The organism is Micromonospora sp. NPDC049171 (assembly GCF_040648275.1).
In the GTDB taxonomy this organism is placed as follows: Bacteria; Actinomycetota; Actinomycetes; order Mycobacteriales; family Micromonosporaceae; genus Micromonospora.
In genome coordinates this window covers 115343-171622 of sequence record NZ_JBEZDJ010000015.1, presented here as the reverse complement: position 1 = coordinate 171622, position 56280 = coordinate 115343, and the positions used below count along the sequence as shown (strand labels likewise).

Genomic DNA, 56280 nt, shown 5'->3' with positions numbered 1-56280 from the left:
CTAGCCCTCACCCCAGCTTCGCCGATCTTGCACCTTGTGTCGCCGTATCGCGGCTTTTGTGTCCTTTAGCCGGGGCAGAAAGTGCAAGATCGGCGTGGGGCTTGGGGGTTAGTGCAGGCGGCGGACGTCGTAGGCGGGGCCGTCTGGGCCGTTTACCGCGCCCACGAACTCCTGGCCGCGCATCCGGCACCAAGCGGGGATGTCGACCGCCGCCGCCGGGTCGTCGGCCAACACCCGGACCACCGTGCCGACCGGCACCTGCGGCAGCCGCCGGGCCGCCGCGATCACGGGCAGCGGGCACCGCTGACCCCGACAGTCGATCACCTCGTGTGGCATCGTCACAGCCCCACCACCCCAGCCTCGGCCCGCAACCCGGCGACGATCCCCGGCAACTCGCCGAGGAACCGCTCCACGTCCGCCTCGGTCGTCTCCCGATGCAGGCTGACCCGCACGTTGCCGTGCGAGAGCACCCCCATCGCCTCCAGCACGTGCGACGGGCGCAGCGTCGACGACGTACAGGACGAACCGGACGACACGGCGAAGCCCCGCCGATCCAGAGCATGCAACAGCGCCTCCCCGTCGACGTACAGGCACGAGAAGGTGACCAGGTGGGGGAGCCGGAGCACCGGGTCACCCACCACCTCCACGTCGGGCACGTCCACCGCGACCCGCGCCCGGATCCGATCCACGAACGCGGCCAGCCGGGTCGCCTCCGCCGCCGCGTCGGCCGCCGCCGCGCGCAGGCTCGCCGCCGCCGCCACCACCGCGGGCAGGTTCACCACCCCGGGGGTACGACCACCCTCCCGCTCGTCGGCCGGCCAGGGCGACTCCCAACGGGTGCCCTTACGCACCACCAGCACCCCCACCCCGGGTGGGCCGCCCCACTTGTGGGCACTCGCGGTGAGCACCGACCAACCGGCCGGCAGGGGCACCCGGCCAACCGACTGCGCGGCGTCCACGTAGAGCGGCACCCCCACGTCGGCACAGTCGGCGGCCGCCTCGGCGACCGGTTGCACCGTCCCCACCTCGTGACTGGCGGTGATCAGCGCGGCCAACGCGACACCGGGGGCCCGGACCGCCGCCGACCACGCGGTCAGGTCCAGTCGGCCCAACCTGTCGACCGGCACCCCGGTGGCGGTCCCGCCCCTCGCGACGTGCCACTCCGCCGCGTGCAACACCGCCGAGTGCTCGATCGCCGAGTGCACAAACGCCGACCCGACCCGGTGCCGCCCCGCCAGGCCTCCGAGCACAGCCCCGTGGGCTGCGGTCGTACCGCTGGGGGTGAACGACACCTCGTCGGCACGGGCGCCGAGGGTCACCGCGGTGGCCTCGCGGGCGGCGTCGAGCAGTTGCCGCGCCCGACGGGCCTGGGCGTAGAGCTTGCCCGGGTCGGCCCAGCCGTCGTCGAGCGCGGCCAACAGCGCCTGCCGCGCGACCGGATGCATCGGCGCGGCGGTCGCCGCGTCCAGGTAGACCGGGGATGCGCTCACAGATCCGCCTTCGTTCGCGACTGCGGGGCTCGCAACCCCGGCTCACTCCTCGCGCTCACGGTGCCGTCGCTCGTTCGCGACTGCGGGGCTCGCAACCCCGGCTCACTCCTCGCGCTCACAGGTTGCAACGCTATCGCGGCGGTATGCCCAGGATCCCCCCGATGGGGGCGGACAGTGACCCCACCACGGTCGAGTCCGTCATGGTCGAGTAATCTGCGACCGTCGGTGACGCCTTTGCCGCCGGTGCTGACGAAAGACGCACCGCGGCGCGCTAGGGAGGCAGGACCAGGTGGTCGCAAGGAGTTCGGAGGTACGGCCGTCGGCCGTACGGCACAGCGCTTCGCCAGGGGTCGGTGGACGCCGGGGGCGTGGTGCTGGTCGGTTGGCCGGGCTCGGTCTCAGTGGCGTGGCGCTGCTGATCCTGCTCACGGGCTGTGACGTGGGTCAGACCTTCCACGGCTTCGGCTGGCCGCAGGGCGGCATCTCGCCGGAGTCCAAGCGGATGTACGACCTGTGGATCGCCTCCTGCATCGCCGCCCTCGCGGTCGGCGTCTTCGTGTGGGGCCTGATCTTCTGGTGCGTCGTGCGTTACCGCAAGCGTGGCAACGCGCTGCCGGTGCAGACCCGCTACAACCTGCCGATGGAGTTCCTCTACACCATCGCGCCGATCCTGATCGTCTCCGTGCTCTTCTACTACACGGCGATCGTGCAGACCGACGTCGACAAGCTGTCGAAGAACCCGGACGTCACGGTCGAGGTCGTCGCCTTCAAGTGGAACTGGCAGTTCAACTACCGCGACGGCCAGGGCACCGAGGCCCGCACCACCGCGTCGACGCTCGGCACCAGCGAGGTCATTCCGGTGCTGGTGCTGCCGACCGGCCGGTCCATCCGCTTCGAGGAGACCAGCCGCGACGTCATCCACTCGTTCTGGGTGCCGGAGCTGCTCTTCAAGCGGGACGTCATGCCGGGCAAGATCCGCAACGTGTTCGAGGTCTCCAGTCTGGACGCCGAGGGCGCCTACGTCGGGCGCTGCGCCGAACTGTGCGGCAGCTACCACGCGTTCATGAACTTCGAACTGCGGGTGGTCTCGCCGGAGAAGTACGACCAGTTCCTGGCCGCCAAGCAGAGCGGCAAGTCGACCCAGGACGCGCTGACCCAGATCGGCGAGCAGCCGTACGCGACGACCACGCAGCCGTTCGAGACCCGGCGGACGCAGGACAACTTCAACCCGGACAAAGCTCCGGCCCGCACGGGAAGCTGAGGCAGCCGCATGAAGACCGAGTGGCGTATCTTCCTGATCATTGCCGGGTTCCTCGCCGGTGCCACCATCCTCTACGGCGCGTGGACGCACGGAGAGTCGGGCGGCGTCGAGTGGGTTGGCACCGTCGCCCTGCTGCTGTCGTTCCTGCTCTGCTCGATGTGCGGTGGCTTCTTCTGGTTCGTCTCCCGCCGCATCGACCTGCGCCCGGAGGACCGTCCCGGCGCCGAGATCGCCGACGGCGCCGGTGAGGTCGGCTTCTTCAGCCCGGGCAGCTACTGGCCGTTCGGTCTGGCACTGGCCGCCGCGATCGCCGCGCTCGGCATGGTGTTCTGGCAGTACTGGCTGATCGGCGCCGGTCTGTTGGCGGTCGTCTTCTCCGCCTGCGGGCTGCTGTTCGAGTACTACAGCGGCACCCGGCGCACCGCCGAGCACTGATCCACCCGGTCGCCGTCACGGCCGACCCGTACGTCACGAAGGCCCGCATCCCCCTGGGAGCGGGCCTTCGTCGTAGCCCGACCCGGGCGGTGCGGGGTGGTGCTGGTCGGGTCGGTGCTGGTCGGGGCGGTGCGTTCAGGCGGCGCGGCGATGGGCGGGCTGGTGGCGTCGGCGCTCGGCCAGCCGGGTGACCGGAAAGACGACCGTGGCGATCACCACGGCGGCGCCGCAGCCGGTGCAGATCAGCTCGGGACAGTCGGTGTCGTGGCCGTCGACGCAGGGCGGCGCCTCGAACGGCGCCACGTCCTCGCAGACATCGCAGTAGAGCTCGCGGTGCGACACGGGTGTCTCCTTCTCACTCCAGGTGAACCGCCCCCGGATGCGACAACGACGCACAACGGGAGCGGAGAACCACTCGCCTGTAGTTTTCCACGCGGGTCCGACAAATCTCCGGCCAGCGCTGGCGGGGAGGCCCGACACGGGCTCACCGCCGTCCGCGTGGCTCGGCCCAGCCGCAGGACGGGCGCGGGGTGTCGTCACTCGGCCGCGTGCAGGAGGCTGGGCGCGGGAGTCTCATGTCGCGAGGCCCCGTCGCAGGGCGCTGCGGCAGAGCCCCGTCGGAGGCGCTGCTGCAGGGCCTCGTCGCAGGGTCCCGTCGCAGCGCGCCGCTGCAGACACCCGTCGGACGGTTCCTCCCGTCGCAGGGTTCCCGTCGCGAGGCGTCGCCGCAGGGTCCCGCCGCAGAGCCGGGCACAGGTCCAAGCGCAGGGTTCGGCCGTAGGGCCGAGCCGTAGGGCCGAACCCGCAGGGCCGGGCAGCATGATCCACTCGCGTTCATTGAAATCGCGGTAATCGGGGCGGTGGGACACCGCCGATTCAAGAAAGTCGAGTGGATCAAGGACCGGGCGGCAGTCGGACACCACGGATTCAAGGATCCCGAGTCGATCAAGGGCTGGAGAGCGGCGGACGGTGAGTCGGAGAGCGGCAGGCGATCGGTCGGCGCGGTGGCGCGGCGTCGGGCAGGTCGGGGGCGGCCCGGCGGTGGGCGGCGGGGCGCGTCGGTGGGTCGGGGGCGGCCCGGCGGTGGGCGGCCGGGCCCGGCGGTGGGTCGGCGGGCGGCCCGGCGGTGGGCTGCGGGGCGCGTTGGTGGGCGGCGCGTTGGTGCGGGGCGCGTCGGTGGGCGGCGCGTGGGTGGGTCGGTGGGCGGCGGTGCTGGCCGGCTTGCGGGTCGCGGTCAGACGGGGGTTGATGCGAGGGCGGCGGCGGTCTTGATCCAGCGGTCCAGGGTCGCGGCGGCCGCGCCGGAGTCGATCGACTCGGCCGCGCGGTGCATGCCCGCGCGCAGCGCCTCGGTCAGGTCGCCGTCGAGCGGACCCTGGGTGGCCAGCGCCGCGGCGGCGTTGACCAGCACCGCGTCCCGGATCGGACCCGCCGCACCGGCCAGCAGGCGATGGGTCACGCCGGCGTTGTACGCGGCGTCACCGCCCCGCAGGTCCTCGAGGGTGGACCGGGGCACCCCCAGATCCGTCGCGTCCAGCACGGCCTCGCGTACGGTGCCGCCCTGGGCTGCCCAGACGCGGGTCGGCGCGGCCGTGGTGAACTCGTCCAGGCCGTCCTCGCCCCGCATGACGAGCACCGAGTCGCCGCGGGCGGCGAACACGCTGGCCATCACCGGGGCCATTCGGGCGTCGAAGCAGCCGACCGCGCCGGAGCGGGGGCGGGCCGGGTTGGTGAGCGGGCCGAGGAAGTTGAAGAAGGTGGGCACACCCACCTCGCGGCGGACCGGGCCGGCGTGCCGCATTCCGGGGTGGTGTCGGGCCGCGAAGCAGAACCCGATGCCTGCCTCCTCGACGCAGCGGGCCACCTGTTCGGGGTCGAGGTCCAGCGGGATGCCGAGGAACTCCAGCAGGTCGGCGGTGCCGCACAGGGAGGAGGCGGCCCGGTTGCCGTGCTTCACCACGCGTACGCCCGTGCCCGCGACCACGAGCGCGGTCATGGTGGAGATGTTGACCGTGTGGGCGAGGTCACCGCCGGTGCCGACCACGTCGAGCGCGGTGCGGCGCGTCTCCTCGGGGAGCACCACCGGGACCGCGCGCCCCAGCATCGCCTCGACGAGACCGGCCAGCTCGGCGGGGGTCTCGCCCTTGGCCCGCAGCGCGATGGCGAAGCTCGCTGTCCGCACCGCGCCCGCCGAGCCGGTCATGATCTCGTCCATCGCCCAGGCGGTGTCGGCGGTGGACAACTCCTCGCCGTGCAGCAGCGAGGTGAGCAGGTGCGGCCAGGTCCGATCGCCCATGGCGGGCCTCCCGAGCATGCGAAGTGCGGGTGGGCTGGAACGGGCGTCGGCGGATCCGACGCCGTGACGGTGCCGGATCGCTGGGGACGTCAGGCGGGTGCGTGCGTCCGCAGCAGCTCGGCCACCGTGCCTCCGGTGGTCACCGGGTCGAGCGGGTGCACCAGCGTGGCGTCGACCTCGGCGTACGCGGCGAGCCATCGGTCGGCGGCGCGGGCGATCACGAGGCAGGTCGGGGGAGCGTCGTCCCGGTCGTCCTTGATCTGCCGGGCGATGCCGATGCCGCCACCCGGGCTCGCCTCGCCGTCGAGCAGCAGCAGGTCGATCTCGTAGTCGTCGACCAGCCGGATGGTCTCCGCGTAGGTCGACGCGTCGACGAACTCGATCCGCAGGCCGGGCGCCGGTCGGGTGCCGACGGCCAACCGCATCCGATCACGGACCTGCGGATCGTCGCTGTAGAGCAGGACGGTGCAAAGACGATCGCTCATGCCGGCACTCCGCTTCGCCGAACGGTCCGGGTACCGGCCGTTTCGTGATATCCCATGGCCTTGAGGCGGCCTCGGCCGGGAGTCGGACGGTGAGCGGTGCCGTCGTGGGGCACCATCGCACTGCGCGTGACGGTTCGTTCGCTGTGCTCACTCATTGGCCGGGCCTGCTCCCACCTCGTAGCTGCCCGCCGATCGTACCGGTCGGGGTGACGTAGCCGACATCCCGCCCGCCGCCACCCCTCGGGGCGTACCGTCCGGGCAGCTCAGGCGGCCGCGGCGTCGGCGGCGCGGTCGCGGGCCTCCTGGCGGTCCAGTTCGCGGTCGACCCGGCGGGCCTCGCGCTCGGACTGTTTGACCCACTGGACGACCAGCACCGCGAGCATGGTCACACTGACGAACTCGCCGCCGGCCCAGAGGATGCCGCCGGCGACCACCTGGTCCGCCTTGGGGTCGGCCCAGCTCAGGTTGAGCGACGGGTACCAGTCGCCGCCGAAGAGCGTGGTGCTCTGCATGATGGTGAGGCCGAGCACGGTGTGGAACGGCACCGAGAGCAGCATCAGCAGCGCCCGCGCCGGGTACGGCCAGCGGCCGGGCAGCGGGTCGAGGCCGAGTAGCGGCCAGAAGAACACGCAGCCGGTCATGATGAAGTGCGCGTGCACCAGCTCGTGCGCCCAGGCGTGCTCGAGGGTGAAGCGGTACAGGTCGCTGAAGTACAGCACGAACGGGTTGACCACGAAGATGGCGAACGCCACGAGCGGGAACGTGTAGACCCGGGCGACGCGGCTGTGCACGATCGCCAGCAGGCGCTTGCGCGGCCCGACCGGCAGGGTCCGCAGCGCCAGGGTCATCGGCGCGCCCAGCGCCAGGAAGATCGGCGCCACCATGGACAGCACCATGTGCTGGATCATGTGTACGGACAGCAGGGCGGTGTCGTACGCGTGCAGCCCGCTGACCGTGACCAGCGCGATGCCACCCAGCCCGGGGCCGAGGAAGAACACGGTGCGGGCGACCGGCCAGCGGTCGCCCCGCAGGCGCAGCCGGTACACCCCGTAGAGGTACAGGCCGGCGGCGAGCACCAGGCCGAGGGCCAGCCAGCTGTCCAGCCGGGTCTCGGTCAGCACCGCGCCGACGGTGAACGGCGGCGGGGCCGAGGTGGCGGCGAAGATCGAATCGACGTGCAGCACGCTTTTCAGGCTAGGCCAGGCGAACCGGACCCTGACGGTCGGGCCACGGAAGGCGCAGGTTTGCCACCCCGCTGATCGCCGGCCCCGGTCAGGGGCAATAATGACGGCGTGACTGCGGCCCCAGCCATTGACAAGAGCCGGATCCACTCTCTGACCCGACCGAACATGGTCAGCGTCGGGACGATCGTGTGGCTCTCCAGCGAACTCATGTTCTTCGCGGCGTTGTTCGCGATGTACTTCTCGATCCGCGCGGCTGCGCCGGAGCAGTGGGAGAAGCACACCGAGGCGCTGAACATCCCGTACGCGACCACCTTCACGGTGATCCTGGTGCTGTCCTCCGTGACCTGCCAGCTCGGCGTCTTCGCGGCGGAGAAGGGTGACGTGCACGCGCTGCGGCGCTGGTTCACCGTCACCTTCGTGATGGGCCTGATCTTCGTGCTCGGCCAGCTGAACGAGTACCGGCACCTGGTCGAGGACGGCATCAAGATCAACGGAGACGGGTACGGGTCGGTGTTCTACCTGACCACCGGCTTCCACGGCCTGCACGTGACCGGCGGTCTGATCGCCTTCATCATCTTCATGGTCCGCACGACCATGGGCCGGTTCACCCCGGCGCAGGCGACCTCGGCGATCGTCGTGTCGTACTACTGGCACTTCGTCGACGTCGTGTGGATCGGGCTGTACGCCATGATCTACTGGCTTCAGTGATCTTGCGCGTCACATTCCGCGCTGCTGCTCCGTCCCCTGAGACAGGTCCAACCGGTTAAGGACACCGCTCATGACTTCTGACAACGACCGCCGACGCGGTCTGCTCGCGCGGTTGCGCGAGCGGCCCGCCGCGCGCAGCAGGGGCCGCCGCCGGCTGGGCGCCGCGGTCCGGCTGATCGCCGCGCTGATGCTGGCCGGCGGCGCCTACACCGTCTTCGCCCCCGGTGCCCAGGCGCAGGACAACCCGCAGCTGACCGGCGCCGCCGCCGAGGGCAAGGCGCTGTTCGACGTGAGCTGTGTGACCTGTCACGGCCGCAACGCCCAGGGCGTCGAGGGTCGCGGGCCGAGCCTGGTCGGCGTCGGCGCGGCCTCGGTCGAGTTCCAGGTCAGCTCCGGGCGGATGCCGCTGGCCCGCCAGGAGGCCCAGGCGCACCGCAAGCCCCCCGTCTTCACCGACGAGCAGACCCGTCAGCTCGCCCAGTACATCCAGGAGCTCGGTGGCGGCCCGGTCGTGCCCGCGGGCGACGACCTCCACGAGGACGGCAACGTCGCGTCCGGCGGCGAGCTGTTCCGGATCAACTGCTCGCAGTGCCACGCGTTCGGTGGTGGTGGCGGCGCGCTCTCCTCGGGCAAGTTCGCCCCGAGCCTGCACCCCGCGACCGACCGCCAGATCTACGCGGCCATGCTGAGCGGCCCACAGAACATGCCGGTGTTCGGCGACAACCAGCTTCGGCCGGAGCAGAAGGCCGACATCATCGCCTACATCCAGGAGACGCTGAAGCACGACCAGGACCCGGGCGGGTTCAACCTCGGGCGGTACGGCCCGTCCACCGAGGGCCTGGCGATCTTCCTGGTTGGCATCGTGGCGCTCGTCTTCGCCAGCCTGTGGATTGCGGGCAAGTCGTGACCGAGCGGATCATCCGATTCAGTGCTGTGGCGCCGCTCGGCGCCACCCGTAGCGAGGTGACGGCATGAGCACCCACACCGAGCACCCGGCCCCGCAGGGCCAGGAGCCGCTCGACCTGAACGACCCCAAGCTGACCCGGTTCGACATCGTTCGCGAGGGCGCGCGTCGGGACGACATCGAGATCGTCCACTACGAGCCGCAGGTGCTGCCCGGCACCAAGGCGGAGCGCCGGCTGACCCGCGTGGTCGCCGGGTTCTTCCTGATCACCGGTCTGGCCGCGACGGCCTTCCTGGCCATCTACATCTGGTGGCCGTGGCAGTACGAGCCGGGCCGAGGCGGCGACAAGTGGTACACGCCGCTGCTGGGTGCCACCCTCGGCATCGCGCTGCTGGCTGTCGGCTTCGGCATCCTGACCTGGGGCAAGAAGTTGCTGCCCAAGGAGGTCTCGATCCAGGACCGGCACGAGGGCCAGGTGGACTCCGAAGGCCGCACCATCACCGGCCAGACCATGCTCTACATGGCCGACGAGCTGGGCGTGAAGCGTCGCCCGCTGCTCGGCATCTCGCTGCTGGCCGGTCTCGCGCCGGTCGCCGCGGTCGCGGCGGCGCCGCTGGTCGGCGGTCTGATCTCCCAGCCGCACAAGAACAACCAGATGTTCACCACCGGGTTCGCCCCGGCCGAGGGTGGGCAGAAGATCCGGCTGGTCCGCGAGGACGGCCGCCCGGTTCGCCCGGCGGACGTCAGCGCCGGTGGCCAGTTGACGGTCTTCCCCGGCATCGAGCACGGTGTGAGCAACATCCACGCCGACTCCCCGACGCTGCTGATCCACCTGCGGGACGCGGACGCCCAGAAGTCGCGGGAGGCCAACTCGCGGCCGAGCGTCGGCCACGGCGACTACATGTGGGGCAACTTCGCCGCGTTCTCCAAGGTCTGCACGCACGCGGGCTGCCCGGCCAGCCTGTACGAGCAGCAGACCAACCGGCTGCTCTGCCCGTGCCACCAGTCCCAGTTCCTGATCACCGACAACGCCCGGCCCATCTTCGGCCCCGCCAGCCGGCGGCTGCCGCAGTTGCCGATCGAGGTGGATTCCGAGGGCTTCTTCGTGGCGAAGTCCGACTACACTGAGACCGTTGGGCCTGATTTCTGGGAGCGGCCATGAAGCGTCGAAAGTTCGACCTTGCGGCGACGCCGGGCAAGGCCGCGGTGGGAGTGGACGACCGCTTCCAGGTGGCCACCCCGCTGCGCAAACTGCTGAACAAGGTCTTCCCGGACCACTGGTCCTTCCTGCTCGGCGAGATCGCGCTGTTCTCGTTCATCGTCCTGCTGCTGACCGGTGTGTTCCTCACCTTCTTCTACGAGCCGGCGATGACCGAGGTGGTCTACAACGGCAGCTTCGCGCCGTTGCAGGGCACCCCGATGTCCGCCGCGTACGCCTCCAGCCTGGACCTGTCGTTCGACGTCCGCGGTGGTCTGGTGATGCGGCAGATGCACCACTGGGCGGCGCTGCTGTTCATGGCCTCGATCGTCGTGCACATGCTGCGGGTCTTCTTCACCGGTGCCTTCCGCAAGCCGCGCGAGACCAACTGGATCATCGGTTCGCTGCTGTTCTGGGTCGGCTTCCTGGCCGGCTTCACCGGCTACGGCCTGCCGGATGACGGCCTGTCCGGCACCGGCCTGCGGATCGCTTCGGCGATCATGCTGTCCATCCCGGTGATCGGGTCCTGGGTCACCTCGTCGATCTTCGGTGGCGAGTTCCCGGGCACGATGATCATCAGCCGGATGTTCATCGCCCACGTGCTGCTCATCCCGGGTCTGCTCGTCGCCCTGATCAGTGTCCACCTGGGCCTGGTCTTCAAGCAGAAGCACACCCAGTGGCCCGGCCCCGGCCGGACCAACAACAACGTGGTCGGCGAGCGGATGTTCCCGCGGTACGCGTTGAAGCAGGGCGGCTTCTTCATGGTCGTCTTCGGCGTCATCGCGCTGCTGGGCGGTCTGCTCCAGATCAACCCGATCTGGCTGTTCGGCCCGTACGAGGCGTGGGTGGTCTCGGCCGCCAGCCAGCCCGACTGGTACGTCATGTTCCTGGACGGGTCGACCCGACTCATGCCCGCATGGGAGATCAACATCCCGATCGGTGACGGGTACGTCATCCCGCCGCTGTTCTGGCCGACGGTCGTGCTGCCCGGCATCATGGTGGGCCTGTCGACGATGTATCCGTTCCTGGAAGCCCGGCACCTCAAGGACCGCAAGAGCCACAACCTGCTCCAGCGTCCCCGCGACGTTCCGGCGCGGACCGCGGTCGGCGCCATGGCCGTCGCGTTCTACATCGTGCTGACGCTCTCCGGCGGCAACGACGTGATCGCCGACAAGTTCCAGATCAGCCTGAACGCGATGACCTGGGCCGGCCGGGTCGGTCTGCTGGTGATCCCGCCGATCGCGTACTACGTGACGTACCGGCTCTGCCTGGGTCTGCAGCAGCACGACCGGGAGGTGCTCGCGCACGGCGTGGAGACCGGCATCATCCGGCGCCTGCCGGACGGTCGGTTCGTCGAGGTGCACCAGCCGCTCAGCGCGTCCAACGGGCACGCGGACGGCCACGGCGAGCTGGAGTACGTCGGCTGGGTCGTGCCGAAGAAGATGAACCGGCTCGGGGCACTCGGCCCGGCCATCCGGGGCTTCTTCTACCCGATCGAGAAGCCGGTCGAGGCGCCGGTCTCACCGGGGCACCCGCCGGTCGAGCCCCGACCCGAGCGCGAGGAGATCACGAGCGGCGACAGCCGCCGCTGACCAGCCCGAACGCACCGTTACGTGGCGCCCGCCGGATTCCGGCGGGCGCCACGTCGTATTCGCACCCACCGCCCATCCGGCCAGGAGTCGGACGGCCACGGCGGGACCGGTCGACCCCGCGCGACGGGCGATCGCAGGAATAACCCCGGTGAGCCGGGTATCCGTGCGGTCCAACGTCTCAAGGGGGGAAGCATGTTGGGTATCAAACGCCTCGGCCTGTTGGCCGCGCTGGTACTGGTCGGGGTCGCGCCGGCTGCGGCCGCGCAGGCCGCGGCACAGCCGTCGACGCAGGACACCCAGTACCTGCAGGCGGTACACCAGGTCAACCTGTTCGAGATCACCGCCGGTGACCTGGCTCAGCAGAAGGGTCAGGACCAGGGGGTCAAGGACCTGGGCGCGATGCTGAAGACCGACCACACCCAGCTGGACCAGACGGTGCAGCAGACCGCGTCCCAGCTCGGCGTGGAGTTGCCGAACGAGCCCAGCGCCGATCAGCAGGCGGTCATCGACAAGCTGAACAACGCCAGCGGTGCGGAGTTCGACAGGCTCTGGGTGACCAGTGAGCTGGCTGGCCACGTCCAGGCCATCCAGGCCACCCAGACGGAGATCTCGCAGGGCTCCGAGCAGTCGGTGGTCCAGTTGGCCCAGAACGCCCTGCCGACGCTGCAGGCGCACTACGACGAGCTGGTGCAGCTCGCCAACAAGCTGGGCATCCCGGTTCCGCAGACCAGCGCCAGCGGTACGCCCAGCCCGGGCGGCACCGGCACCGAGTCGCCCGCTCCGGGTGGCACCGGCACCGAGTCGCCGGCTCCGGGTGGCACCACTGAGTCCCCGGCACCGGGTGGCGGCACCACCGAGACGCCGGCTCCCAGCGTGAGCTGACGTAGCGACAGCAGACGGCCGGTCCGCCCCGTGGGGTGGACCGGCCGCCGTGCGTGCGCTTGTCAGTCGGCGCTGGCCAGGCCGATGGCGAACGCCTCCTCCAGGTCATGCTGGGAGTACGCCCGGAACGCGATGTGCGACTCGGTGTTGAGCACGCCCGGCACCTTGGAGATGCTGCCGGCGATGACCTGGGCGATCTGGTCGAACTCGCGGACCCGGACGATGGCGATGAGGTCGACGTGCCCGGCCACCGAGTAGACCTCGCTGACGCCGGAGAGGCTGGCCAGGGTCTCCGCCACCTCGGGGATCGCGTCGGTGGCACAGTCGATCAGCACGATTGCGGTGATCACGGGACATTGCTCCGTTCGTCGGCGTCGTCGCCCATGCTAGATGTTCCGGCGGGGCCTGGCGCCCTGGCCGTCGCCGTTGCCGCCCCACCGGTCCGCCTGGCGCTGCGGGCCAAGGCTGGCGCTGCGGGCCAGGGCCGGTCAGCCGTGTGCGGTGGCCGCGACGGTGCTCCCGTCCGCCGTCCGGATCACGTCGCGCAACCGCTCGCCGGCCGGCACGACCGCACCCGGCCACACCACGGTGCGGCACACGTCGCCGGCCACCCGCGCGCCCGCGCCGACGACCGACTCCACGCAACGACCGGTCACCGTGGCAGACCTGTCGACGAGGACGCCCCCGGCGGCGGCGTGCAGGTTGGCCGCCAGGTAGTCGGCGGGGGTGCCGGTGTCGTAGAAGGTGCCCCGGTAGGGCACCACCTCCAGGGCGCCCGCCGCCTCCGCCGGGCGCCAGAGGGCGCGGACCAGGTCGGAGAAGACGACCGGCAGATCGCGGACGAGCCGCCAGGGCAGCAGCGAGAAGCCGGTGAAACAGTGCCCGGAGAAGGTGCCCGGCGCCGCCGGGTCCGCGGCGGGCTGGCCGAGCAGACGTACGGTGTGGCCGTCCCACCCGTCGAGCAGGGCGGCCACGTCCGGGCCCGGCGCGGCCGCCGGGTCGGCGAGGTACGCGTCGGCGTTGCCGACCAGCACCGGCCGCCCGTCGATCCAGTCCCGCAGGTTGGCCACCCCGCCCGCGGTGCCCAGCGGATCGCCCGGCTCGACGGACACGTGGGCGCGGTCGCCGACGTGCGCGACCACCTGGTCGCCGAGGTAACAGGCGTTTACCGCGACCCGGTCGGGGCCGGCCAGGCCGAGCCCCGCCACCCGGGCCAACGCCCGGTCCAGCAGCGGCACGTTGCCCACCGGGCAGAGCGCCTTGGGCACCCGCTCGGTGAGCGGGCGCAACCGGGTGCCCTCGCCGGCGGCGAGCACCACCGCGCAGACCTCGGCCGGCACGGCAGCCCCGCCGGTCATGGCAGGTCGTCGGGGATCGGGGGCGGGTACTGACCGGCCAGCGGCCCGATGTCGTAGTAGGCGAGCAGCCGGGCGGTCGGCCAGGTCAGCTTGGGCAGGTCGTCCAGGGGGTGCCACGCGGCCTCGAAGACCTCCGCGCCGTCGACCGCCAGCTCGGTGCTGGACGCCGGCACCTCCGTCTCGAAGACCATGTCCACCCAGCCCTTGGCGTGCACGATCGCGTTCGGCACCGCCGGGCGTAACCGGGACGGGGGGAGTCGGACGCCGGATTCCTCGAACAGCTCGCGGGCCGCACCCACCACCGGGGGCTCGCCCCGATCGAGGAGGCCGGCGGGCAGCGACCAGCCCTTGCCGGGCGGCTGGCGCAGCATCAGCAGCCGACCCGCGCCCGTCGCCTCGGAATCGCGGACCAGGGTGACCGCGCCGACGATGTACTTGGGCATCGCCAGCTTGACCAGGCGCCGACGCACCGGCAGCGGCAGCCGGTAGAAAGCCTGGTAGAAGACGGCCCGACCGGTGGCGCGGGAACGGGGGATCATGACCCCAGGCTAGTGGTCGCGAATGTCCCTCGGACGCGCTGGGCCGGCAGGGTCACTGTCGATGGTCGACCAGGTCGATGAGCTGGCGTACGACGGTGTCCGGTTCGATCACCCGATCGAAGACCGCGACCAGCAGGGTCTCCAGGTCGGGATAGCCCAACTCCTCGGAGAGGCGCAGCAGCGGCAGGTCACTGGCGAGGCCCCGGTTGTGTTGACGCAGGGCGAGCCCGATGGTGGCCCGGCCGAGGCGGACCTTGTCGCTGATCGTGATGCCTGGCTCGGTGTGCTCGGCGAACCACCTGTTGATCTGCATCTGCGCGTTGGGCGACTTGACGAAGCTCAGCCACTCCCGGCGGGGGCCCCGCGACGCCACACCGGCCTCGAAACCGTTGTCGCCGTCGTTCTCGGTGAAGATCTCCACCACGTCGCCCTCGTCCAGCTCCGAACTCAGCGGGGCCAGCCGACCGTTGATCCGTGCGGCGAGACAGTGGTCGCCCCGCTCGTTGCCCAGCTCGTACGCGAGGTCGACAGGGGTGGCGCCGCCCGGCAGCACGACCTGCCGCCCATCGGCGAAGACCTGGATCTGGCCCTCGGCCAGGTCGCAGCGCAGCGACTCGTAGAACTGCGCCGGGTCGGCGGCGTCCGGCTCCCAGTCGAGCACGCGGCGCAGCCAGTCCAACTGCTCGGCGCGGGCCGCCGCGCTGCCCCGACCCGACTGGGGGAAGCGGAAGTCGGCGGCGATGCCGTACTCGGCCGAGCGGTGCATCTCCTCGGTGCGGATCAGCACCTCCACCGTGCGGTCCTGCGGGCCGCAGATGCTGGTGTGCAGCGAACGGTAGAGGTTGTTCTTCGGTGAGGCGATGAAGTCCTTGAAACGGCCGGGCACGGGGCGCCAGGTGCCGTGGATCGCGCCGAGTGCGGCGTAACAGTCGGTGGCCGGGCCGTCGACCACCACCACGATGCGGGGCAGGTCGAACGGGGCGGTGTGGCCGCCGGCGATGGTGTCCTTCCAGATCGAGTAGAGATGTCGGGGGCGGGGGCTCACCACGGCGTCGACCCGGCTGCGCTTGAGCGCGACCCGGGCACGGGTGACCACCGCGTCGAGGTACGTGTCCCAGCCCGGCCGGTCGTGCACGTGCCGGGCCAGTCGGGCGTGCTCGTCGGGCTCCAGGTGCAGCAGCACCACGTCGTCCAGCTCGCGCTTGAGGGTCTGGATGCCCAGCCGGTCACAGAGCGGGACCAGCACCTCCTGGGTCTTGCGGGCGATGCGTTCCCGCGACGACGCCGAGCGCACCCCGAGGGTGCGCATGTTGTGCAGCCGATCGGCCAGTTTGATGATCAACACCCGGACGTCCTTGGCGGCCGCCACGATCATCTTGCGGATCGTCTCCGCCTCGGCGGCCTTGCCGTAGAACGCCTTGTCGAACTTGGTCACCCCGTCGACCAGGTGGGCCACCTCGCCGCCGAAGTCCTCGGAGAGCGCCTGCAGGGTGTAGCGGGTGTCCTCCACGGTGTCGTGCAGCAGCGCCGCGACCAGGGTGGTGGTGTCCATCCCCAGCTCGGCGCAGATCTGCGCCACCGCGAGGGGGTGGGTGATGTACGGTTCGCCGCTCTTGCGGAACTGCCCGCGGTGCATGTTTTCCGCGATCGTGTACGCACGGCGCAGCACGGCGGGGTCGGTGCCGGCGTGGATGCCCCGGTGGGTGCGCACCAGTTGGGTGACCGGGTCGGAGTCGGTGGTCGGCCAGCTGAGCAGCGACCGTAGTCGGCGGGTGAGCGGCAGCTCGCCCGGCTGTGTCGGCAGGGCGCCCCCCAGGGCGGCGCCGTGTCCGGCGTCGACGTCCACGAGGGACACCTCCTCACCCCGGCTCCGTGGCGCCGGCGGCCGGCGACAGGGAGCAGGCCCACGAATCGGGCAGGACTGCACTTCCTTAACAGCCTAAGCGAGTCGACGTAGTCCGATCGGTCAGTTGGTCATGAGCGTTCGGTCGAGAGTTGGTGGGACGCGCCGTTGTCGGCCTTCGCCAGCAGGTCACGGAACCGCGCCGCGCCTCTGACCGGCGAGGACCAACCGGAGGACATCTCCACCAGTCGGGTCTCGGGTCGTTCCAACCAGGACAGGATCCGCTCGGACTCCTCCGCGGTGGCCGCCGGCACCGGGCCGTGCCCGCCCGACACCGTCTCGGCGGTGGCCCGGATGGCGGTCAGCGTGGGCCGCGGGTGCGCGCCGGGCGGGGACACCCCCGCGCCGGCCAGCCGGCCGTGCCGCACCAGCGCCAACTCCCAGCCACCCCGGGCGGCCGGCCGGGCCGCGGCCAGCTCGACGATCCCGGTGAGCGCGGCCAGCCGCTGCATCCGCACGGTGGCCCGCAGCACCGCGGCCAGCCGGGACCGCACCACGGCGGCCTCCTCGTAGCGCTGGTCGGCCGAGAGCACGTCGATCCGGGCGAGCAGCGCGTCCACCACCGGCTGCGGGTCACTCGTCGTCGCGGTGCGGAACGGACGGGCCGCGCTGTCGTCGTACTCCTCGGGGGTGATCTTGTGCTCGCAGGGTGCCGGGCAGCGACCCAGCTCGGCCAGCGCGCAGGCCGGCGTGATCGTGCGCAGCGAGAGCCGGTGCGTGCACTGGCGCAGCGGCACGGCGTCGTGGAAACCGGCGGCGGCCAGCTCCGCGGCCCGCCGGGAGGTGAACGGCCCGAGGTACGCGGTGTCGGTGGGGGAGAGGGCGCGGACGATCGAGAGCCGCGGATAGGGGCCGTCGGTCAGCTTGAGCCAGACCATCCGTTCCGGATATTTCGACCGCCTGTTGTACGGCGGGGCGTGCGCGGCGATCAACCGCAGCTCGCGGACCTCCGCCTCCAACGAGTGCGCGCACTCCACCGCCTCGACCCGCTCGGCCGCCGCGAGCATCTCGGAGATCCGCGCGCGCTTCTCGCCGGCGGTGAAGTAGCTGCGCACCCGGGTGGCGATGTCGACGGAGGTGCCCACGTAGAGCGGACGGTCGTCGGCGGCCCGGAAGACGTAGACCCCGGGAACCTTGGGCAACCCGTCGGCCAGGTGCCGTTTGCGACGTTGCGTCGGGGTGACCGCCCGGGCGAACTCGATGGCGTCGCCGACCGTGTCCACCTGGTGCCCGCCGAGCCGACCGATCAGCCCGTGCAGCACGTCGACTGTCGCTTTCGCGTCGTCGAGGGCGCGGTGGCTCGGCTGGGTGGCGGTGCGGAAGTAGGCGGCCAGGGTGCCGAGCTTGCGGTTGGGCACCTCGTCGCGGGTCAGCACCCGGCGGGCCAGCGCCGCCGTGTCCAGCACGCGCGGGTTGGGCCAGCGGTAGCCGTGCTTGGCGCAGGCGGCCTTGAGGAAGCCCACGTCGTACGGGGCGTTGTGGGCCACCAGCACCGCGTCGGCGATGAACTCCAGGAAGCTCGGCAGCACCTGCTCGATCGGCGGCGCCGGCACCAGCATCGCCTGGGTGATGCCGGTCAGCACGGTGATGAACGGCGGGATGGGCTGCCCCGGGTTGACCAGGGTGGCCAACACGCCCAACTGCTCGCCACCGCGCACCCGCACCGCGCCGATCTCGGTGATGCCGCCGCCGTCCGGCGCGCCGCCGGTGGTCTCCAGGTCGACCACCACGAAGGTGGTCGCGTAGAGCGGCAGCGCCGGGTCGACCCCGCCCGCCGCCGGGTCGAAACCGGCCAGTGACTCCTGGACGTACTCCGCCTGTGCCATCGCCGGCACGCTAGCGCCACGGTCCGACACTCCCGTCGCAGCCGTCTCACCAGTCACCATGGGGCTAGGATGAGAGATCGGCTCACTCACCGGGCGGTGGGCCCGGTCGCGGTGGGAGACTTGCCACATGCCCCTCACCGAGCCGCACGACGACCACCTCCCGCAGGAGGATCCGGTCGCGCTCGACGGTGCCGTGGGCAACCCGGACGACAACGTAGTCAGCGGGACATCAGGCGCATCCGACCCGGCCACGCAGGGCGATGGCCCCACCGTCGAGCCGGAGCCGACGCTGCCCGAGCCGGTCCGGCAGCGGATCGTGACGCTGACCGCCGCGGTGTTGCCCACCCTGCCCGGCGACGAGGTGCCGGTGCCGTTACGCCGGGTGGCCAAGTTCGCCCCCAACCGGCGCGCCCGCCTCGGCGCGCCGGCCATCGCCGCCCAGCTCACCGCCGACCCACTGTTCCGGCAGCGGGTCACCGCCCGGGTCCTGGCCGACGCCGGCGACCTCGGCGCCGCCGTCGTCGAGGGCACCGCCCCGGCCGCCGCCGACCCGGTCGAGGTCGCCGCGCTTGCCTACCTGGCCCGCCCGCGCGGTTGGCGGGAGCTGATCGACGCCAGTGGTGCCGCCGTGCGCGCCGAGGCGGACAGCGCGGTCGTCGCCGAACTGGTCCGCGAGGCCGAGCAGCGGGCCACCCGTGCCGAGCACGACCGGGCGGTGGCGCGGGTCGAGGCGGAGAAGCTCCGCGACGAGCTGGCCCGCGTCCGCGAGGAGTTGGGTCAGCTCCGCGAGGAGTCCCGGCAGGTCGCCCGTACCCTGCGGGAGACCCAGGCCCGCGAGCGCAAGGCCACCGAGTTGCTGGCCACCGAGCGCGGCCGGGCCGCACGTGCCAGCGCGGACGTGGACGCCGAGCTGCGCCGCGCCCGCGCCCGGCTGGCCGAGGCGGAAGCCGCCGCCGGGGTGGCCCGGGCCACCGCCAAGGAGGCCCGCTCGGTCGACGACGCACGGCTCTGGCTGCTGCTGGAGACCATCGGCCAGGCCGCTGTCGGGTTGCGCCGCGAGCTGGCGCTCGACCCGGTCGACAAACTCCCCGCCGACTTCGTCGCCGACGCGTTCGCCGAGCAGCCGGGCACCGCCCCGGCCAGCCCCGCGGCACGTGCCCGCGACACCGACGACCCGGCTCGACTCGACCAGCTGCTCGCATTGCCCCGGGCGCACCTGGTGGTGGACGGCTACAACGTCACCAAGCGCGGCTTCGGCGAGATGTCCCTGGAGCAGCAGCGCAAACGCCTGATCACCGGGCTGGGCGGGATCGCCGCGCAGACCGGCGACGAGGTCACCGTGGTCTTCGACGGCGCCGAGCGGATGCACGGGCTGCCGCCCGCGCCGCGCGGCGTACGGGTGCTGTTCTCGCGCAAGGGTGAGACCGCCGACGAGCTGATCCGCCGGCTGGTCCGTGCCGAGCCGTCGGGGCGGCCGGTGGTGGTGGTCTCGTCGGACCGCGAGGTCGCCGACGGGGTACGCCGGCACGGCGCCTACCCGCTGGGCGCCGACTCGCTGCTGCGGCGGCTCGCCCGCTCCTGACACCCTGCCCGGACGCCGTGATCGACACGGCTTTCCTGAGGTCGGGGTGTCCGGCCGGTGGGGATGGCCCGATTTCAGGGAACTGGAGTCGATCTCGCCCCCAAACGGCCGGTCGGACGCGGTTTCTGTCGTACCCGGTGGTTAGCGTCGATGTGACCGACGGTGCTCGGGTGGCGACGACGAGGCGCGCCGACCGTGCATCGCGAGCGATCAGGAGGGCTTGATGCTCATCGACTGCGACGGGTGCGCGAGGCAGGCCGACGGCTGTTCCGGCTGCCTGCTGGCCGCCCTGTTCGACGAGACGTCCCCGGCGGCCGGTCTGGTCGCCGCCGAGGTCCAGGCGATCGAGGTGTTCGCGCGGGCCGGGTTCGACGTGGAGGTGCTGGCCGCGCCAGAGCGTCCCGGCGCGGCTCGCCAGCGGGCTGTGCGCCGCATCGCCTGAGCGCGACACCGCGCCCGGAAGCGAGCTTCTCGCGGGCCATAGGATGAGCGGTCACGGCGGGAGGAGCGGCGCAATGAGCGGGACACGACGGGCAGTGACGCGATGACCCCACGGGGCTGGGCGCTGCTGACGCTGGCCGGGTTGACCGTCGCGCTTGTCGTGATCGCCGCGCTGTTCATTCCGTGGCACCGGCCGCCGGCCCCGCGCGCCGACCAGCTCGCCGCGCTGCGTGACCTGCCGGCCGAGCAGGTGGCCAGGGGGCGGGAGTTCCGGGCCGCCCTGCGTCCGGGCGGTTACGCCGCGCTCGCCGTGGGGCTGCTGGTCGCCCTCGCGCTCGGGTTGACCCCGCTGGGCAGCCGCCTGGTCGAGCTGGTGGGCCGGCCGTTCGGGGGGCACTGGGCCGCGCAGGCGGTGCTCGGTGGGCTGGCCGTGGTGCTCGTCGCCGACCTGGTGACGCTCCCGTTCGCCGCCTGGCGCCAGAGCGTGCTCACCCGCTACGGCCTGAGCACCAACGGCTGGAGTGGCTGGGCTGTCGACCTGCTCAAGTCGTACGCCGTCAGTGCGGTGATCGGCGCGGTGGCGCTCGTCGGCTTCTACGCGGTGATCCGGTTCGCGCCCCGCTGGTGGTGGGCGTTCGGGGCGGCGGGCGCCGCGCTGCTGGTGGTGCTGCTGTCGTTCGTGCTGCCGGTGCTGGTGGAGCCGGTCTTCAACAAGTTCACCCCGATGGAGCAGGGCCCGCTGCGCACCGAGCTGATGAGCATGGCCGCCCGCGACGGGGTGCCGGTGCGCGACGTGCTCGTCGCGGACGCCTCCCGCCGCACCCGGGCGGTCAACGCGTACGTCTCCGGTCTCGGGCCGACCCGGCGGGTGGTCGTCTACGACACGCTGCTGCGCGAGGCCACCCCGGGCGAGGTGACCGCGGTGGTGGCGCACGAGTTGGGGCACGCGAAGGACTCCGACGTGGCGGTGGGCACGGTGACCGGGGCGCTGGGTGCGGCTGCCGCCGTGGTGGCGCTCTACCTGCTCGGCTCGTGGGGGCCGCTGCTGCGACTGGCCGGCGTCGACTCGGTCGCCCAACCACGCGCCTTTCCGTTGCTGGTCGCCCTCGTGACGGTGGCCGGGCTGGTCGCCACGCCGGTGCAGGCGCTGATGTCACGACGGGTGGAGGCACGCGCCGACGCGCACGCGCTCGCACTGACCCGTGACCCGGAGACCTTCGAGTCGATGCAGCGTCGGCTCGCTTCGGTCAACCTGGGCGACCCCGATCCGCCGCGCTGGGAATACCTCTACTCGGCCTCACATCCGTCCACCGTCGAGCGGATGGCCGCCGCCCGCGCGTACGCCCGGAAGGCCGGCCGATGAACCGCACGCTGCTGATCACCAACGACTTTCCGCCCCGACCAGGCGGCATCCAGTCCTTCGTGCACAACCTCGCGGTGCGGCAACCGGCCGGCTCGGTGGTCGTCTACGCGTCGAGCTGGCGCGGGGCCGCGAAGTTCGACGCCGACCAGCCGTTCGAGGTGATCCGGGAGCGCACCCGGGTGCTGTTGCCCACCCCGTTGATCGCCCGCCGGGCGGCGCGGTTGGCTCGCGAGTACGACTGCGACACGGTGTGGTTCGGTGCGGCGGCCCCGCTGGGGCTGCTCGCCGCCGGTCTGCGTCGGCGGGCCGGCGTCCGCCGGGTGGTGGCACAGACCCACGGCCACGAGGTTGGTTGGGCGGCGCTGCCGGCCGCCCGGCCGGCACTGCGGCGCATCGGTCGGGGTGTGGACGTCACCACCTATCTCGGCGAATACACGCGCACCCGGTTGGCGCGCGTGCTGGACGGGGTGACCGAGCTGCACCGTCTCGCGCCCGGGGTCGACGTGGACACCTACCACCCGACCGTCGACGGTGAGCAGGTCCGGGCCCGGCTCGGGTTGACCGACCGTCCGGTGGTGGTTTGTGTGTCCCGGCTGGTGCCGCGCAAGGGCCAGGACATGCTGATCCGGGCACTCCCGGAGATCCGCCGCCGGGTGCCCGACGCGGCGCTGCTGATCGTGGGCGGCGGACCGTACCGGGCGACGCTGGAGAAGCTGGCCCGACAGGCCGGTGTGGAGCGGGACGTGGTGTTCACCGGTTCGGTGCCGTCGGTCGAGTTGCCGGCGCACTACGCGGCCGGCGACGTCTACGCGATGCCGTGTCGCACCCGCAATCGTGGCCTTGACGTGGAGGGGCTCGGCATCGTCTACCTGGAGGCGTCCGCGACCGGCCTGCCGGTGGTGGCCGGCGACTCCGGGGGCGCACCGGACGCGGTCCGCGAGGGGGAGACCGGCTACGTCGTCCGCGGGCGGGACGTGGCCCAGCTCGCCGACCGGGTCGCCCGGCTGCTCGCCGACCGGGACCTGGCCCGCCAGCTGGGCGCCGCCGGTCGGGCGTGGGTGGAGCGGGAGTGGCGCTGGGAGGCGCAGGCGGACCGGATGGCGGCGCTGCTCGCCGGCTGATCGCCGTTCAGCTCTCTCGGGCTGGCGCGTAGTGCGGCACGTACTCCTGGCCGGTGAGCTTCTGGATCTCCGCCATCACCTCGTCGGTGATCGTCCGGATGTCGCGCGGCCCGTGGATCCGGTCGGCGACCGGGATCGGCGGGCCGAATCGCAGGGTGACCGGGTGTCGACGGGGGATCCGCGCGTCGACCGGCAGCACCTCGGCGGTGCCGAGCACGCCGACCGGAATGATTGGCACCCCGGCGTCGCGGGCCAGCCGGGTCATCCCGACGCGGCCCCGGTAGAGCCGCCCGTCGGGGGAGCGGGTGCCCTCCGGATAGATGGCGACGAGGCCACCGGCGCGCAGCACCGGTACGGCGGCGTCGAGGGCGCGCAGGGCGGCCCGGCCGTCGGCGCGGTTGACCGGGATGGCGCCCATGCCGGCGACGATCTGCCGGTTGAGCCAGCCACTCGGCCCGCCGCCGTTGAAATACTCGACCTTCGCCCAGAAGGTGACGTGTCGGGGCGTCGAGGTGACGAGAAACCATTCGTCGGCGACGGACAGGTGGTTGCCGGCGAGGATCGCGCCGCCGTGCCGGGGCAGATGCTCCAGCCCTTCCACGTGGGGCCGCCAGCCCACCCGCATCGCGGTGCCGACTGTCAGTTTGGCGACGTCGTACAGCAGGGGCACAGGTCCTCCGGGGTCGGGTCTCAGGTCGGCGCCGGGCCGAGGTGGGCCTCCAGCGCGGCGCGCAGCAGGGTGTCGTCGTCGGTGGCGCCGGTGGCCAGCGGCAGGCTGCCCCAGGCCCAGAGTTGGGCGATGCCGTGCAGGTTTGCCCAGAGCGCGCCGGCGAGCACCGCCGCGGGCGCGTCGGTGGGCCGACGCACCCGCGCCACCAGGTCGGCCAGGACGGTGAACAGCGGCAGGCTCGTCTCACGCAGCCGCAACCGGCCGCTGTCCAGCAGGTCGTGGCGGAACATCAGCTCGAACATGCCGCGGTGGGCCGCCGCGAAGTCCAGGTACGTCCGGGCCAGTGCGGTCAATCGGGTACGCGGGTCCGCGTCGACGTCGTGCAACGTTCGCTCGACCCGGGCGGTGAGGTCGGCGAAGCCCTCCCGGGCGATGGCGGAGAGCAGGTCGACGTGGGTGGGGAAGTAGCGGCGCGGTGCGCCGTGGGAGACCCCGGCGCGGCGGGCGATCTCCCGCAGCGACACCGCCGACTGGCCGTCGCGCAGCACCAGGTCCACTCCGGCGGCGACCAGGCGCGCCCGCAGCCCCGTCTCGTCCGCCGCCATGGAGACTGTCTACCAGGGTGGCGTAGACGCTGTCTACCGCCGATCGACGTGTCGCGGCATGCCGGGGACGCCGGAATCAGCGTGATGCCCGTGAGTCATCAAGATGCCTGTGTGGCATCACGCGCAACGGACAGACCCGAGCCAGGCCCATCCGTCGGGCGTGGGAGATTCAGCGGATGCGGGCCAGGATCCGGTCGGCGGGGGCCGGGCGCCCGAAGTGCCAGCCCTGGCCGGCGTCGCAACCGATCGCCCGCAGCCGCTCGGCCTGCCCGGCGGTCTCCACGCCCTCGGCGGTGACCGTCAGGTCCAACGCGTGCGCCAGCGAGACCAGCGAGGCGAGGATCCGCTCGTCGGTGCGGCCGACCGACGGCGACCGGAGGCCGGCCACGAACTCCCCGGCGACCTTCAGCTCGGTCACCGGCAGGTCCCGCAGGTACGCCAGGTTGCTGTAGCCGGTGCCGAAGTCGTCGATGGCGATCCGGACCCCGAGGTCGGCCAGCACCCGCAGGGCGCGTACCGGCTCCTCGGCGGTGCTCATCATGGTGCTCTCGGTGATCTCCAGTTGGAGCCGCTCCGGGGGCAGGCCGGTCTGCCGCAGCAGCGAGCGAACCTCCTGCACCAGACCGGGCCGGTGCACCTGCCGTACCGCCAGGTTGACGCTGACGAACGGTGCGGCGGCGTTGCCGGCCGACCAGGCCTCCGCCTCGCGGCACGCCTCGGCCAGCACCCAACCGCCCAGTTGGACGATCAGGCCGGTCTCCTCGGCCAAACTGATGAAGCTGTCCGGACGCAGCACCCCCAGCTCCGGGTGACGCCAGCGGACCAGCGCCTCGACGCCGACCAGGCTGCCGTCGCGAAGTGAGGTCAGCGGCTGGTAGTCGAGGTAGAACTCGCCCCGCTCCAGCGCGGCCGGGATGGCCGCGGAGAGCGCGTACCGGGCCAGCTCGCGTTGGTTGCGCTCGGCGTCGTAGAGCGCCCAGCGCGCACCGCCGGCGGACTTCGCCCAGTGCAGGGTGCTGTCCGCGGCCCGCATCAGGTCACTGGGGTTGGCTCCGGCCACCGGGCGCTCGACGATGCCGATGCTCGCCGAGATCTGCAGCTCGTGCCCGTCGACGAGCGCCGGTGTCCGGACCGCGGCCAGCGCGGTCTCGGCCAACGCCGCCATGTCGTCGGTGCCGGCGCTGCTCTCCACCAGGATCACGAACTCGTCCCCGCCGAGGCGGGCCACCAGGTGCTCACCCATGGCCTTGCACAGTCGTTCGGCGACCGTGACCAGCAGTTGGTCACCGACCTGGTGCCCCAGGGTGTCGTTGACGACCTTGAAGCGGTCCAGGTCGAGGAAGAACACCCCGACCCGCCGCGCACCCCGGCCGGGCTCGTTGAGCGCAGCGGTGAGCCGCTCGGTGAACAGCGTCCGGTTGGGCAGGCCGGTGAGCGGATCGTGGGTGGCCTGGTGCCGGAACCGGGCCTCGCTGGCGCGCAGCGCCCGCTCGGCCTGCGTCCGGGCCCTCATCGCGGCTCGGCGGATCGACTCCTGCTCGTCGAGGGTGCGGTCGCGCAGCGCGCGGGCGTAGCCGGTCGCCACGGCCGCCAGCAGCCGGGCCAGCCGGTCCTCGACGTCCTCGGCCACCAACCCAAGGTCACGCACGAACCGAAGCTGGATGACCTCCACGGTACGACCCAGCCCCTCCGCGGAGGCGATGTGCGCGGCGACCAACTCGGCACCGACCCGGTGCCCGGCGCGCAGGTCGAACGGCTCCGTGAGCAACGCGCCGGCCAGTTGGCCGGTGAGCCGGTCCAGCAGGGTCTCCAGCTGGGCCTGGGTCATCGGCAGGTAGCTGGTGCCGGAGACCGCCTTCGCCCACGCCCGGGCGAACGTGCCCGGGCGGGAGACGGCGTCGGGCGACTCAGCCACCGAGTCGCCCGACGCCGCCCATGAAGACCGCGCGCTCGGCGTCCTCCGCGCTCTCCGGGGTGTCCGGTCGCCACTGGGGCACCCACACCACGCCCGGGTCGAGCAGCTCGAACCCGTCGAAGAGCGCGGTCAACTCGGCCCGACTGCGTATCCACAGAGGGTTGTCGGTGCGCCGGTAGACCCGCTCCGCCTCGGCGCGTTCGTCGTCGCTGCGCCCGTCGTCGCTGGCCTGCGACAGCACCAGGTAGCTGCCGGGGGCCAGGGCGTCGCGCAGCGTCCGCAGCAGCTCGGCCGGCCGGTCGTCGTCCGAGACGAAGTGCAGGACGGCCACGACCATCACGGCCACCGGTTGGCTCAGGTCGAGCAGCTTGCGGACCTCCGGGTGGGCCAGGATCGCCTCCGGACGCCGCAGGTCCTCCTGCACCACCACCGCCCGGTCGTTGCCGGCGAGGATCTCCCGGCTGTGCGCCACCGCCACCGGGTCGACGTCCACATAGACCACCCGCGACTGCGGGTCGAGCCGCTGGGCGATCTCGTGCACGTTGCCGACGGTCGGGATGCCCGAGCCGATGTCCAGGAACTGCCGGATCCCGGCCTCGGAGAGGTGGTGCACGGCCCGCCGCAGGAACGCCCGGTTGGCCTGGGCCATCAGCGGCGCCTCCGGCACCGCCGCGACCATCGCCTGCGCCGTGGCGCGGTCCGCGGCGAAGTTGTGCGAGCCACCGAGGTAGTAGTCGTACATCCGCGCGACACTCGGGCGCTCGATGTCGATGGTGTCGGGTGCCCAGTCTGGCCGCTGCATGCGTTCACCCCTTGAGTCCGCGTCGCGGGCGTCGTCGCCCGCGCGGGTATTGTGCACCCGCCACGCACGCCAGACCATAGCGCGCGGGTGGTTGCCCGCCGACGTCGGTCGATGCGCGACGGTCCGCGCTGGCCGAAGCTGGCGCGGACCGTCGGTCGTGCTTTCCCGCCACCGGAGCGGGGGTAGATCAGAACTTCGGCGCGTCCGGTGCCTCGAGCAGGCCGAGCCGCAGGGCGGTCATCAGCGCCTGGGCCCGGTTGGCCGCACCGAGCTTCTCGTAGAGCTTGGAGATGTGCGTCTTGGCCGTGGACTCGCTGACGAACAGCTGCTTGGCGATGCCCGCCACGCTCATCCCGTCGGCGAGCAGCCGCAGCACCTGCCCCTCCCGGGGAGACAGCTGCGGGCCGGACGGCGCGAGCCGGCGCTTCATCGCCTCGGCCAGATCGGCGGCGGTGAACGCGCTGGGGGAGGAGGCGGCGTGCCGCGCGGCGGCCACCACCTCGTCGGCCGGGGCGGTCTTCGGCACGAAGGCACTCGCACCGGCCTCCAGGGCGCCGAAGAGCTGGTCGTCGCCGGCATACATGGTCAGCACCACGATGCCCATCGACGCACTGGACTTGCGCAGCGCGCGGGTCGCCTCCAGGCCACTGCCGTCGGGCAGCCGCAGATCCATGATCACCACGTCCGGCTGCAGGGCGCCGGCCTGGCGCACCCCCTCCGCCGCGGTGGCGGCCTCACCGACGACCTCGAACTGCCGGTCGCGCTCGAAGGCGTGGCGCAGGCCCTTACGAATCAGGTCATGATCGTCAACAAGGAGGACCTTGGTGCGGGTGGCCGGTGTCGGACTTGTGGTCATCCTCGGGTTACTCCCCTTCTGGTGCTGCGCTGTCGCGCACGTTATCTCGGCGGGACGAGGTGCCGACAACCACGGCCACGGTTGTGCCGCTGGGTTGCCGCGGCCTGATCTCCAACCGGCCCCGGATACGTTCCGCCCTCTCGGCCATGATCGCAAGACCGTACCGTCCGTCGGGGCGCTGGTCAGCCATCCCCTGACCGTCATCCGACACTTCTATTTGCGCGTACGGTGGGTCGACCTCGCACGTGACCCACAGATTCGAGGCTCCGGCGTGCTTGCGCGCGTTGGTCACCGCCTCCTGCGCGATGCGCAGCAACTCGGCCTCGGTGGCGGCCGGCAGCCGGGCGGTGGACTCGTCAAGCGAGAGGTGCACCCGCAGCCCACCGGAGGCGCCCACGGTGCGCGCGTACTCGGCGATCGCCGCGGCCAGCCCGCCCTGCCGGTCCACCTCGCTGCGCAGCTCGAAGAGGCTCAGCCGCAGTTCCTGGATCACCCGGGTCACCTCGCCGCGCAGCGTACGCAGGGCCTCGGCGGTCTCGTCGGCGTCGTCGAAGACGGTGGCCATGGCGTTGTCGATGCCGTAGCCGACCATCACCAGCTCCTGCGCCACCCCGTCGTGGATCTCCCGGGCCAGTCGCTGCCGTTCTTCGTTGGTGGCCAGCGAGCGCACCTCGTCGAAGAGCAGCGCCGCCTCCAGCCGCAGCGCGGCCGGGCGGGTCAGCGCGGTCACCCGGGACACCACCGGCGGTGGGTACGCGTGCGCGGTATCCGCCTCCAGCACCACCAGCCCCACCGTGCGCACCCCGGCGACCAGCGGAACGATGAGCGCGGACACGTCCGCGCCCCGGTGCGAGCGCGACTGCGACCGGGCGGCCGTGGTGGCCTGCTGGCTGGCCCAGGCGTCGGCGATCGCCGAGTCCGCGTCCAGCGTCGTCTCCCAGTCCACCCGGTCGACGCCGGCCTGGGCGAGCACCACGAGCCGACCGCCGCCGCTGGCCGACAGCACCGCGCCCCGGTCCGCCTGGGCCACCGTACGCAGCTCCTCCAGCAGGTGCTCGGAGATGCCGCCCGGGTCCAGGGTGGCGCCGGGCAACTGGCGGGCCACGGTCCGTAGTTGGGTCAGCAGTCGGGTCGCCTCGGCGTACGGCTGGGGTTTGCCCTCACCGCGGACCACCAGCACCCGGTGCAGGGTGCCGGCGGCGTAGAGGCCCAGCACCGCCAGGATCAGCCACTGCGCGCAGACCGCGAGGTAACCCGGCTGGCCGAGCTGGACCCCTCCGTCGACCTCGGTCAGCGCACCGCTGACCAGCAGGGTGGCGGCGCTGACCGCGAGCAGCGCGGCACCTTCGCGGAAGCGGCGGCGCAGCGCGGTGACGGTCACCGGGACCGCCAGGTAGGGCAGTACCGCCGACGCGCCGAGCCCGTCGACCGTGCCGATCGACGCCACCGCGGCCACCTGGCTCGCGGCCAGGCCCAGCACCACCACCTCGGCCACCCGACTCAGCGGCGCGATCAGCGGGTGCTGCGGCGCCAGCAGGGACGGGAGCCCGGCCACCGCCAGCAGCGCGATCCACCACAGTTGGGTGACGTCGCGGGTGGCGAAGAGGGTCAGGACGGCGATCAGCGCCAGCATCACCAGGCGGGCGGCCGCGGCGAGGGGATGCGGGTGCGGTGCGGTGGTCGTGGATGCGGGCACGTGACGGATGGTAGTCAGCCTCGGTAGATGTCGGCGATTTCCGCCGCGTACGTCTTGTGGACGACCTGGCGCTTGACCTTGAGCGACGGGGTCAGCTCGCCGGTCGCCTCGGTGAAGTCGTGCGGCAGGACCCGGAACATCTTGATCGCCTCGGCCTTGGAGACGGCCTGGTTCGCGGTGTCGATCGCGGCCTGGATCTCCCTGCGCAGGGCCTCGTGCTCGCGCAGTTGCTCGGCGGGGGTGTCGGCGGGTATGCCGGCACCTTCCAGCCAGGCCGGCAGCGCCTCCTCGTCGACGGTGACCAGCGCCGCGATGAACGGCTTGCGGTCGCCGACGACGACACACTGGCTGATCAACGGGTGTGCCCGGACCAGGTCCTCCAGCACGGCCGGGGCGACGTTCTTGCCGCTGGCGGTGACGATCAGCTCCTTCTTGCGCCCGGTGATGCTCAGGTAGCCGTCGGAGTCGAGCTGCCCCAGGTCGCCGGTGCGGAACCACCCGTCGGTGCTGAGCGACTCGGCGGTCGCCGTCTCGTTGCGCCAGTAACCCTGGAAGACCAGCTCGCCCGAGATCAGGATCTCGCCGTCGTCCTCGATCCGCACGGTCACGCCGGGCAGCGGGCGGCCGACGGTGCCGATCCGGGTGCCGGTCGGCAGGTTCGCGGCGGCGGCGGGCGAGGTCTCGGTCAGGCCGTAGCCCTCCAGGACCGTCACGCCGATGCCCCGGAAGAAGTGACCGAGCCGGGCGCCGAGCGGCGCGCCGCCGGAGATGGCGTCGCGGCATCGCCCACCGAGCGCGGCCCGCAGCTTGCCGTAGACCAGCCGGTCGAAGACCATGTGCTGGGCGCGCAGCGCCAGGCCCGGCCCGCCGGGGGTTTCCAGAGCCTCGCTGTACGCGATGGCGACCTGCTCGGCGCGGGCGAAGATGCCGCCCTTGCCGTCGGCCTCGGCCTTCTGCTTGGCCGCGTTGTAGACCTTCTCGAACACCCGGGGTACGGAGAGCACGAAGGTCGGCCGGAACGCCTGCAACTCGGCGACCAGGTTCTTGGTGTCGGCGCAGTGCGCCATGGTGGCCCGCGCCTGCACCACGCCGATCTGGATCAGCCGGGCGAAGGCGTGCGCCAGCGGGAGGAAGAGCAGGGTGGACGCGCCGGCGTTGAACAGGTTGGGCAGCACCGGCACCGCGTTGGCGATGTCGGCGTACATGTTGCGGTGGGTGAGCACGCAACCCTTGGGCCGGCCGGTGGTCCCGCTGGTGTAGATGATCGTGGCCAGGTCGTCGGCGCGGACCGCCTTGCGTCGCCGGTCGACCTCGGCCAGCTCGACCGTGGCACCGGCCTTGACCAGCTCGTCGACCCCACCGAGGTCGATCTGCCAGACCTGGGCCAGGTCGGGCAGCCGGTGTTGGACGTCGGCGATCAGGGCGGCGTGCGCGTCGGTCTCCACCACGACGGCGACCGTGTGGGAATCCTCGATGATCCACGCGGCCTGCTCGGCGCTGGACGTCTCGTAGATCGGCACGGTGACCGCGCCGATGGTCCAGATGGCGTAGTCCAGCAGCGTCCACTCGTAGCGGGTGCGGCTCATCAGCCCGACCCGGGTACCCGGTTGGATGCCGGCCGCGATCAGCCCTCGGGCCACCGCGATCACCTCGTCGCGGAACTGCAGACAGGTCACGTCGGCCCAGGCGGTGACGGTGCCCTCGGCGCCGGGGACGGGGCGGGCGAACTGGACGGCGTCGGGCGCGACCTCGGCGTTGTCCCAGACCGGATCGGTGAGGTTGGCCGCGTCGCCAACGGTGACGATCGGCGGGACGGAGAACTCGCGCACCTGCACTCCTTCGTGCTCGCACTGGCCGGGCCGGCCACCACCTACGGACGGCGGCTGCGTCGAAACCTACCTGGCGGGCGGTCCGGGTGGGACAAGCAGGAGGCGGGTAGCCTCCCCCCATGGCGGACTCCTCCACCCAGTCGATCATCATCGGCGCCGCACCGGATCGGGTGACGGCGGTCATCTGCGACTTCGCGCGCTACCCGGAGTGGACCGAGGCCGTGCGGCGCGCCGAGGTCGTCGAGGAGTACGAGGACGGCTACGCCAGCCAGGTGCGCTTCACCATCGACGCCGGGGTGATGGCCGACGAGTACGTGCTCGCCTACTCCTACGCCGAGGACCTGTCCCGGATCGAGTGGCACCTGGTCGCTCCCTCGAAGATGCAGAAGTCCCAGCGCGGCTCGTACGACCTGGTGGGTAACCCGGACGGCAGTACGACGGTGACCTACACGCTGGAGGTCGACCTGTCGGTGGGGATGCTCGGAATGTTTCGGCGCAAAGCCGAGAAGATGATCATGGACACCGCGTTGAAGCAGCTCAAGCGCCGGGTAGAAGCAACCGGTGCGGCGCAGTGACGGGTCCGGTGGCACGGTAGAGGAGCCAACTGTGGGCGGAACGGATCCGGGTTCGGCCCGGGAAGAGGCGGAGCGGCTGGTCGCCACCCTGCTCGCGGGGGCACGACTGGCCTCCGCCGGCTCGGCGGGCGGCGCGTTCGGCTCGCTGGGTGCGGTGTTAGCCGGTGTCCTCGGTCACAGTGCCGACCCGGAGGGCCGGCCCGGCACCGGCGGTGCTTTCGCCACCGGATCGGCCGAATGCTGCGTCTGCCCGGTCTGTCGGGGCATCGCCGCGTTGCGTGATCCGAGTCCGGAATTCGCCGAACGCCTCGCGACCGGCGCCGGTGACCTCGCGGCGGGCGTCGCCAGCCTGCTCCGCGCGTTCTCCCCGGCGGAGCCGCCCACGACGAGCACATCGTGGCCGACCTCCGCGCCGACCTCCGCGCCGGCCTCCGCGTCACCGTCGGCACCCGCGGCGAGCACCGACGATGTGCTCCCGGAGCCGGCCCCCGACGACCCGTCCACCGCCGCCGGCGACAACCACGTGTGGCGCGATGCCACCCGTACCGGGCATGATTCTCAGCCGGCGCCGGAGCGGGATGTCTGGTCGGTCGCCACCCGGACGGCGGACCCACTCGCCCCGGCCGCCGCACCACCCGTCGACGACGCCGGGCCGGCGACCGTACCGGCACCGACCACTCGTCCCGCGGTGCCCGCCTCGCGGGTGCCGGACGACACCGGTGCGCAGGCACCGGGCGACGGCGCCTGAGCGCGGGACATCCCGACCCGGACCGGCAGGCCGCCGGCACCCGGGTCGGACAGCAGAGGGGAGCGGCAGCGGTGACGCTGACCATCGGAGTCGACGTCGGTGGCACGAAGGTGGCTGGCGGTGTCGTGGACGACACCGGCACGGTCCTCGTGCAGAGCCGACGGGACACCCCCGCCGATGACGTCGGCAAGACCCGCGACGTCATCATCGAGCTGGTCGGCGAGTTGACGGCCGGGCGGACGATCGAGGCCGTCGGCATCGGCGCGGCCGGCTGGATCGACGCCAGCCGCTCGACCGTGCTCTTCGCTCCCAACCTGGCCTGGCGGGACGAACCGCTGCGCGAGTACGTCAGCACGGCCGTCGGCCTCCCCGTGATCGTGGAGAACGACGGCAACGTGGCCGCCTGGGCCGAGTTCCGCTACGGCGCGGCCCGCGACGCCGACGATTCCATGATCATGTTCACCATCGGCACCGGCGTGGGCGGCGGCATCGTCCTCGGCGGGGAGCTGATGCGGGGTGCGCACGGCATCGCCGCGGAGCTCGGCCACATGCTGGCCGTGCCGGACGGGCACCAGTGCGGCTGCGGCCGGCTGGGCTGCATCGAGCAGTACGCCAGCGGCAGCGCCCTGGTGCGCTTCGCCCGAGCCGGCGCCCGACAGGAGCCCGACCGGGCCGCCGCACTGCTGGATCTGGCCGGCGGCGAGGCCGAGGCGATCACCGGCCACATGGTGACCGCCGCCGCGCAGGGTGGTGACCCCGTCTCCGCCGAGGCGTTCGCCCAGATCGGTCGTTGGCTGGGCACGAGTCTGGCCGACATGGCGCAGATCCTCGACCCGCAGACCCTGGTGGTCGGTGGCGGTGTGATCGACGCCGGGGACCTGCTGCTCGGTCCGACCCGCCGCTCGTACCTCGACGCGCTCGCCCAACGCGGTCGCCTGCCGGTGGCCGAGGTGCTCCCGGCCCAGCTGGGCAACAGCGCCGGGGTGATCGGCGCCGCCGACCTGGCCCGCCGGATCTGAGGCGGTCCGCGATGGGCGTGCCGCTGCGTGTGGTGTCGTACAACATCCACGGCCAGCGCGACGACACCGCCGCGCTGGCGGCGGTGGTCCGGGCCGCGCGGCCGGACGTGGTGATCGTGCAGGAGGGGCCGCGCCGGTTCCGGTGGCGGCAGAAGTCCGCCACGTTGGCCGAGTCGTTCGGCCTGGTGGTGGCCGCCGGCGGGCTGCCCGCGCTGGGCAACCTGCTGGTGACCAGCCTGCGGGTCCAGGTGCGCGGCACCCGCTGCCAACGTTTCCCGCTGACCCCCGGCCGGCACCTGCGCGGCGCCGCGTACGCCGACTGCCGGGTCGGCGACGCCCACGTCACCCTCGCCGGCTCGCACCTGTCCACCGACCCGACCGAGCGCCCCGCGCAGGCCGCCGAGTTCAAGCGCGGGCTGGACGCGGCGACCAGCCCGGTGGTGGCCGGGGCGGACCTCAACGAGGGCCCGGACGGGCCGGCGTGGGCGACCGTGTCGCGCGGGTTGACCGACACCGCGGTGGCGGCCGACCGGGCGGACCGGCTCACCTACTCCTGCGCCGACCCGCGCCGGCGCATCGACGCGCTCTTCGTCGACCCGCGGATCACAGTTGTCGACTACGACGTGGTGGACACCCCGCAGACCCGCCGGGCCAGCGACCACTTCCCGGTCCTGGTCGACCTGCTGCTGCCCGCCGCCGGCTGACCCCGACCCCGGCCCGACCGTCGACGCGTCCGCCTCAGGACTGGACATCCGGCTCCGTTGTGGAGAGGATTTCGCGGCGACCGGCACGCCTGCCGTACCAAAAGGAGATGTCCCGGTGTCCACCTCCACCGACCACGGCCGGCCCGACCCGGAGGCGACCCCGCCCGCGCGCGGCGGCGACGATCGCCCGGTCTCCGACCGGGGTGACACGGTCTGCGTCATCGGGGCCGGGGCCAGCGGTCTGACGGCCATCAAGAACCTGCGCGAGCACGGGTTCGGTGTCGACTGCTACGAACGGGAGACCGGCGTCGGCGGCGCCTGGAACTGGCGGCACGACCGCAGCCCGGTGTACGCCAGCACCCACCTGATCTCGTCGAAGCCGTTCACCCAGTTCCCCGACTTTCCGATGCCGGACTCCTGGCCGGACTACCCGCACCACAGTCAACTGCTGTCGTACTTCGAGCGGTACGCCGACCACTTCGACCTGCGCTCGCACATCTGGTTCGGCACCGAGGTGGTCCGGGTCGAGCCCGCCGAGGGCGACCGGTGGGACGTGACCACCCGCTCCACCGGCGGGTACGGCCCGGAGCGCACCTCCCGGTACGCCGCCGTGGTGATCGCCAACGGGCACAACTGGTCGCCGAAGCTGCCCCGCTACGAGGGCCTGGAGGAGTTCCGCGGCGAGATCATGCACGCCTCGTCCTACAAGGACCCGGCGCAGTTGCGCGGCAAGCGGGTGCTGGTGGTCGGTGCCGGCAACACCGGCTGCGACATCGCCGTCGAGGCCGCCCAGCAGGCGTCGCGGTGCTGGCACTCCACCCGGCGCGGTTACTGGTACGCGCCGAAGTACGTGCTCGGCCGCCCCGCCGACCAGGTGAACGACACCCTGTTGGCGCTGCGCGTGCCGCTGCGGGTGCGGCAGTGGCTCTACCACTGGACGATGCGGTTGACCGTCGGTGACCTGACCCGCTTCGGTCTGCCCAGGCCCGACCACCGGGTGTACGAGACGCACCCGATCGCGAACAGCCAGCTCGTCTACTACGTGGGTCACGGTGGGATCGGCCCGGTGCCCGACGTCGCCCGGTTCCGCCCGTACGCGGTGGAGTTGGCCGACGGCCGGGAGATCGACCCCGAGGTGGTCATCTTCGCCACCGGCTACCTGCCGCGGTTCGAGTTCCTCGACGCGTCGGTGTTCGCCGACAGCGCCGGGGCGGGTCGGCCCACGCTGTGGCTCAACGCGTTCACGCCGGGTCATCCGACCCTCGCCGTCGCCGGCCTGTTGCAGCCGGACTCCGGGTTGTTCACCCTGTCGCACTGGCAGACGGTGCTTTTCGCGCGGCTGCTGCAGGCACGTCGGGACCGGCCGGAACGGGCCATGGCGTTCGCGCGGCGGGTACGGGAGCGGGCCGGGGAGCGGTACTCCGGGCCGGTCAAGGACAGCAGCCGGCACTGGTTCGAGGTCGGTCACGCCGACTACCTGCGCGCCGTCCAGCGCGCCCTGCACGACCTGGAGAGCAGCAAGTGAGCGCGAGGAGTGAGCTTGCGAGCCCCGCAGTCGCGAACGAAGGGTTGGCACGGTGAGCGCGAGGAGTGAGCTTGCGAGCCCCGCAGTCGCGAACGAAGGGTTGGCACGGTGAGCGCGAGCGGTGAGCTTGCGAGCCCCGCAGTCGCGAACGAAGGGTTGGCACGGTGAGCGCGAGGAGTGAGCTTGCGAGCCCCGCAGTCGCGAACGAAGGGTTGGCACGGTGAGTGCGAGCGGTGAGCTGCGGATCATGCGGAGCCGGGAGTGGTCCCGTCCGGTCCGGCCGGCCCGGCGGGAGGTGCTCAGTGCCCTTCCCGAGGTGGAGGAGGGGCGGCCGCCGCTGCTGTTCGTTCCCGGGTTCGGGCACGGTGCGTGGGCGTTCGCCGAGCACTGGTTGGGTCATGCGGTGTCGCGGGGGTTCCCGGCGTACGCGATGAGCCTGCGCGGGCATGGTGCCAGCGAGCCGGCGCCGGAGGCGACGCTGCGGGCGTACGCGCACGATGTGGTCCAGGTGGCCGCGGGCCTGCCGCGCCAGGCGGTGCTGGTGGGGCACGGTGCGGGGGCTCTGGTGGTGGCGCACGCGTTGGCCCGCTACCCGGCGCGCAGCGCGGTGCTGGTGGCGCCGGTGTTCGGTGGCTGGGGAGTGCTGGGCGCGGCGTTGCGCCGCAATCCGGCGGGCACGGTGCCGGCGGTGTTCGGTGGGCCGTTGCGGCTCAACGGTGGGCAGTTGTTCAGCCGTGAGTTGCCCGACGAGGAGGCCCGGCGGTATGTCGGACGGCTCGGCCGGGCGGGTCGGCGGGCGCAGTGGGCGCTGCTGGGTGAGCCGGCGGCTGAGCCGGCGGTGGGTGCCCCGCCGGTGCTGGTGTTGGGCAGCCCGGACGACCGGGTGGTGCCGGCGTCGACGTTGACCCGGGTGGCCCGCCGCTACGGTTCGGCTCCGCTGCTCTTTCCCGGGATGGGCCACGACCTGATGCTGGACGCGCGCTGGGCGGAGCCGATCGACGCGATCCTGGACTGGCTGGAGAAGGAGCCCACGGCGCACTGAGCACCCGCGCCCGCCCAGGTCGGGGTCGCCGCCGTCGGCTGATCGCCGGCGCGGGCGGGTGGGTGCTCAGTCGCCGGGGTGGGCGGTCAGCCGGCTGTCTGGCGGGTGGCCGCGGTGGGCGGAGTGGTGGGTTGCGGCACGCGGGCGTCGTCGTCGGGGCGAGTGTCGACGGGTTGGGTGTCGTCGGGGCCGGGATCGGCGCTGCTCAGGCGGCTGGCCAGGGCGCCGCGCTCGTCCAGCGCGCGCAGGTAGGAGCGGGCCCAGGCCCGGATGTCGTGCTCCTCCAGGTGGGCGCGCATGGCCCGCATCCGCTGGGTGGTGTCGGCCGGGCTGGCCCGCAGCGCGGCGCAGAGGCCCTGCTTGAGCCCTTCCAGGTCGTGCGGGTTGACCAGGTACGCCTGGGACAGCTCGGCGGCGGTGCCGGCGAACTCGCTGAGCAGCAGGGCGCCCGTGTCGTCCACCCGGGCGGCCACGTACTCCTTGGCGACGAGGTTCATCCCGTCGCGCAGCGGGGTCACCGCCATCACGTCGGCGACCCGGTAGAGCGCGGCCAACTCGGCCCGGTCGAAGGGCTGGGTGAGGTAGTGGATCGCGGGCTCGCCGACCCGGCCGAACTCGCCGTTGATCCGACCCACCTCGCGTTCGATGCGCTCCCGCAGGATCTGGTACTGGCCGACGCGTTCCCGGCTCGGCATCGCGACCTGCACCAACACCGTGTCGCGGACCTTGACGTCGCCGCTGGCGAGCAGTTCGCTGTACGCCTTGAGTCGCTGTTCGATGCCCTTGGTGTAATCCATCCGGTCCACGCTGAGGATGACCTGCCGGGGATCGCCGAGGTCCTGACGGAGTCGGCGGGCGCGCGCGGCCACGTCCGGGCGGGCGGCGAGCGCGCCCATCTCGGCGGTGTCGATGGAGACCGGGAACGCGCCGATGCGCACGACCCGGTCGTCGATGCCGATCCGCCGGTCGGTGGCCGGCAGGTCCAACACCCTCGTCACCAGTTGGGCGAAGTTGTGGGCCGCCTGCACCCGTTGGAAGCCGACCAGGTCGGCGCCGAGCATCCCGCGCAGCAACTCGGCCCGGCGCGGCAGCTGCATGAAGAGCTCCGGCGGCGGGAACGGCACGTGCAGGAAGAACCCGATGCGCAGGTCGGGACGGAGTGCGCGCAGCAGACCGGGGACCAGTTGCAGGTGGTAGTCCTGCACCCAGACCACCCCGCCCTGCTCGGTCACCGCGGCGGTCGCCTCGGCGAAGCGTTGGTTGACCCGCTGGTACGCCTCCCACCACCGTCGGTGATGCTGCGGCTGTTCGACGGCGTCGTGGTAGAGCGGCCAGAGGGTGGCGTTGGCGAACCCCTCGTAGTGGTCGCGCAGGTCTTCTGGGCTGAGCGCGACGGTGTGCATGCGGACGCCGTCGACGTCCGGTAGGGCGGGGGCGGGCCCGGTGCCGCCGGCCCAGCCGACCCAGGTCGCCGGGGTGTGCCGCAGGAGCGGGTGCAGCGCGCTGACCAGCCCACCGGGGCTGCGCCGCCACTCACAGGCTCCGTCGGGGGCCTGGCTGTCGTCGATGGGGAGGCGGTTGGCGACCACCACGAGAGAACTCTGTCGCATCTCGGGCATTCCGATCAGCAGAGGACTGACCGCCACGAGCAAGGGAAAACCGGTCAGTCAGCGGGGGAAGTGACGTACAGCGGTATTCCTACTGACAGTAAGTTACACCACTGTTACGCGCACGGCGGGTCGGCGGCGTCCCGGGATGCGGGCCAGGGTTGGACCTAGACGACGGCGCCGTTGTCCGGGTCGTCCTCGTCCTCGTCGCCGGGTCGCAGTCGCCAGATCAGCGTGACGAAGCCGGCCAGGATGCCGGTGAACCCGAACAGGGTGACCGCCGAGCGGTCCACCGGGATCAACCACGGGAAGAGGAAGAGCACGAACCCGACGACCACGCCGAGCACACCGACCACCGCGTACTTGCTGATCCGGGGGAACGGTGGCGGTGGGGGCGGGTGGTAGCCCTCGTCGTCCTCGTCGTCGGGCAGATCGGCCCCGAAGGTGTCCAACCCGTCGAGCAGGGACGGCTCGTCCGCCCGGGTGTCGCGCCCGACGGAGATCCCGGAGAAGTCGGTGGCGGACGGGAGCCGGCGGGTGTCGGTGGCGGTCGGGCCGGGCTCGTCGGTCCCCGCGCGGGCCAGCGGGCCGGTGGTCGGCTCGTCCCGGGCGTCCCGTGCGTCGCGGTCGTCCACGTCCTCCGAGGCCGGCCACGGGTGCTCGCCAACCGTGGAGGAGGCGTGGAAGCCGGCCACGATCCGTGCCCACTCGGCGTCGATGTCCGGTTCGTCGCGGGCGGGCGGCTGCTCGGGGGTGCTCTCGTCGGCGAGCTGGGTCAGATAGTCCCGTGCGGTGGCCAGGTGCGAACGGTCGACGTAGAGCCGGTCGACCGGCCGGGCCGGAACGGTGGTGGTGCGGGTGACCGGGTTGAGGTCGGCGGAGGGCTGCAGGTAGGCGGCGATCCCGCCGGCGGCCAGCACGTCGAGCAGGTGCTCGCCGACGCGCGGATCGACGTCGCCGACGACGGCGTACTCGTTCGCGTCGAGCCCGTTGTCCCGCCGTCCCCGGCGGGCACCACCCGCTGACACCCGGACATCCCCCTTAACGCGCCTCGCGGCGCGACCCTCGACGCCCGTCCGCACGCCGTGCTCTGAATCGTGACACGTCAGGGCATGGTTCCGGGAGTGCGTTGTGTCGCGTCTTCCAAAGTCACGGCTGCCGCCGCAGGTCGCGACCGGGGTCCTTTGTCCGTTCTTGCGCGACCAGCGCCATCTCGGTGCCGGTTGGCCGTCTGGCCGTAATGCCGCCGGAGCACGGTCCCCGACGCGGGCGTTGGTGTCAGGGCAGGCGCAGCAGGGTGGGGGCGTGGTGGCGGGTGGCGAAGTCGTGCAGGCGGGCGCGGGTCGTCGCGGCGGCGGACGGGTCGGTCTCGGTCAGCGGGCCGATCGCCAGCGCCATCGTGATGATCTCGTCGGTCACGTCGGTCATCCGGGCGTAGCTGGCCGCCGCCGACCTCAGCAGGCGCGCGGCGCCGGCCGCGTCGCCGGTGTGCCGGGCCAGCGTGGCGTCGGCGACCTGACCGGCGGCGCGAGCCCACGGGGTCGTCCGGGGCGCCCGGTCGAGCATCTCCCGGACCAGCCGGGCGGCGTCCGCGCCGAGCACCCCGGCGACGTGCCCCACGGCCGGCACCCACTCGGCGAACGGGATCATCCGGGTCCGCCGCCAGTCCTCGTCCAGCTCGGTCAGCAGCGCCATCGCCTCGTCCCGGCGACCCTGCACGGCCCGGCAGAGCGCGGCGTGCGCCAGGGTGGAGCGCAGCACCCGGTGGAATCCGGTGCGCCGCGCCGCGACCAGCGCCTGCTCGACCAGGTCCCCACCCGTGCCGCCCGGCTGCGCGGTGCCGGCCGGTTCCGCCAGCGCCGCCGGTCCCGCCATCCCGGCCGGTTCCGCCAGCGCGTCCGGCCCGGCGCCGGCCAGCCCGCGCATCCAGCCGGAGACCGCCACGATGTGCAGGTCCCACTCCGCGGTCGGCCGGCGGGTCGACTCGGCCCACATGGCCAGCGCGGCAGTCCAGTCGCCCGCGTAGTACGCCCGCGCCCACTGGTCGGCGAAGCTGGTCGCCAGGCTGTGCTCGCCGCCCAGGTCGAGGGTGAGCTGCTCGTCCACCAGTCGGGCCGAGCCGGCCAGGTCGCCCTCCTCCTGCAACGCCCAGGCCAGGTTCTGTACCGCGCGACGTCGACTGGTCAGCCGCTCCACCCGGCAGTGCTCGGTCACCTCGACCAGCTCCGGGTACGCCGAGGCGGAACCGGCCAGGTAGCGCGCGACCGCCAGGGTGATCCGCGCGTTGGCCTGCACCTCGCGCAGTTGGAGCCGCTCGGCGAGGGTCGCCGCGGCGCGGGCCGCCGCGCACGCCGGGTCGGTCTCGGCGTTCAGCATGTGCACGCGGGCCAGCTCCAGCAGGGCGCTGGCCTTCTCCTGGCTGTCCGGTAGTTCGCTGTAGATGCCGATCGCCTGGTCCAGGTAGTGCAGGGTCGCGGCCCGGTCGGCCCGGCTCCACGCGGCGGTGGCGAGCAGCGTCCACGCCCGCGCCGCACCCGTCCGGTCGCCGGCCGCCGCGAGCCGCTCGGTCAGCCGGGTGAGTGTGTCGGTGCCGCCGGCCACCAGGAAGGCGTCGCCGTCGCGATAGAACGCCAGCTCCGCGTCGAACAGCTCCAGCGCCGGGTCCGGGCCGACGTCCAGGGTCAGCGCCCGCCCGACCAGCGCCGCCGCGGTGTCCAACGCGTGCAGCTCGTACGCCCGGCGGGCCGCCCGGTGCAGCGCGGCCCGCGCGGGCGGGGCGTAGGGGGCGGTGTCCAGCCCGACGGTCCGGGCGATCTCGTGCGCCGCCCAGCGGTGGTTGGCCAGCACCTCGGCCAGGTCGTGCTGTCGGCCGTCGGCGAGCTGCGCCATCCAGTCGGCGGTGCGCTGGTGCCGCAGCACCCGTTCGGCCCGCGGTAGCCGCTGGTAGCAGACGTCCCGCACCAGGATGTGCCGGAACCGGTACTCGGACTGGCCGGGCATCGTCGACGTGCCCTGCTCGTACACCAGGTCGCGCCGCTGTAGCCGGTCCAGCGCGCGCTCCACCCACTCCACCGGCCGCCCCAGCGCCGTAGCCACCGGCGCGGCCCAGAACTGCACGCCGACCACCGCGGCGGCCTGGAGCACCGCCCGGTCGGCCGGGTCCAGCAGGTCGAGCCGGTTGGCGATGACCGCCTGCACCGTACGCGGCATCTCCGCGCCACCGTCGGGGTCGAGGCGGGAGGCCGAGCGCGCCGCGTCGAGCAGCCCGCCGTCGAGCAGCATCCGGGCGTACTCCTGGGCGTAGAGTGGATTGCCGTCGGCGAACTCGATGAGCGGGGTGCGCGCGGTCGTGGGCAGCGTGGACTGCCCGAGCAGCAGCGAGTACAGCGTGTCGATGTCGGTGTCGTGCATCGGCGGCACCGAGATGGACATCGCGCCGCTGATCGTGGCGGTCCAGGCCGGGTGCCGTTCCCGCAGCTCCGGGCGGGCGGTCGCGACGACCAGCAGCGGTACGCCGCGTGCCGTCGCGCCCAACTGCTCGACGAAGGCCAGCATCGCCTGGTCCGCCCAGTGCATGTCCTCGAAGGCCAGCACTGTCGGCCCGGTGGTGGCCAGTGCGATCAGGAAACGCCGCCAGGAGGCCTCGGTCTCGCCCGGGGTGAGTCGTTCGCCGGGCACGCCGATCAGCGGGCCGAGTGCCTCGGCCAGCCGGGTCGCGTGGGGGTCGGCGAGCTGCCCCAGCCGGGCCCGCAGCCGCTCCCGCAGGGCGGCCGGGTCGTCGACCTCCGGTACGCCCACCCAGCTCTTCACGATGTCCGCCAGCGCGGCCCAGGTGACGTTCTCGCCGAACGGCGGGCACTGCCCGACCAGCCAGGTGACCGGCGGGCCGGGCAGCCGGCCGGCGTGCCGCTCAAGCTCGCGGAGCAGCCGGCTCTTGCCCACACCGGCCGGGCCGAACACCGTCACCAACTGGGAGGTCCGCTCGGTCACCGTCCGGTGTAGCGCGTTGATCAGCAGGCCGCGCTCGTGTTCCCGGTCCACCATCGGCGTCAGCTCGGCCGTGCGCAGGTCCCGGTCCGGCCGGACCTGCACGGCCAACCAGATCCGGCTCACCGCGGACCGGCCGCGCAGGGTGACCGGCGGCTGGTCGGCGTACTCCATCTCGTGCCGGGTGGCCGACCAGGTGCTCTCGTCGACGACGACGCCGCCCGCCGGGGCGAACGCCTGCAACCGGGACGCCGTGTTGACCACGTCCCCGGTGACGAAGGCCTGCCCGCCGTCGCGGGTGGCGGAGAGGTCGACCAGGGCCTCGCCGGTCGCGATGCCGACCCGGAAGCCGAGCGGCGGCTGCGGGCCGTTGGGCTGGTGGGCCAGGCTGCGTTGCAGCTCCAACCCGGCGCGCACGCACCGCAGCGCGTCGTTGTCGGTGGCCACCGGTGCGCCGAAGAGCGCCATCGCCGCGTCGCCGATGTACTTCTCGACGACCCCGCCGTACTGGTGCACGATCCGTCGCACGGTCGCGAAGTAGGTCTGTTGCAGACCGTGGGCCTGCTCCGGGTCGGTCCGTTCCGCGTAACTGGTGAAGTCGACGATGTCGACGAAGAGCACGCTGACCTGGCGGCGATCCTCCTGCACCACACCGACGTGGTCCCGCAGGGGCTGGCCACATCCGGTGCAGAAGTTGACCTCGGTGCTGTTGGCGTGCCCGCAGTGCGCGCAGGTGACCGCGAGCGGCTGGCCACACCCGCCGCAGAAACGGTCGTCCGGCCCGGCCGCGCGGGCGCAGTGTCCACACCTGAGGTCGATGTTCAGCTCCGTGGGCGAGATGGGTCAGTATCGCGTCCACCCGGGCCAGTCGGGAACCCGACGTGTGGGCGGGCGACGCCATCGATCGGTCGGAGTTAGTGTTCCGTACCAGGAAGTTTCATGTCAGGGAGAGTGCCGTGCAGGTGCGACTGTCCGCCTCGTGGACCGATCCGGGTGGTATGCGATGGGCTCCGGGCGACACGATAGACGTCGATGCGGTCACTCTCGCCGAGCTGGAGGAGCAGGGCATGGTGGAAGAGCCGGAAGGCCAGGGGGGCGGGTCGGGAAAGACCACGACCACGTCGTCGAGCACGTCCACGGCTGACAAGCCGACCGACCCGAAGAAGATCGGGCCGGGCCCGGGCGCGCCGCCGGCCGACGACACGGACAACTGATCGGCCGGATGTGGCCGGCGGACCCACGGGTCTGCCGGCCACAGCCGTGCGTGGGCACCGGGAGGGCTCGCGGTACGCGAAACACGCACTGACCCGGGCCCCGATCGGTCAGCGGTCGTTCATGCCGGCGCGTCGGCGCAGCGCGGCCACGTCGGTCACCACGATCCGGCGACCCTCGGTCCGCAGCCAGCCGCGGCTGGCGAACGAACCGATCGCCTGGTTGACGCTCTGCCGGGACCCGCCGGCCATCTCGGCCAGCTGACTCTGGTTGAGCTCGATCGTGATCATCGGTGCCTGGCTCTCGCCGGCCAACCGGACGAGCGTCTTGGCCACCCGACCGGGCAGGTCGAGGAAGACGTGGTCGGCGTTCTGCTCGGTGAGCCGGCGGATCAGCCCGCCCAGCGAGCGCATCACCGCGTCCAGGATGCGGGGGTTGGAGTGCACCAGCTCCATGAACGCGCCGCGCGAGAGGGCCAGCGCCGCGCAGTCCTCAATGGCCTCGGCCGAGGCGGACCGGGTGGACGCGTCGAGCAGGGAGACCTCGCCCAGCACGTCCGGTGGACGGATCACCGACAGCACGGCCCGCTCGCCGGTGGGCGCGGTGCGAAAGACAGCCACCGCGCCGCGGCGCAACACGATCAGTGACTCACCCGGGTCGTTCTCCACGAAGAGCAACTGGCCCTTGCGGTAGGTGCGCGGGACGGCGGCGGCGATGACGCGCTGCCGCACCTCGGGCTCCAAACCAGCGAACATCTCGACACCCGTGAGCGCGTCACCCGGCTCCGGCAGGCGCATCTCCACGGCCCAACCCCTCCCCGGTCATGGACCACAAACTCGCTCACCGGGTGAACCTGATGGCCCTGACAAGGTGAACTGACACCGATTCGGCATCCGGTAGCGGTACACATCAGATCATGACGGTCCGGTCGCTTGCTGTACACCCCTCGAAGCACTTCCGTGACCGTCGTGAGCTGCCGCGTACTGTCATTGAAGTGCCGAACGGGCCTGTCACCAGCGGTGCGGCGCCCCCCGGCGGGCACGGCCGGACGGCGGTGGGCGAGGATGGCCGGAATGGTCTATCGCTATTTTTACGACTGCGAGTTCATCGAGGACGGCACAACTGTCGACCTCGTCTCGATCGGTGTCGTCGACGAGTACGGCCGCGAGTTCTACGCGGTCTCCACGGAGTTCGACGACTCCCGAGCCGTGCCCTGGGTGCGGCGCAACGTGCTGGACAAGCTGCCGTCCCCGGCGGACCGGGCCTGGCGGTCGCGGGAGCGCATCCGTGACGACCTGTACGACTTCCTGGTCGAGCCGGTCCGGGACCGGCCGGGGGAGCAGCTGGAGCTGTGGGCCTGGTACGCCGCGTACGACCACGTGGTGCTCGCCCAGCTCTGGGGTGCGATGCCGGCGCTGCCCCGGGAGATTCCCCGGTATACCAAGGAGCTGCGCCAGCTCTGGGACGACAGTGGTCGGCCGACCCTGCCGGACGCGGACGCGGCCCGGCACGACGCTCTGGTCGACGCCCGGCACAACCTGGCCCGCTGGCGGGCGATGACCGCCCGCTGAGTGCCGGCCGCACCGCCGTAGGTTTGACCGGTTCTGTCCCGGGCATCGGTTCGACGAACCGAAGCGGAGGAGAGTGCCATGAGCAATCAGCCGACCAACGCCGCCGACGCTCGAGCCCGGGTCACCGAGCTGGCCCGGGCCGCGCGGATCTGCATGCTCACCACGACCGCTCTGGACGGGCGGCAGGTGAGCCGGCCGATGGGGCTACAGCAGGCCGAGTTCGACGGCGAGCTGTGGTTCTTCGCCTCCGCCGACTCGGCCAAGGTCCGCCAGCTCCGGGTCAACCCGGAGGTCAACGTCGCCTTCTCCGACCAGAAGCACCACGCCTGGGTGTCGATCTCCGGCACCGCCACCGAGGGCTTCGACCGGGCACGGGCCGAGCGGCTGTGGAACCCACTGCTCAAGGCGTGGTTTCCCGACGGGCTGGACACCCCGGGCCTCACGTTGATCAAGGTGCACGCCAGCTCCGCCGAGTACTGGGACTCGGCGAACAGCGCCGTGGTCAACCTGCTCGGCTACGCGAAGGCCGCGGTCACCGGGCGGCCGCCGAACGCCGGCGAGAACCACGAGGTGACGTTCTGAGCAGCGGGGCGCGGGCCGCTCGCGCCGGGGCGCGCTGTCGTCGTACCGGCGGGCCGACTACAGTGCGCAGTGACGGCCCGCCCCGGGCCGGCAACGGCGCCGATGGTCTGATCTGACACATATCCTGGGGCAATTCGGGCTTTACCTGATGCTCCAGGAGGATGAGCGGATCATGCGTATCGGCGTGCTCACCGGCGGCGGCGACTGCCCCGGTCTCAACGCGGTCATCCGGGCGGTGGTCCGCAAGGGCGTCGCCACCTACGGTCACGAGTTCGTGGGCTTCCGCGACGGTTGGAAGGGCCCGCTGGAGGGTCTGTCCCGGCCCCTCGGCATCGCGGACGTCCGTGGCATCCTGCCCCGCGGCGGCACCATCCTCGGCTCGTCCCGGACCAACCCGTTCAAGATTGAGAACGGCGTCGAGCGGATCAAGGACAACCTCGCCACCCAGGGCGTCGACGCGCTGATCGCGATCGGCGGCGAGGACACCCTCGGCGTGGCCACCAAGCTCTACGAGCTGGGCGTGCACGTGGTCGGCGTGCCGAAGACGATCGACAACGACCTCGGCGCCACCGACTACACCTTCGGCTTCGACACCGCGGTCAACATCGCGATGGAGGCCATCGACCGCCTGCACACCACTGCGGAGAGCCACCACCGCACCCTGGTCGTCGAGGTCATGGGCCGGCACGCCGGCTGGATCGCCCTGCACGCCGGCCTGGCCGGCGGCGCCAACGTGATCCTGCTGCCGGAGCGGCAGTTCGACGTCGACCAGGTGGCCGGCTACGTCGAGAAGCGCTTCCAGCACCAGTACGCCCCGATCGTCGTGGTCGCCGAGGGCGCCCAGCCGCTGGACGGCCAGATGGTCCTCGCCAACCAGGAGCTGGACTCGTTCGGCCACGTCCGCCTCGGCGGCATCGGCCAGTGGCTCGCCGAGCAGCTGGAGGCCAAGACCGGCAAGGAGGCCCGCACCGTGGTGCTGGGTCACATCCAGCGCGGTGGCACCCCGACCGCCTTCGACCGGGTGCTCGCCACCCGCCTGGGCCTGCAGGCCATCGACGCGGTCAACGACGGCGACTGGGGCAAGATGGTCGCGATGCAGAGCACCGACATCGTCCGGGTGCCCCTCGCGGAGGCCACCCGCGAGCTGAAGACCGTGCCGCTGGAGCGGTACGTCGAGGCCGAGGTCTTCTTCGGCAGCTGATCAACCGGTTGGGCGGCGCGGCGGGCCGGCGGGTCCGCCGCGCCGCGACCACAGGCGAGGGGGTACGAGCCGAGATGTCAGCCGGTGTGCACACGGTCGCGGTGATAGGCGCGGGCAAGATCGGTGAGCTGATGCTCTCCGGGCTGCTGCGCTCGGGATGGCCGGTGGACCGGCTGCTGGCCACCGCCCGCCGGCCGGCCCGAGCCGAGGAGCTGACCGCCCGCTACGGCGTACGGGTTGTCGACAACCTGACCGCGGTGGACGAGGCGGAGGTGCTGGCGGTCTCGGTGAAACCGCAGGACGCCGCCGCGCTGCTCGACGAGATCGGCCCCAAGGTGCCGGCCGACAAGCTCGTCATCTCGCTCTGCGCCGGCCTGCCCACCAGCTTCTTCAACCGCCGGCTGCCCGAGGGCACCCCGGTGGTCCGGGTGATGACCAACACTCCGGCGCTCGTCGACGAGGCGATGACGGCGATCTCGGCGGGCGCGCACGCCACCGGGGCGCACCTGGCGTTGGCCGAGGAGATGTTCAAGCCCCTCGGCCACACGATGCGGGTGCCCGAGTCGCAGCAGGACGCGGTCACCGCGCTCTCCGGCTCCGGGCCGGCCTACTTCTACCTGCTGGTCGAGGCCATGATCGACGCGGGGATCCTGCTGGGGCTGCCCCGGCAGGTGGCGCACGAGCTCATCGTCCAGAGCGCCGTCGGTGCCGCGGTGATGCTGCGCGACTCCGGCGAACACCCGGTCAAGCTGCGCGAGGCGGTCACCTCGCCGGCCGGCACCACCATCTCCGCGATCCGCGAGTTGGAGAAGCACGGCGTCCGGGCGGCGCTGCTCGCCGCGCTGGAGGCTGCCCGGGACCGCGCCCGCGAGCTGGCCGCCCAGGCCGACTGAGCCTGTCGCGGGCCGGACGTGCCTGCCCGGGACCTGGCTGCCCGGCCGACTGAGCCTGTCGCACGACCGGACGTGCCTGGCCGCGCCGGCCGACTGGGCCTGTCGCACGTCGCGGGCCGGACGTGCCCCGGTGCGTGCCGCATACTGGCCCGGTGTTCACACTCGCCCAGGCCCGACACCTGGTGGCCACCCTGCAACCGCGCGTCGACGAGCTGGTCCGGGTCCGCGCCGACCTGGCCGAACTGCGCGTCGACCTGGCCGACCACGGCGTCAGCGCCCTCGGCGGCCTGGCCGAGGTGAAGGGGCTGGAGGCCCGGCTGCACGCCGTCGTCGACGAGCTGCACCAGCACGACATCCAGGTCAAGGGCATCGCGCCGGTGCTGCTCGACTTTCCCGGCGAGCGGGCCGGTCGGCCCGTGCTCTGGTGCTGGCTGGAGGGGGACTCCGACGTGCGCTGGTACCACCGGGCCGAGTGCGGCTTCGCCGGCCGCCGCCCCATCTGACGCCGGTGCCGTCCCGCACCCCTTGATCCACTCGGGATCACGGAATCCGCGGTGTCCGCACGCGGCGGACACCCCGATCTTCAGGAACGCGAGTGGATCACGCTGGATGCGTCGCTCAGCCCGCCCTGGACGTCGGTAGGACCGGGTCGACGGCCTCGCTCACCGCGAACACCACCACGTTGTCGACATAGTGGCCCCGCCGCCTGTCGAAGTCACCCCCGCAGGTGACCAGGCGCAGCTCCGCGCCGGGCGTCGGCCCGTAGACCGTCGCCGTGGGGAAGCGGTCCTTGCGGGTCCGCAGCGACCCGGTCACCCGGAACGACAGCCGCTGCCCGCCGCGCCACACCTCCACCCGGTCACCGGAGCGCAGCTCACCGAGCCGGGCGAACACCGCCGGGCCGCGCCGCGAGTCCAGATGGCCGGCGAGCACCGCCGGGCCGGTGTCTCCCGGGGCCGGACCACCGCCGTACCAGCCGGCGACGCCGAAGTCGTCCGGCGGGACCAACGCGCCCGCGCGGTCCAGGCCCAGCACGGTGAGCGCGGAGTCGACGCCGATGCGCGGCACGCGTACCCGGGTGGGTGGACCCTGCGGCACGGGCGCCGCGGCCACCGACGGGCAGTTGTCGGTGCAGCCGGGGTGCCAGCTCGCCACCGGCGGCGGGGCGTCGGTGCCGGCCAGCCCGACCCCGGTGCCGGCGGCCAGGCAGACCGCCGCACCGGCCGCGACGAACGCGGCCAGCGGCATCCGACGGTCGCGGTGCCGCCGGATCGACAGGTCCGGCCCGGCGCTCACCAGGTGGTGCGCCGCCGCCGACGCCAGAACAGCAGGGCCACCGCGCCGGCCGCCGCGGCCAACCCGCCGGCCACCAGGGGGTACGCGGTCAGCCCGCCGCCCGCGGTGCCACCGGCGCCGGTGTCCACCCCACCGGCCGGGACGACGGTGCCGCCCTCGGCGTCGCGGCGCAGTTCGGCGGTGAGCCCGCCCTGCTTGGCGTCGAGCACCAGCAGCGAGTAGACCGCGCCGCCGGTGAGCCGGACCTCGGCGTTGGTGCTCGGCCCGTCGGCACCCGTCAGCCGCAGCCGCCAGCTGCCCGGCTCGACCTGCTCATACTCGGTCGTGGTCGCGAACTGCACGTCGTCGGCGATCAGCGGACCGTCCGCGGCGGCCACGTCCAACACCGGGGTACGCACGGAAGCCTGCACGACACGCACCTTGGCGCGGCCCTGCGTGGGCGCGCTGAGGTCATCGTTGAGCACCCGCAGCCCCAGGTCCGCGTGCCGGCCGACACCGGCCACCGTGTACGCGTCGCCGCTGGTCACCGCGACCTCCGTGGTGAGCACCGGGGGGTCGCTGGCGGGAGCGCCGGCCTCGCGCATCGCCACCGCGTACCGGCCGGGCGCCAGCTCGAAATAGTCGGAGACCACCCCGTAGCCGACCCCGGGGAAGACCCTCGGTTTCGCGGCGTCCGGCGCGGCCAGGTAGACGTCGACCGCCGGCGTGTCCGGGGAGAGGTGGGCGAGCCGGACGTAGCCGACGGTGTCCGCGCCGGCCGCGGCGCTGGCCGGCCCGGGCGTGCCGGCGGCGGCGAGGGCGGTGGTGATCAGGAGCGCGCCGGACCCGGCGAGCAGCCGGCGGGGAAGGGTGCGGAGCGTGTACATGTCGCCTCCGGAAGCACTTTCGGTGAGCGGGCGGCAACCCAGAGAACAGGGTCCCGTGCGCGGGACTGCAACGCAAGTTGCCAACGAGATGTTTCTCGACGTGTCCCGACCGGATTCCGGCGTGTCGGCCTGGGTGGGGGCGTTTCGCTACCGCTCTCGGATCGCGAGGAGGCCGAACAGGTCGGGGACCCCGCCCGGGCCCGCCTCGGCGACCCGGAGCAGCCGGAGACCGGCCGCCACTGTGGCGTTGACCAGGTCGGCGAGGGGGATGTGCCAGGCACCGACGCGTACCCGAACGCCGTTGGTGTTCCAACTGTCGAAGCTGCGCGACCGGTCCGCGTACCGCGCGTCGACGACGACGCCCGGATGCTGGCCCCAGTCGGCGAACGCGCCCACGAAGCACGGGTGCACGCCCACGTGTACGAAGCGCCCGCCGGGGCGCAGCACCCGGGCGACCTCGCGCAGCACGGCCGGGTAGTCAGGCAGGTCGGTGCTGGACAGCACACACATCGCGGCCGGCAGCGACGCGTCGCCGAACGGCAGGGCTGTCGCGTCACCCCGGGTCACCGGCAACCGCCTGCTGGCGTGCCGCAACTGCCCGCCGGACAGGTCCACGCCCACCGGCGTCCAACCCAGACCCGCCGGCACCGACGCGTGCGCGCCGGTGCCACAGCAGACGTCCAGGCAGACACCCTCGCCCGCACCCAGCAGGTCCGCCACGGTGGCGTGCACCCGCCGCAGATAGTCGCCACCGCCGGAGATGAAGTCCTCGTACCAGTCCGCGTGGGCGTCGTACGCCGGTGTGCCCGTCGATCCCATCGGTCGATGCTAGGGAGCGGAGCCGGTCGGGTCGTGCCCGTTCTGCCGAGGGCAGAGGCGGCCGGCGTCCGCCACCACGGGCCGCCGGGGATCGTCGCGTTCGCCTATTCTCGGTCGATGCGGGATCGCCGGGTGGCACTGGTGTGGGCGGCCTTCGTCGTCGTCGCGCTGGTGTCCTGCGTGCTCGTGCTGCGGCGCGAAGACCGCCTCTCCGACCTGCACATCTACTACGGCGCGCTGTCCGACCTGCACGCCGGGCGCCCGCTGTACGGGTTCGTGGCGGCCAACGGCGGCCCGTTCACCTATCCACCGTTCGCCGCGCTCGTGTTGGGCCCGATCACCGCCGTGCCCGAGGGCGTACTCCAGGGGATCTGGCTGGTGGCGACGTGCGCGGCGGTCGTCGCCATCGCCGGGGCGGTCGGTGTCGCGCTGACCACCCGGCCGTCCCGACGACCGCTCGTCGTGGCGGTGGCGGCCACGGTGCTGATGCTCTCCGCACCGGTGCAGAGCAATCTGCGCTTCGGCCAGGTCAGCGTCTTCATCGTGCTGATGGCCCTGCTCGACGGGATGGGCGTCGGTCCGCCTCGACTGCGCGGGATGTTGGTCGGCGTCGCCGCGGCCATCAAGCTGACCCCGCTGCTGTTCGTGGTCTACTTCCTCGCCACCGGTCGCTACCGGGACGCCGGTCGCGCGGTGGCCACGTTCCTGGCCTGCGCGGCACTCGCCGCGGTGGTGTTGCCCGCCGAGAGCTGGACGTACTGGACCGAGGCGGTGCGGCAGACCTCTCGGATCGGCAACCTCGCCTCGCTGGGCAATCAGTCCCTGCACGGGATGCTGCTGCGCGTCGGCGTCGACGAGGCGACGTTGCCCCTGATCTGGGCCGTTCTGGTGGCGCTGGTGTGCGCGGCGGCGCTGCTGCGGGCCCGACAGTTGGCACGGCAGGGCCGCCCCGGGCACGCGGCCGTGCTGGTCGGCTGCGCCACCGTCGCCGCGTCCCCGGTGTCCTGGACCCACCACCAGGTGTGGCCGGTGCTCGCCGCGATGCTGCTGATCGGCGCGTCCGGCGTCACCCGACGCGCCGCCGGCGTGGCGTTGCTCGCCGCCATGGTCGTCTCGCTGGGTGCGGTCCTCAGCCCGGTGTCGACACGGCCGGGTGTGCAGTTCCTCTTCGAGAACGCCCGCGCGATCGGTGTGTGCCTGCTGTGCCTGGTCGGCTTCGGCGGCGTCGCGGTCGCGGTCACCCGCACGTCGCGCCGGCCGGCCGGTGGGCGGGGCTGGTTGCGGGTGGGCGTCTCGGCCACGGTGGCCGTGGCGTTCTTCGCCGTGCAGCCGCTGCCGGCCGGAGCGGACCCCACCTTCAAGGCGTACGCCCTCGGCGACGTGGTCAACCCGCGATACTTCTTCGTCTGCCGGGGCCCGGTCGAGTGCGCCGCCTACGGCACCGACGCGCCGGTCACCTTCGGCACCCGCGCCGAGAAGACAAAGGTCCGGGTCAACGGCGTGGTCTCCGCGCAGGTGACCCGCCTGGAATATTATTCCGCGCCCGGCGGGGCGCCCCGGGTCATCCCGCTGCTCGACGCGTACCCGGGGAGCCGGACGTTCTCGTTCCGCTCGGCGAGCATGGCGCAGGGGCGGCTCGTCGCGTACGCCTCGGACGGCCAGCCGATCGCCAGCTACGACGACGAACTCGCCGCCGCTCTCCGGACGGCCACCCGGTAGGCGGTCGGGGGAGCGCGGCGGCGGAGCTCAGCGGGTCGCGGCGGCCAGGGCGGTGCGCAGCTTGTCGGCGTCGCCCGGTGCCGGGTGCTCCCAGTCGGTGGGCGTGGCGGAGTAGAGCGTGCCGTACGCCGGGGTGTCCGGCTGGTAGCGCCAGCCCTCGGCGAGCGGGCCGACGTCCACCGCGTCGTAGCCGATCCGGTCCAGGAAGGCCGTCACCTCGGTCTTCGCGGCGGCGTCGTCACCGGCGATCGCGAGGGCGCTGCGGTCGGCGGCACCGGACGGCCGGGGGAGTGCGGCCAGGCCCTTGAAGTAGATGTTGTTGAAGACCTTGACCACCCGGGCACCCGGCAGGTGCTGCTGGAGCAGCTCGCTGCTGGTGGTCTCGCCCGAGTCGAGCTCCGGGAAGGTCCCGTCGCGCTGCGGGTAGTAGTTGTTGGTGTCGATGACGATCTTGCCGGCCAGTGGCTCCACGGGCACCGCGCGGTACGCCTTCAGCGGCACGCTGACCACCACCAGGTCGCCGACCTGTGCCGCGTCCTGTGCCGTGCCGGCGCTCGCGTGCTCGCCCAGCTCGTCAACCAGGTCCTTCAGCGTCTCCGGGCCGCGCGAGTTGCTCAGCACCACGTCGTAGCCGGCGTCCACGGCCAGCCGGGCCAGGGTGCCGCCGATGTTGCCGCTGCCGATCAGTCCCACAGTTGTCATGCTCGTTCCCAACTCCGTCCACCCACGACACGTTCCCGACCACTGCGGTGGGTTATTTCGACTGCCCGCCGCCGGGTGGCCGCGCGGACTGCTCGCGGCCTTCCGGTGTCTGGTCGCGCCGCGAGCCCGCCCCGCACACCGTACTGCGCACGCCTGTCGCCAACCGGCTCCCCGGGCAGGCGCCACCCTCCCGTGACGAGCGGTTCGTGCGGGCGGCCGGTCGTCCTGCGGCGGCGACCCGGCAGGATCGCGCTGGATCCTGGCTGTCGTGGCATCCGGAACGGGGGAGGCCACGACAACCAGGTTCGAGCGTGAGCAAGGGGGTGCGGTGGAGCCGGGCGCGGCCGGCCGCTTGACCTTCAGGCGGGGAGGACCTTCTCGACGGCTGCGCGCAGGTCGTCGGACTCGGGGGTGACCGTGGGGGCGAAGCGGGCGGCGACCGTGCCGTCCGGAGCCACCAGGAACTTCTCGAAGTTCCACCGGACGTCCCCGGTGTGCCCGTCGGCGTCCGAAGTGTCCACCAGCGCGGCGTAGAGCGGGTGCCGGTTGGGGCCGTTGACGTCGACCTTCTCGGTCAGCGGGAAGGTGACCCCGTAGTTGACCTGGCAGAAGTCGCTGATCTCGGCGGCGCTGCCCGGCTCCTGCCCGGCGAACTGGTTGCACGGCACGCCGAGCACCACCAGGCCGCGGTCGGCGTAGGTGTCCGCGAGCGTCTGGAGGCCGGCGTACTGCGGGGTGAGGCCGCAGCGGGAGGCCACGTTGACCACCAGCAGCGCCTGGCCGCGGTAGCGGGCCAGCTCGGCGGGGCCGCCGTTGAGGGCGTCGATCGGGATGTCGAAGACGGTCATGGCCCGAGGCTACGCGCCGGCCGTCCCGGGGGATCGACGGCGGGCGGAGGCAGGCGCAATCCCCGCATCAGGGAAATCGAAACATGCGCATCTTGACGAAGTGGTGACGGCGTGAGTACCGTCTCACCATCTCTTTTGGAAAGTTTCCTAACAGTTCGGGAGACGCCTCATGAAAAGATCGCTCCGCCGGGCCCTCTGGGCCGGTGCCGTGGTCGCCGTGACCGTCGCAGCGGTGCCGATGACCACCGCGTTCGGCGCCGGCAGTGTCACCACCACGTTCACCAGGGCACAGGACTGGGGGACCGGTCACGAGACGAGGGTGACCGTCACCAACGGGTCGAGTGCCACAGTCGCCACCTGGCGCATCGAGTTCGACCTGCCGTCGGGCACCACCATCAGCAGCGCCTGGGACGCCGACGTGACAAGCAGCGGCAACCACTACGTGGCGGTCAAGAAGAGCTGGGCCGGCGGCCTCGCCCCGGGCGCCTCGTTCAGCTGGGGTTACAACGGCACGGGCGCCTTCAAGGCCCCGCTGAACTGCACCGTCAACGGCGCACCCTGCGGCGGCGGCACCCCGACCAGCCCGCCGACCACGAGCGCGCCGACCACCGCGCCGCCCACCACGGCGCCACCCACCACCGCACCGCCCACCACGGCACCGCCGACCACCAACCCGCCCAACCCGGGCGGCAAGAAGGTCGTCGGCTACTTCGCCGAGTGGGGTGTCTACGGACGCAACTACCACGTCAAGAACATCCAGACCAGCGGGTCCGCCGCCAAGCTGACCCACATCCTGTACGCCTTCGGCAACACCACCGGCGGCCGCTGCGCCATCGGTGACAGCTACGCCGACTACGAGAAGGCGTACACGGCGGCGGACAGCGTGGACGGCGTCGCCGACACCTGGGACCAGCCACTGCGCGGCAGCTTCAACCAGCTGCGCAAGCTCAAGCAGCTGAACCCGCACCTCAAGGTGATCTGGTCGTTCGGCGGCTGGACCTGGTCCGGCGGCTTCACCCAGGCCGCACAGAACCCGGCCGCGTTCGCCGAGAGCTGCCACAACCTGGTCGAGGACCCGCGCTGGGCGGACGTCTTCGACGGCATCGACGTCGACTGGGAGTACCCGAACGCCTGCGGCCTGACCTGCGACACCAGCGGCCCGAACGCGTTCAAGAACGTGATCAGCGCGCTGCGGTCGCGGTTCGGCTCCAACGCCCTGGTCACCGCCGCCATCACCGCGGACGGCAGCAACGGCGGCAAGATCGACGCCACGGACTACGCGGGCGCCATCGGCAACCTCAACTGGCTGATGCCGATGACCTACGACTACTTCGGCGCCTTCGCCGCCCAGGGGCCGACGGCACCGCACTCCCCGCTCACCTCGTACACCGGCATCCCGCAGCAGGGCTTCAACTCCGACGCGGCGATCCAGAAGCTCAAGAGCAAGGGCGTCCCGGCCAACAAGCTGCTGCTCGGCATCGGCTTCTACGGCCGAGGCTGGACCGGGGTCACCCAGGCCACGCCGGGCGGCAGCGCCACCGGTGCGGCACCGGGCACCTACGAGGCGGGCATCGAGGACTACAAGGTCCTCAAGAACACCTGCCCGGCCACCGGCACGGTCGCCGGCACCGCGTACGCCAAGTGCGGCAGCAACTGGTGGAGCTACGACACCCCGTCGACCATCAACGGCAAGATGACGTACGCGAACAACCAGGGCCTCGGTGGCGCGTTCTTCTGGGAGCTCTCCGGTGACACCAGCAACGGCGAGCTCATCGGCGCCATCAAGGGCGGTCTCGGCTGAGCCGAGGACCGACGCACCACCCACCCGGCGGGGAGGGGTGCGCACCGCCCCTCCCCGCCCGGTGACACCACGGCCCGGTCGACGCCCAGCGTCGGCCGGGCCGCATTAGGTGGGTTGGGCCAGGTCAATGTGGCAGACTCGCGGCTCGGTAGGTCACGATCTCAACCTCGACGGAGGTGGTCATGCGCGCGACCCACCTGAGGCTGGCGGCAACGGCCGCCGCACTGCTGCTGCCGGTGACCCTGGTCGGTTGCGGGATCGGCGACGATGACCGGGACGACGCCAAGGACGAGCCCCCGGTCACGCCGACGCGAACCCCCGCCGAGGAGGCCGCCAGCCGTTCCCGCGAGCGCGTGCAGGCGTACCTCGACGCGATGACCGCCAAGGACGTCGCCGCCGGCCGGAGTCAGCTCTGCGCTCCGCTGCACGAGAGCTTCGACGAGGGTGCCACCGGCCCCAACGGCGACTTCGCCGATCACTTCCAGGTGCCGGAGGCGGCCATCACCGACGTCCGGTCCGGTCCGCTCGGCCAGCAGGTCAGCGTGTCGGTCTCGGTCACCGCCGGCGGCCGCACGGTCGTCCGGCCGTTGGTGTTCACCGTTACCCGCGACGGCAGCGACTG

At 72.4% G+C, this 56280-nt stretch carries 54 protein-coding genes (2 of these 54 only partly in view); 27 read left to right on the top strand and 27 right to left on the bottom strand.

Annotated features, from left to right (window positions below):
* A protein-coding gene (locus AB0B14_RS20365) for a carbohydrate kinase family protein (protein ID WP_357074841.1) crosses the window boundary here: on the top strand, positions 1-4 show its end. The gene continues 977 nt to the left of window position 1, outside the view; only the last 4 of its 981 coding nucleotides appear in the window; its start codon lies beyond the left edge, outside the window; it ends in the stop codon at positions 2-4.
* Positions 5-108: 104 nt separating this feature from the next.
* On the opposite strand, the gene AB0B14_RS20360 is transcribed toward AB0B14_RS20365, so the two are convergent.
* Both AB0B14_RS20360 and AB0B14_RS20355 read right to left on the bottom strand, forming a co-directional pair.
* Positions 109-342 (bottom strand): sulfurtransferase TusA family protein, encoded by a 234-nt coding sequence (locus AB0B14_RS20360; RefSeq protein ID WP_357074838.1) that lies wholly within the window; start codon positions 340-342, stop codon positions 109-111.
* On the bottom strand, positions 339-1490 hold the full coding sequence (locus tag AB0B14_RS20355) for an aminotransferase class V-fold PLP-dependent enzyme (RefSeq protein WP_357074835.1): 1152 nt from the start codon (positions 1488-1490) through the stop codon (positions 339-341). The genes AB0B14_RS20360 and AB0B14_RS20355 overlap by 4 nt, the downstream gene beginning before the upstream one ends.
* A 289-nt stretch (positions 1491-1779) precedes the next feature.
* On the opposite strand from AB0B14_RS20355, the gene coxB reads away from it, so the two are divergent.
* Complete coding sequence (gene coxB, locus AB0B14_RS20350; protein ID WP_357074832.1) at positions 1780-2751, top strand: cytochrome c oxidase subunit II; 972 nt, start codon at positions 1780-1782, stop codon at positions 2749-2751.
* 9 nt (positions 2752-2760) lie between these two features.
* The gene (locus AB0B14_RS20345) at positions 2761-3186 is read left to right on the top strand and encodes a cytochrome c oxidase subunit 4 (RefSeq protein WP_357523507.1); all 426 of its coding nucleotides are present in this window, start codon (positions 2761-2763) and stop codon (positions 3184-3186) included.
* Positions 3187-3321: 135 nt separating this feature from the next.
* Here the strand turns inward: AB0B14_RS20345 and AB0B14_RS20340 are convergent, their stop codons facing one another.
* The 4 genes from AB0B14_RS20340 to AB0B14_RS20325 all read right to left on the bottom strand — a co-directional run bounded on the left by AB0B14_RS20340 (position 3322) and on the right by AB0B14_RS20325 (position 7160).
* On the bottom strand, positions 3322-3528 hold the full coding sequence (locus tag AB0B14_RS20340; protein WP_357523505.1) for a hypothetical protein: 207 nt from the start codon (positions 3526-3528) through the stop codon (positions 3322-3324).
* Positions 3529-4420: 892 nt separating this feature from the next.
* A complete protein-coding gene (gene trpD / locus AB0B14_RS20335) occupies positions 4421-5482 on the bottom strand; it encodes an anthranilate phosphoribosyltransferase (protein WP_357523503.1) in 1062 nt (353 codons plus the stop codon).
* 89 nt (positions 5483-5571) lie between these two features.
* On the bottom strand, positions 5572-5967 hold the full coding sequence (locus AB0B14_RS20330) for a hypothetical protein (RefSeq protein WP_139585787.1): 396 nt from the start codon (positions 5965-5967) through the stop codon (positions 5572-5574).
* 263 nt (positions 5968-6230) lie between these two features.
* Positions 6231-7160 (bottom strand): cytochrome c oxidase assembly protein, encoded by a 930-nt coding sequence (locus AB0B14_RS20325; RefSeq protein WP_357074973.1) that lies wholly within the window; start codon positions 7158-7160, stop codon positions 6231-6233.
* A 99-nt stretch (positions 7161-7259) separates the two neighbouring features.
* Here AB0B14_RS20325 and AB0B14_RS20320 point away from each other — a divergent pair, with 99 nt between their 5' ends.
* The 5 genes from AB0B14_RS20320 (at position 7260) to AB0B14_RS20300 (ending at position 12435) form a co-directional block, all read left to right on the top strand.
* Positions 7260-7859 (top strand): heme-copper oxidase subunit III, encoded by a 600-nt coding sequence (locus AB0B14_RS20320; RefSeq protein ID WP_124820713.1) that lies wholly within the window; start codon positions 7260-7262, stop codon positions 7857-7859.
* Positions 7860-7929: 70 nt separating this feature from the next.
* Positions 7930-8766 carry a cytochrome c gene (locus AB0B14_RS20315; protein WP_357074821.1) on the top strand — a complete coding sequence of 279 codons (837 nt, stop codon included), beginning with the start codon at positions 7930-7932 and terminating at the stop codon, positions 8764-8766.
* A 64-nt stretch (positions 8767-8830) separates the two neighbouring features.
* Positions 8831-9925 carry a Rieske 2Fe-2S domain-containing protein gene (locus AB0B14_RS20310; RefSeq protein WP_357074818.1) on the top strand — a complete coding sequence of 365 codons (1095 nt, stop codon included), beginning with the start codon at positions 8831-8833 and terminating at the stop codon, positions 9923-9925.
* The gene (locus AB0B14_RS20305; protein WP_357074816.1) at positions 9922-11553 is read left to right on the top strand and encodes a cytochrome b N-terminal domain-containing protein; all 1632 of its coding nucleotides are present in this window, start codon (positions 9922-9924) and stop codon (positions 11551-11553) included. Before AB0B14_RS20310 ends, AB0B14_RS20305 begins: the two co-directional genes overlap by 4 nt.
* Positions 11554-11745: 192 nt before the next feature.
* Positions 11746-12435, top strand: a complete 690-nt coding sequence (locus AB0B14_RS20300; RefSeq protein WP_357523501.1) for a DUF4142 domain-containing protein — start codon at positions 11746-11748, stop codon at positions 12433-12435.
* Between the two features lie 62 nt (positions 12436-12497).
* On the opposite strand, the gene AB0B14_RS20295 is transcribed toward AB0B14_RS20300, so the two are convergent.
* From AB0B14_RS20295 to AB0B14_RS20275, 5 genes are all read right to left on the bottom strand, one after another.
* Positions 12498-12785, bottom strand: a complete 288-nt coding sequence (locus tag AB0B14_RS20295) for an Lrp/AsnC ligand binding domain-containing protein (protein ID WP_357074810.1) — start codon at positions 12783-12785, stop codon at positions 12498-12500.
* Between the two features lie 138 nt (positions 12786-12923).
* Complete coding sequence (locus tag AB0B14_RS20290) at positions 12924-13793, bottom strand: sugar phosphate nucleotidyltransferase (protein WP_357523499.1); 870 nt, start codon at positions 13791-13793, stop codon at positions 12924-12926.
* Complete coding sequence (locus AB0B14_RS20285) at positions 13790-14332, bottom strand: NUDIX domain-containing protein (protein WP_357074804.1); 543 nt, start codon at positions 14330-14332, stop codon at positions 13790-13792. Before AB0B14_RS20285 ends, AB0B14_RS20290 begins: the two co-directional genes overlap by 4 nt.
* A 52-nt stretch (positions 14333-14384) precedes the next feature.
* Complete coding sequence (locus AB0B14_RS20280; protein WP_357074971.1) at positions 14385-16178, bottom strand: HD domain-containing protein; 1794 nt, start codon at positions 16176-16178, stop codon at positions 14385-14387.
* A 128-nt stretch (positions 16179-16306) separates the two neighbouring features.
* Positions 16307-18061 (bottom strand): DEDD exonuclease domain-containing protein, encoded by a 1755-nt coding sequence (locus AB0B14_RS20275; protein ID WP_357523497.1) that lies wholly within the window; start codon positions 18059-18061, stop codon positions 16307-16309.
* 127 nt (positions 18062-18188) lie between these two features.
* On the opposite strand from AB0B14_RS20275, the gene AB0B14_RS20270 reads away from it, so the two are divergent.
* The 4 genes from AB0B14_RS20270 to AB0B14_RS20255 all read left to right on the top strand — a co-directional run bounded on the left by AB0B14_RS20270 (position 18189) and on the right by AB0B14_RS20255 (position 22568).
* On the top strand, positions 18189-19643 hold the full coding sequence (locus tag AB0B14_RS20270; RefSeq protein WP_357523495.1) for an NYN domain-containing protein: 1455 nt from the start codon (positions 18189-18191) through the stop codon (positions 19641-19643).
* A 223-nt stretch (positions 19644-19866) separates the two neighbouring features.
* Complete coding sequence (locus AB0B14_RS20265) at positions 19867-20085, top strand: hypothetical protein (RefSeq protein ID WP_357074796.1); 219 nt, start codon at positions 19867-19869, stop codon at positions 20083-20085.
* Between the two features lie 102 nt (positions 20086-20187).
* Positions 20188-21447, top strand: a complete 1260-nt coding sequence (locus tag AB0B14_RS20260) for a M48 family metallopeptidase (protein WP_357074793.1) — start codon at positions 20188-20190, stop codon at positions 21445-21447.
* Entirely contained in the window at positions 21444-22568 is a 1125-nt protein-coding gene (locus AB0B14_RS20255; RefSeq protein ID WP_357074790.1) for a glycosyltransferase family 4 protein, read from the top strand. The genes AB0B14_RS20260 and AB0B14_RS20255 overlap by 4 nt, the downstream gene beginning before the upstream one ends.
* A gap of 7 nt (positions 22569-22575) precedes the next feature.
* Here AB0B14_RS20255 and AB0B14_RS20250 read toward each other — a convergent pair whose 3' ends face one another.
* From AB0B14_RS20250 to AB0B14_RS20220, 7 genes are all read right to left on the bottom strand, one after another.
* Positions 22576-23238 carry a lysophospholipid acyltransferase family protein gene (locus tag AB0B14_RS20250; RefSeq protein WP_357074787.1) on the bottom strand — a complete coding sequence of 221 codons (663 nt, stop codon included), beginning with the start codon at positions 23236-23238 and terminating at the stop codon, positions 22576-22578.
* 20 nt (positions 23239-23258) lie between these two features.
* Positions 23259-23843, bottom strand: coding sequence for a TetR/AcrR family transcriptional regulator (locus tag AB0B14_RS20245; RefSeq protein WP_357074785.1), 585 nt, complete (start codon positions 23841-23843; stop codon positions 23259-23261).
* 169 nt (positions 23844-24012) lie between these two features.
* Complete coding sequence (locus AB0B14_RS20240) at positions 24013-25671, bottom strand: bifunctional diguanylate cyclase/phosphodiesterase (RefSeq protein WP_357074968.1); 1659 nt, start codon at positions 25669-25671, stop codon at positions 24013-24015.
* Positions 25672-25750: 79 nt separating this feature from the next.
* Positions 25751-26560 carry an SAM-dependent methyltransferase gene (locus AB0B14_RS20235; protein WP_357523493.1) on the bottom strand — a complete coding sequence of 270 codons (810 nt, stop codon included), beginning with the start codon at positions 26558-26560 and terminating at the stop codon, positions 25751-25753.
* Positions 26561-26747: 187 nt separating this feature from the next.
* Positions 26748-27416 carry a response regulator transcription factor gene (locus tag AB0B14_RS20230; protein ID WP_007072219.1) on the bottom strand — a complete coding sequence of 223 codons (669 nt, stop codon included), beginning with the start codon at positions 27414-27416 and terminating at the stop codon, positions 26748-26750.
* A gap of 7 nt (positions 27417-27423) precedes the next feature.
* Positions 27424-29112 carry a GAF domain-containing sensor histidine kinase gene (locus AB0B14_RS20225; RefSeq protein ID WP_357523491.1) on the bottom strand — a complete coding sequence of 563 codons (1689 nt, stop codon included), beginning with the start codon at positions 29110-29112 and terminating at the stop codon, positions 27424-27426.
* A 14-nt stretch (positions 29113-29126) separates the two neighbouring features.
* Complete coding sequence (locus AB0B14_RS20220) at positions 29127-30941, bottom strand: long-chain fatty acid--CoA ligase (protein WP_357523489.1); 1815 nt, start codon at positions 30939-30941, stop codon at positions 29127-29129.
* A gap of 119 nt (positions 30942-31060) precedes the next feature.
* Between AB0B14_RS20220 and AB0B14_RS20215 the strand changes: the two genes are divergently transcribed.
* The 6 genes from AB0B14_RS20215 to AB0B14_RS20190 all read left to right on the top strand — a co-directional run bounded on the left by AB0B14_RS20215 (position 31061) and on the right by AB0B14_RS20190 (position 36554).
* Positions 31061-31516: an SRPBCC family protein gene (locus AB0B14_RS20215; protein WP_357074773.1), complete on the top strand. Its 456-nt coding sequence runs from the start codon at positions 31061-31063 to the stop codon at positions 31514-31516.
* A 31-nt stretch (positions 31517-31547) separates the two neighbouring features.
* A complete protein-coding gene (locus tag AB0B14_RS20210; RefSeq protein ID WP_357523487.1) occupies positions 31548-32264 on the top strand; it encodes a hypothetical protein in 717 nt (238 codons plus the stop codon).
* Positions 32265-32335: 71 nt separating this feature from the next.
* The gene (locus AB0B14_RS20205) at positions 32336-33283 is read left to right on the top strand and encodes an ROK family glucokinase (protein ID WP_357074767.1); all 948 of its coding nucleotides are present in this window, start codon (positions 32336-32338) and stop codon (positions 33281-33283) included.
* 11 nt (positions 33284-33294) lie between these two features.
* Positions 33295-33987 (top strand): endonuclease/exonuclease/phosphatase family protein, encoded by a 693-nt coding sequence (locus tag AB0B14_RS20200; protein ID WP_357523485.1) that lies wholly within the window; start codon positions 33295-33297, stop codon positions 33985-33987.
* A 115-nt stretch (positions 33988-34102) separates the two neighbouring features.
* Complete coding sequence (locus tag AB0B14_RS20195; protein ID WP_357523483.1) at positions 34103-35512, top strand: NAD(P)-binding domain-containing protein; 1410 nt, start codon at positions 34103-34105, stop codon at positions 35510-35512.
* A 247-nt stretch (positions 35513-35759) separates the two neighbouring features.
* Positions 35760-36554 carry an alpha/beta fold hydrolase gene (locus AB0B14_RS20190; RefSeq protein WP_357074965.1) on the top strand — a complete coding sequence of 265 codons (795 nt, stop codon included), beginning with the start codon at positions 35760-35762 and terminating at the stop codon, positions 36552-36554.
* A gap of 86 nt (positions 36555-36640) precedes the next feature.
* On the opposite strand, the gene AB0B14_RS20185 is transcribed toward AB0B14_RS20190, so the two are convergent.
* The 3 genes from AB0B14_RS20185 to AB0B14_RS20175 all read right to left on the bottom strand — a co-directional run bounded on the left by AB0B14_RS20185 (position 36641) and on the right by AB0B14_RS20175 (position 42967).
* Positions 36641-38164, bottom strand: coding sequence for a trehalose-6-phosphate synthase (locus AB0B14_RS20185; protein ID WP_357074758.1), 1524 nt, complete (start codon positions 38162-38164; stop codon positions 36641-36643).
* 164 nt (positions 38165-38328) lie between these two features.
* Positions 38329-39189, bottom strand: a complete 861-nt coding sequence (locus tag AB0B14_RS20180; RefSeq protein ID WP_357074755.1) for a DUF308 domain-containing protein — start codon at positions 39187-39189, stop codon at positions 38329-38331.
* Positions 39190-39439: 250 nt separating this feature from the next.
* The gene (locus AB0B14_RS20175) at positions 39440-42967 is read right to left on the bottom strand and encodes an adenylate/guanylate cyclase domain-containing protein (protein WP_357074962.1); all 3528 of its coding nucleotides are present in this window, start codon (positions 42965-42967) and stop codon (positions 39440-39442) included.
* 137 nt (positions 42968-43104) lie between these two features.
* On the opposite strand from AB0B14_RS20175, the gene AB0B14_RS20170 reads away from it, so the two are divergent.
* The gene (locus tag AB0B14_RS20170; RefSeq protein ID WP_357074752.1) at positions 43105-43362 is read left to right on the top strand and encodes a hypothetical protein; all 258 of its coding nucleotides are present in this window, start codon (positions 43105-43107) and stop codon (positions 43360-43362) included.
* Between the two features lie 108 nt (positions 43363-43470).
* Here the strand turns inward: AB0B14_RS20170 and AB0B14_RS20165 are convergent, their stop codons facing one another.
* Positions 43471-44163, bottom strand: coding sequence for a Crp/Fnr family transcriptional regulator (locus AB0B14_RS20165; RefSeq protein WP_007463121.1), 693 nt, complete (start codon positions 44161-44163; stop codon positions 43471-43473).
* Between the two features lie 270 nt (positions 44164-44433).
* Between AB0B14_RS20165 and AB0B14_RS20160 the strand changes: the two genes are divergently transcribed.
* From AB0B14_RS20160 to AB0B14_RS20140, 5 genes are all read left to right on the top strand, one after another.
* Positions 44434-44931: a polyadenylate-specific 3'-exoribonuclease AS gene (locus AB0B14_RS20160; RefSeq protein ID WP_357074959.1), complete on the top strand. Its 498-nt coding sequence runs from the start codon at positions 44434-44436 to the stop codon at positions 44929-44931.
* Positions 44932-45009: 78 nt separating this feature from the next.
* On the top strand, positions 45010-45513 hold the full coding sequence (locus AB0B14_RS20155) for a pyridoxamine 5'-phosphate oxidase family protein (RefSeq protein WP_357523481.1): 504 nt from the start codon (positions 45010-45012) through the stop codon (positions 45511-45513).
* A 172-nt stretch (positions 45514-45685) separates the two neighbouring features.
* Positions 45686-46714, top strand: coding sequence for a 6-phosphofructokinase (locus AB0B14_RS20150; protein WP_357074956.1), 1029 nt, complete (start codon positions 45686-45688; stop codon positions 46712-46714).
* Positions 46715-46788: 74 nt separating this feature from the next.
* A complete protein-coding gene (gene proC / locus AB0B14_RS20145) occupies positions 46789-47607 on the top strand; it encodes a pyrroline-5-carboxylate reductase (RefSeq protein WP_357074746.1) in 819 nt (272 codons plus the stop codon).
* Positions 47608-47759: 152 nt separating this feature from the next.
* Entirely contained in the window at positions 47760-48110 is a 351-nt protein-coding gene (locus AB0B14_RS20140; RefSeq protein WP_357074743.1) for a DUF2203 domain-containing protein, read from the top strand.
* A 115-nt stretch (positions 48111-48225) separates the two neighbouring features.
* Here the strand turns inward: AB0B14_RS20140 and AB0B14_RS20135 are convergent, their stop codons facing one another.
* The 3 genes from AB0B14_RS20135 to AB0B14_RS20125 form a co-directional block, all read right to left on the bottom strand.
* Positions 48226-48903, bottom strand: coding sequence for a class F sortase (locus AB0B14_RS20135; RefSeq protein ID WP_357074740.1), 678 nt, complete (start codon positions 48901-48903; stop codon positions 48226-48228).
* The gene (locus AB0B14_RS20130) at positions 48900-49769 is read right to left on the bottom strand and encodes a DUF4397 domain-containing protein (RefSeq protein WP_357074736.1); all 870 of its coding nucleotides are present in this window, start codon (positions 49767-49769) and stop codon (positions 48900-48902) included. Before AB0B14_RS20130 ends, AB0B14_RS20135 begins: the two co-directional genes overlap by 4 nt.
* A 147-nt stretch (positions 49770-49916) precedes the next feature.
* Entirely contained in the window at positions 49917-50588 is a 672-nt protein-coding gene (locus AB0B14_RS20125) for a methyltransferase domain-containing protein (protein WP_357523479.1), read from the bottom strand.
* 117 nt (positions 50589-50705) lie between these two features.
* On the opposite strand from AB0B14_RS20125, the gene AB0B14_RS20120 reads away from it, so the two are divergent.
* A complete protein-coding gene (locus AB0B14_RS20120) occupies positions 50706-52307 on the top strand; it encodes a glycosyltransferase 87 family protein (protein ID WP_357074731.1) in 1602 nt (533 codons plus the stop codon).
* Positions 52308-52334: 27 nt separating this feature from the next.
* Here the strand turns inward: AB0B14_RS20120 and AB0B14_RS20115 are convergent, their stop codons facing one another.
* On the bottom strand, positions 52335-53009 hold the full coding sequence (locus AB0B14_RS20115) for an NADPH-dependent F420 reductase (RefSeq protein WP_357523477.1): 675 nt from the start codon (positions 53007-53009) through the stop codon (positions 52335-52337).
* Positions 53010-53368: 359 nt separating this feature from the next.
* Complete coding sequence (locus tag AB0B14_RS20110; RefSeq protein WP_357074725.1) at positions 53369-53857, bottom strand: glutathione peroxidase; 489 nt, start codon at positions 53855-53857, stop codon at positions 53369-53371.
* Between the two features lie 169 nt (positions 53858-54026).
* Here AB0B14_RS20110 and AB0B14_RS20105 point away from each other — a divergent pair, with 169 nt between their 5' ends.
* Complete coding sequence (locus AB0B14_RS20105; RefSeq protein ID WP_357523475.1) at positions 54027-55658, top strand: glycosyl hydrolase family 18 protein; 1632 nt, start codon at positions 54027-54029, stop codon at positions 55656-55658.
* Between the two features lie 182 nt (positions 55659-55840).
* Positions 55841-56280, top strand: partial view of a nuclear transport factor 2 family protein gene (locus AB0B14_RS20100; RefSeq protein ID WP_357523473.1) — the 5' portion only. Its footprint extends 103 nt past the window's final position; 440 of the gene's 543 nt are visible here — the first part of the coding sequence; its start codon is at positions 55841-55843; its stop codon lies off the right edge, out of view.

Coding starts and splice junctions, on each gene's coding strand:
- AB0B14_RS20345 (WP_357523507.1), top strand. CDS start 2,761: ATGAAGACCGAGTGGCGTATCTTCCTGATCATTGCCGGGTTCCTCGCC.
- trpD (WP_357523503.1), bottom strand. CDS start 5,482: ATGGGCGATCGGACCTGGCCGCACCTGCTCACCTCGCTGCTGCACGGC.
- AB0B14_RS20330 (WP_139585787.1), bottom strand. CDS start 5,967: ATGAGCGATCGTCTTTGCACCGTCCTGCTCTACAGCGACGATCCGCAG.
- AB0B14_RS20315 (WP_357074821.1), top strand. CDS start 7,930: ATGACTTCTGACAACGACCGCCGACGCGGTCTGCTCGCGCGGTTGCGC.
- AB0B14_RS20310 (WP_357074818.1), top strand. CDS start 8,831: ATGAGCACCCACACCGAGCACCCGGCCCCGCAGGGCCAGGAGCCGCTC.
- AB0B14_RS20305 (WP_357074816.1), top strand. CDS start 9,922: ATGAAGCGTCGAAAGTTCGACCTTGCGGCGACGCCGGGCAAGGCCGCG.
- AB0B14_RS20300 (WP_357523501.1), top strand. CDS start 11,746: ATGTTGGGTATCAAACGCCTCGGCCTGTTGGCCGCGCTGGTACTGGTC.
- AB0B14_RS20290 (WP_357523499.1), bottom strand. CDS start 13,793: ATGACCGGCGGGGCTGCCGTGCCGGCCGAGGTCTGCGCGGTGGTGCTC.
- AB0B14_RS20285 (WP_357074804.1), bottom strand. CDS start 14,332: ATGATCCCCCGTTCCCGCGCCACCGGTCGGGCCGTCTTCTACCAGGCT.
- AB0B14_RS20275 (WP_357523497.1), bottom strand. CDS start 18,061: ATGGCACAGGCGGAGTACGTCCAGGAGTCACTGGCCGGTTTCGACCCG.
- AB0B14_RS20270 (WP_357523495.1), top strand. CDS start 18,189: ATGCCCCTCACCGAGCCGCACGACGACCACCTCCCGCAGGAGGATCCG.
- AB0B14_RS20265 (WP_357074796.1), top strand. CDS start 19,867: ATGCTCATCGACTGCGACGGGTGCGCGAGGCAGGCCGACGGCTGTTCC.
- AB0B14_RS20260 (WP_357074793.1), top strand. CDS start 20,188: ATGACCCCACGGGGCTGGGCGCTGCTGACGCTGGCCGGGTTGACCGTC.
- AB0B14_RS20255 (WP_357074790.1), top strand. CDS start 21,444: ATGAACCGCACGCTGCTGATCACCAACGACTTTCCGCCCCGACCAGGC.
- AB0B14_RS20245 (WP_357074785.1), bottom strand. CDS start 23,843: ATGGCGGCGGACGAGACGGGGCTGCGGGCGCGCCTGGTCGCCGCCGGA.
- AB0B14_RS20240 (WP_357074968.1), bottom strand. CDS start 25,671: ATGACCCAGGCCCAGCTGGAGACCCTGCTGGACCGGCTCACCGGCCAA.
- AB0B14_RS20235 (WP_357523493.1), bottom strand. CDS start 26,560: ATGCAGCGGCCAGACTGGGCACCCGACACCATCGACATCGAGCGCCCG.
- AB0B14_RS20230 (WP_007072219.1), bottom strand. CDS start 27,416: ATGACCACAAGTCCGACACCGGCCACCCGCACCAAGGTCCTCCTTGTT.
- AB0B14_RS20215 (WP_357074773.1), top strand. CDS start 31,061: ATGGCGGACTCCTCCACCCAGTCGATCATCATCGGCGCCGCACCGGAT.
- AB0B14_RS20200 (WP_357523485.1), top strand. CDS start 33,295: ATGGGCGTGCCGCTGCGTGTGGTGTCGTACAACATCCACGGCCAGCGC.
- AB0B14_RS20190 (WP_357074965.1), top strand. CDS start 35,760: ATGCGGAGCCGGGAGTGGTCCCGTCCGGTCCGGCCGGCCCGGCGGGAG.
- AB0B14_RS20185 (WP_357074758.1), bottom strand. CDS start 38,164: ATGCGACAGAGTTCTCTCGTGGTGGTCGCCAACCGCCTCCCCATCGAC.
- AB0B14_RS20160 (WP_357074959.1), top strand. CDS start 44,434: ATGGTCTATCGCTATTTTTACGACTGCGAGTTCATCGAGGACGGCACA.
- AB0B14_RS20155 (WP_357523481.1), top strand. CDS start 45,010: ATGAGCAATCAGCCGACCAACGCCGCCGACGCTCGAGCCCGGGTCACC.
- AB0B14_RS20150 (WP_357074956.1), top strand. CDS start 45,686: ATGCGTATCGGCGTGCTCACCGGCGGCGGCGACTGCCCCGGTCTCAAC.
- proC (WP_357074746.1), top strand. CDS start 46,789: ATGTCAGCCGGTGTGCACACGGTCGCGGTGATAGGCGCGGGCAAGATC.
- AB0B14_RS20130 (WP_357074736.1), bottom strand. CDS start 49,769: ATGTACACGCTCCGCACCCTTCCCCGCCGGCTGCTCGCCGGGTCCGGC.
- AB0B14_RS20125 (WP_357523479.1), bottom strand. CDS start 50,588: ATGGGATCGACGGGCACACCGGCGTACGACGCCCACGCGGACTGGTAC.
- AB0B14_RS20120 (WP_357074731.1), top strand. CDS start 50,706: ATGCGGGATCGCCGGGTGGCACTGGTGTGGGCGGCCTTCGTCGTCGTC.
- AB0B14_RS20115 (WP_357523477.1), bottom strand. CDS start 53,009: ATGACAACTGTGGGACTGATCGGCAGCGGCAACATCGGCGGCACCCTG.
- AB0B14_RS20110 (WP_357074725.1), bottom strand. CDS start 53,857: ATGACCGTCTTCGACATCCCGATCGACGCCCTCAACGGCGGCCCCGCC.
- AB0B14_RS20105 (WP_357523475.1), top strand. CDS start 54,027: ATGAAAAGATCGCTCCGCCGGGCCCTCTGGGCCGGTGCCGTGGTCGCC.